General features: G+C 38.3%; 44 protein-coding genes, 1 tRNA gene, 1 pseudogene and 1 riboswitch (2 of these 47 cut by a window edge). Of the genes and pseudogenes, 24 read left to right on the forward strand and 22 right to left on the reverse strand.

All coding sequences use genetic code 11. The annotated features are described in order from the left end of the window. A protein-coding gene (truB, locus tag A5482_RS13695) for a tRNA pseudouridine(55) synthase TruB (RefSeq protein ID WP_069790514.1) crosses the window boundary here: on the forward strand, positions 1 to 122 show its end. 775 nt of this gene lie to the left of the window's left edge; the window shows 122 of its 897 coding nt (coding positions 776–897); its start codon lies off the left edge, out of view; the stop codon is at positions 120 to 122. Between the two features lie 205 nt (positions 123 to 327). Here the strand turns inward: truB and A5482_RS13700 are convergent, their stop codons facing one another. Then, a complete protein-coding gene (locus A5482_RS13700) occupies positions 328 to 1,635 on the reverse strand; it encodes an NF041680 family putative transposase (RefSeq protein ID WP_446684748.1) in 1,308 nt (435 codons plus the stop codon). A gap of 187 nt (positions 1,636 to 1,822) precedes the next feature. On the opposite strand from A5482_RS13700, the gene A5482_RS13705 reads away from it, so the two are divergent. Continuing rightward, positions 1,823 to 2,521, forward strand: a complete 699-nt coding sequence (locus tag A5482_RS13705) for a TerC family protein (protein WP_069790870.1) — start codon at positions 1,823 to 1,825, stop codon at positions 2,519 to 2,521. A gap of 69 nt (positions 2,522 to 2,590) precedes the next feature. Next, positions 2,591 to 3,667: an AI-2E family transporter gene (locus tag A5482_RS13710; RefSeq protein ID WP_069790869.1), complete on the forward strand. Its 1,077-nt coding sequence runs from the start codon at positions 2,591 to 2,593 to the stop codon at positions 3,665 to 3,667. A gap of 160 nt (positions 3,668 to 3,827) precedes the next feature. Here the strand turns inward: A5482_RS13710 and A5482_RS13715 are convergent, their stop codons facing one another. Then, entirely contained in the window at positions 3,828 to 5,120 is a 1,293-nt protein-coding gene (locus tag A5482_RS13715; RefSeq protein WP_069790868.1) for an FAD-binding oxidoreductase, read from the reverse strand. Positions 5,121 to 5,450: 330 nt separating this feature from the next. On the opposite strand from A5482_RS13715, the gene A5482_RS13720 reads away from it, so the two are divergent. Continuing rightward, positions 5,451 to 6,281 (forward strand): acyl-CoA desaturase, encoded by an 831-nt coding sequence (locus A5482_RS13720; RefSeq protein WP_446684777.1) that lies wholly within the window; start codon positions 5,451 to 5,453, stop codon positions 6,279 to 6,281. Between the two features lie 52 nt (positions 6,282 to 6,333). On the opposite strand, the gene recJ is transcribed toward A5482_RS13720, so the two are convergent. Beyond that, positions 6,334 to 8,493 (reverse strand): single-stranded-DNA-specific exonuclease RecJ, encoded by a 2,160-nt coding sequence (gene recJ, locus A5482_RS13725; RefSeq protein WP_069790867.1) that lies wholly within the window; start codon positions 8,491 to 8,493, stop codon positions 6,334 to 6,336. Positions 8,494 to 8,733: 240 nt separating this feature from the next. Here recJ and A5482_RS13730 point away from each other — a divergent pair, with 240 nt between their 5' ends. Continuing rightward, positions 8,734 to 10,320, forward strand: a complete 1,587-nt coding sequence (locus A5482_RS13730) for an NAD(P)H-quinone oxidoreductase subunit 4 (RefSeq protein WP_446684778.1) — start codon at positions 8,734 to 8,736, stop codon at positions 10,318 to 10,320. Between the two features lie 112 nt (positions 10,321 to 10,432). Beyond that, positions 10,433 to 10,528, forward strand: a riboswitch (TPP riboswitch). A 6-nt stretch (positions 10,529 to 10,534) separates the two neighbouring features. Continuing rightward, positions 10,535 to 11,920 (forward strand): phosphomethylpyrimidine synthase, encoded by a 1,386-nt coding sequence (gene thiC, locus A5482_RS13735; RefSeq protein WP_069790866.1) that lies wholly within the window; start codon positions 10,535 to 10,537, stop codon positions 11,918 to 11,920. 64 nt (positions 11,921 to 11,984) lie between these two features. Here the strand turns inward: thiC and A5482_RS13740 are convergent, their stop codons facing one another. Then, on the reverse strand, positions 11,985 to 14,837 hold the full coding sequence (locus tag A5482_RS13740; protein WP_069790865.1) for a glycerol-3-phosphate acyltransferase: 2,853 nt from the start codon (positions 14,835 to 14,837) through the stop codon (positions 11,985 to 11,987). 45 nt (positions 14,838 to 14,882) lie between these two features. After that, positions 14,883 to 16,160, reverse strand: coding sequence for an ankyrin repeat domain-containing protein (locus A5482_RS13745; RefSeq protein WP_069790864.1), 1,278 nt, complete (start codon positions 16,158 to 16,160; stop codon positions 14,883 to 14,885). Positions 16,161 to 16,428: 268 nt separating this feature from the next. Between A5482_RS13745 and rpsP the strand changes: the two genes are divergently transcribed. The 3 genes from rpsP to A5482_RS13760 all read left to right on the forward strand — a co-directional run bounded on the left by rpsP (position 16,429) and on the right by A5482_RS13760 (position 17,752). Continuing rightward, positions 16,429 to 16,677 (forward strand): 30S ribosomal protein S16, encoded by a 249-nt coding sequence (gene rpsP / locus A5482_RS13750; protein WP_069790863.1) that lies wholly within the window; start codon positions 16,429 to 16,431, stop codon positions 16,675 to 16,677. Further along, positions 16,670 to 17,098: a KH domain-containing protein gene (locus tag A5482_RS13755; RefSeq protein WP_069790862.1), complete on the forward strand. Its 429-nt coding sequence runs from the start codon at positions 16,670 to 16,672 to the stop codon at positions 17,096 to 17,098. The genes rpsP and A5482_RS13755 overlap by 8 nt, the downstream gene beginning before the upstream one ends. 420 nt (positions 17,099 to 17,518) lie before the next feature. Further along, positions 17,519 to 17,752, forward strand: coding sequence for a hypothetical protein (locus A5482_RS13760; RefSeq protein WP_069790861.1), 234 nt, complete (start codon positions 17,519 to 17,521; stop codon positions 17,750 to 17,752). Positions 17,753 to 18,040: 288 nt separating this feature from the next. On the opposite strand, the gene A5482_RS13765 is transcribed toward A5482_RS13760, so the two are convergent. From A5482_RS13765 to A5482_RS13775, 3 genes are all read right to left on the reverse strand, one after another. After that, complete coding sequence (locus A5482_RS13765; protein ID WP_069790860.1) at positions 18,041 to 19,966, reverse strand: GTPase family protein; 1,926 nt, start codon at positions 19,964 to 19,966, stop codon at positions 18,041 to 18,043. 180 nt (positions 19,967 to 20,146) lie between these two features. Beyond that, a complete protein-coding gene (gene leuS / locus A5482_RS13770) occupies positions 20,147 to 22,750 on the reverse strand; it encodes a leucine--tRNA ligase (RefSeq protein WP_069790859.1) in 2,604 nt (867 codons plus the stop codon). Between the two features lie 114 nt (positions 22,751 to 22,864). Next, positions 22,865 to 23,077, reverse strand: a complete 213-nt coding sequence (locus A5482_RS13775; RefSeq protein WP_242411947.1) for a hypothetical protein — start codon at positions 23,075 to 23,077, stop codon at positions 22,865 to 22,867. Between the two features lie 61 nt (positions 23,078 to 23,138). On the opposite strand from A5482_RS13775, the gene A5482_RS13780 reads away from it, so the two are divergent. Next, positions 23,139 to 23,513: a hypothetical protein gene (locus tag A5482_RS13780; protein WP_069790858.1), complete on the forward strand. Its 375-nt coding sequence runs from the start codon at positions 23,139 to 23,141 to the stop codon at positions 23,511 to 23,513. Between the two features lie 82 nt (positions 23,514 to 23,595). Here A5482_RS13780 and A5482_RS13785 read toward each other — a convergent pair whose 3' ends face one another. Beyond that, on the reverse strand, positions 23,596 to 24,783 hold the full coding sequence (locus A5482_RS13785; protein WP_069790857.1) for a homocysteine biosynthesis protein: 1,188 nt from the start codon (positions 24,781 to 24,783) through the stop codon (positions 23,596 to 23,598). A gap of 223 nt (positions 24,784 to 25,006) precedes the next feature. Beyond that, positions 25,007 to 25,080, reverse strand: a tRNA-Asp gene (locus A5482_RS13790). Between the two features lie 190 nt (positions 25,081 to 25,270). Between A5482_RS13790 and A5482_RS13795 the strand changes: the two genes are divergently transcribed. Continuing rightward, positions 25,271 to 26,485 (forward strand): argininosuccinate synthase, encoded by a 1,215-nt coding sequence (locus A5482_RS13795; RefSeq protein ID WP_069790856.1) that lies wholly within the window; start codon positions 25,271 to 25,273, stop codon positions 26,483 to 26,485. 11 nt (positions 26,486 to 26,496) lie between these two features. Here the strand turns inward: A5482_RS13795 and A5482_RS13800 are convergent, their stop codons facing one another. Further along, positions 26,497 to 26,745: a hypothetical protein gene (locus A5482_RS13800; protein WP_069790855.1), complete on the reverse strand. Its 249-nt coding sequence runs from the start codon at positions 26,743 to 26,745 to the stop codon at positions 26,497 to 26,499. Positions 26,746 to 26,953: 208 nt separating this feature from the next. After that, positions 26,954 to 29,599, reverse strand: coding sequence for an alanine--tRNA ligase (alaS, locus tag A5482_RS13805; protein WP_069790854.1), 2,646 nt, complete (start codon positions 29,597 to 29,599; stop codon positions 26,954 to 26,956). A gap of 94 nt (positions 29,600 to 29,693) precedes the next feature. Between alaS and A5482_RS13810 the strand changes: the two genes are divergently transcribed. Continuing rightward, positions 29,694 to 30,602, forward strand: a complete 909-nt coding sequence (locus tag A5482_RS13810; protein WP_069790853.1) for a restriction endonuclease — start codon at positions 29,694 to 29,696, stop codon at positions 30,600 to 30,602. A gap of 172 nt (positions 30,603 to 30,774) precedes the next feature. Beyond that, positions 30,775 to 31,005 (forward strand): hypothetical protein, encoded by a 231-nt coding sequence (locus A5482_RS13815; RefSeq protein WP_069790852.1) that lies wholly within the window; start codon positions 30,775 to 30,777, stop codon positions 31,003 to 31,005. 476 nt (positions 31,006 to 31,481) lie between these two features. Here A5482_RS13815 and A5482_RS13820 read toward each other — a convergent pair. From A5482_RS13820 to A5482_RS13835, 4 genes and pseudogenes are all read right to left on the reverse strand, one after another. Then, positions 31,482 to 32,294, reverse strand: a pseudogene (locus tag A5482_RS13820) (bile acid:sodium symporter family protein); the annotation flags it as partial. 107 nt (positions 32,295 to 32,401) lie between these two features. Continuing rightward, complete coding sequence (locus A5482_RS13825) at positions 32,402 to 33,709, reverse strand: NF041680 family putative transposase (protein ID WP_446684771.1); 1,308 nt, start codon at positions 33,707 to 33,709, stop codon at positions 32,402 to 32,404. Positions 33,710 to 33,925: 216 nt separating this feature from the next. Then, positions 33,926 to 35,191, reverse strand: a complete 1,266-nt coding sequence (locus tag A5482_RS13830) for a DUF4335 domain-containing protein (RefSeq protein ID WP_141712705.1) — start codon at positions 35,189 to 35,191, stop codon at positions 33,926 to 33,928. A 72-nt stretch (positions 35,192 to 35,263) separates the two neighbouring features. Further along, positions 35,264 to 35,449: a hypothetical protein gene (locus tag A5482_RS13835; RefSeq protein WP_446684779.1), complete on the reverse strand. Its 186-nt coding sequence runs from the start codon at positions 35,447 to 35,449 to the stop codon at positions 35,264 to 35,266. Positions 35,450 to 35,507: 58 nt separating this feature from the next. On the opposite strand from A5482_RS13835, the gene thrS reads away from it, so the two are divergent. From thrS to A5482_RS13855, 4 genes are all read left to right on the forward strand, one after another. Beyond that, on the forward strand, positions 35,508 to 37,325 hold the full coding sequence (gene thrS / locus A5482_RS13840; RefSeq protein WP_069791551.1) for a threonine--tRNA ligase: 1,818 nt from the start codon (positions 35,508 to 35,510) through the stop codon (positions 37,323 to 37,325). Positions 37,326 to 37,509: 184 nt separating this feature from the next. After that, positions 37,510 to 38,379 (forward strand): prephenate dehydratase, encoded by an 870-nt coding sequence (gene pheA, locus A5482_RS13845; protein WP_069791552.1) that lies wholly within the window; start codon positions 37,510 to 37,512, stop codon positions 38,377 to 38,379. 105 nt (positions 38,380 to 38,484) lie between these two features. Further along, positions 38,485 to 39,351: a shikimate dehydrogenase gene (locus A5482_RS13850; protein WP_069791553.1), complete on the forward strand. Its 867-nt coding sequence runs from the start codon at positions 38,485 to 38,487 to the stop codon at positions 39,349 to 39,351. 57 nt (positions 39,352 to 39,408) lie between these two features. After that, positions 39,409 to 40,356 (forward strand): NAD-dependent epimerase/dehydratase family protein, encoded by a 948-nt coding sequence (locus tag A5482_RS13855; RefSeq protein ID WP_201150095.1) that lies wholly within the window; start codon positions 39,409 to 39,411, stop codon positions 40,354 to 40,356. Between the two features lie 154 nt (positions 40,357 to 40,510). On the opposite strand, the gene A5482_RS13860 is transcribed toward A5482_RS13855, so the two are convergent. Continuing rightward, positions 40,511 to 42,049: a phytoene desaturase family protein gene (locus A5482_RS13860; protein ID WP_069791555.1), complete on the reverse strand. Its 1,539-nt coding sequence runs from the start codon at positions 42,047 to 42,049 to the stop codon at positions 40,511 to 40,513. Positions 42,050 to 42,392: 343 nt separating this feature from the next. Between A5482_RS13860 and A5482_RS13865 the strand changes: the two genes are divergently transcribed. Next, entirely contained in the window at positions 42,393 to 42,698 is a 306-nt protein-coding gene (locus tag A5482_RS13865) for a 2Fe-2S iron-sulfur cluster-binding protein (protein ID WP_069791556.1), read from the forward strand. Positions 42,699 to 42,782: 84 nt separating this feature from the next. Here the strand turns inward: A5482_RS13865 and A5482_RS13870 are convergent, their stop codons facing one another. Both A5482_RS13870 and A5482_RS13875 read right to left on the reverse strand, forming a co-directional pair. Beyond that, positions 42,783 to 43,982 carry a CapA family protein gene (locus A5482_RS13870; protein WP_069791557.1) on the reverse strand — a complete coding sequence of 400 codons (1,200 nt, stop codon included), beginning with the start codon at positions 43,980 to 43,982 and terminating at the stop codon, positions 42,783 to 42,785. Positions 43,983 to 44,041: 59 nt separating this feature from the next. Further along, complete coding sequence (locus tag A5482_RS13875) at positions 44,042 to 44,788, reverse strand: YebC/PmpR family DNA-binding transcriptional regulator (protein WP_069791558.1); 747 nt, start codon at positions 44,786 to 44,788, stop codon at positions 44,042 to 44,044. Between the two features lie 260 nt (positions 44,789 to 45,048). On the opposite strand from A5482_RS13875, the gene A5482_RS13880 reads away from it, so the two are divergent. Further along, positions 45,049 to 46,356 carry an NF041680 family putative transposase gene (locus A5482_RS13880; RefSeq protein WP_446684748.1) on the forward strand — a complete coding sequence of 436 codons (1,308 nt, stop codon included), beginning with the start codon at positions 45,049 to 45,051 and terminating at the stop codon, positions 46,354 to 46,356. A 300-nt stretch (positions 46,357 to 46,656) separates the two neighbouring features. Here A5482_RS13880 and A5482_RS13885 read toward each other — a convergent pair whose 3' ends face one another. From A5482_RS13885 to A5482_RS13895, 3 genes are all read right to left on the reverse strand, one after another. Beyond that, positions 46,657 to 48,009 (reverse strand): hypothetical protein, encoded by a 1,353-nt coding sequence (locus A5482_RS13885; protein WP_069791361.1) that lies wholly within the window; start codon positions 48,007 to 48,009, stop codon positions 46,657 to 46,659. 233 nt (positions 48,010 to 48,242) lie between these two features. Beyond that, positions 48,243 to 49,457, reverse strand: coding sequence for a tyrosine--tRNA ligase (gene tyrS / locus A5482_RS13890; RefSeq protein ID WP_069791360.1), 1,215 nt, complete (start codon positions 49,455 to 49,457; stop codon positions 48,243 to 48,245). 307 nt (positions 49,458 to 49,764) lie between these two features. Beyond that, the gene (locus A5482_RS13895; protein ID WP_069791359.1) at positions 49,765 to 51,099 is read right to left on the reverse strand and encodes a histidine phosphatase family protein; all 1,335 of its coding nucleotides are present in this window, start codon (positions 51,097 to 51,099) and stop codon (positions 49,765 to 49,767) included. Positions 51,100 to 51,278: 179 nt separating this feature from the next. Here A5482_RS13895 and A5482_RS13900 point away from each other — a divergent pair, with 179 nt between their 5' ends. The 5 genes from A5482_RS13900 to A5482_RS13920 all read left to right on the forward strand — a co-directional run. Next, positions 51,279 to 51,833, forward strand: a complete 555-nt coding sequence (locus tag A5482_RS13900) for a response regulator (RefSeq protein WP_069791362.1) — start codon at positions 51,279 to 51,281, stop codon at positions 51,831 to 51,833. A 256-nt stretch (positions 51,834 to 52,089) separates the two neighbouring features. Beyond that, the gene (locus tag A5482_RS13905) at positions 52,090 to 53,121 is read left to right on the forward strand and encodes an AI-2E family transporter (protein WP_069791358.1); all 1,032 of its coding nucleotides are present in this window, start codon (positions 52,090 to 52,092) and stop codon (positions 53,119 to 53,121) included. A 180-nt stretch (positions 53,122 to 53,301) separates the two neighbouring features. Further along, positions 53,302 to 54,234: a LysR family transcriptional regulator gene (locus A5482_RS13910; protein ID WP_069791357.1), complete on the forward strand. Its 933-nt coding sequence runs from the start codon at positions 53,302 to 53,304 to the stop codon at positions 54,232 to 54,234. Between the two features lie 153 nt (positions 54,235 to 54,387). After that, entirely contained in the window at positions 54,388 to 56,199 is a 1,812-nt protein-coding gene (locus A5482_RS13915; protein WP_069791356.1) for an NAD(P)H-quinone oxidoreductase subunit F, read from the forward strand. A gap of 130 nt (positions 56,200 to 56,329) precedes the next feature. Next, a protein-coding gene (locus tag A5482_RS13920) for an NADH-quinone oxidoreductase subunit M (RefSeq protein WP_069791355.1) crosses the window boundary here: on the forward strand, positions 56,330 to 57,671 show its 5' portion. 92 nt of this gene lie beyond the right edge of the window; 1,342 of the gene's 1,434 nt are visible here — the first part of the coding sequence; it begins with the start codon at positions 56,330 to 56,332; its stop codon lies beyond the right edge, outside the window.

The following is a 57,671-nucleotide window of genomic DNA, read 5'->3' on the forward strand; positions in this document are numbered from 1 at the left end:
ATAATAACTTTTATCGTACTTATAATAACCAACAACAATTTATGGGTATTAGCGAAATTAAACAAGGGCAAGAAGGATTAATCATTCAACCCAAAGTCGTTGTCACAACTACCGATGAATAACGTATTCAAACTATTCAACAAGGGGTTTAAACCCCTTGCCTCCCTGATACCCGATACCTGACACCTTCACAAGACTATAAATTTTATTCCGAAATCAAGTTAATTATTACTGTAGTTTAGACTAAGAAAAAATTGTAAGAGAATAAGTAAGCTAACAAAGATTAGCTCAAAAACGCTATAAATGAATTTAATAATGGCTTAAAAGTTATTTTTTTGGTCTTTTTTTAGTCTTAGATAAACGCTTTTTAACCGTAGGATAAACTTTAGCTTTGTTTCTTTTTCGACCTTTAGGCCAGCCATGGGATTTTCCCCGACTTTTAGGAGAAAGGGTAGGACTTCCAATGTCCATCAATAATGAAGTCATAGACAGAGCCACTCTTCCGGGGGTTAAATTCTGTTGAGGTTTTTGCCATGGCAGATGATATTCTTTGACTAAATCCTTGGATAACCATAACTGCCAAGTAATATTGACAATTAAATTGCTCCACCTTTGACAACTCTCAGGGGTGCGAAAATGGGGTAACGTCCAATGTAATCTTTGCTTGGCGAAACGATACCAGTGGTCCACACCAAATCGTCGGCTGTATTGAATCCAAATATTGGAAGAAGATAAAAATTGCTCTCCCACCCAGATTAACCACAGTGGGCGATGTAAAGCACCAGTTTTTTTCTGCTTCAATCGTTCAATTTTAAACAGGGTTAGCTTTTGTGAAGGGGCATTGTAGAAATGAAGTTCTTTCCATTTACTCATCCGTATTGTTCCTAGGGATGAGTCTTCCATTTCTAATATTTCATGGGCATGGGGAAAATGGTCACATTGATTTAATTTCAACTTTGCCCCATGTTTTTTCGGTCTGCCTCTACCGCTATAGGCTGGAGGATTACCATAAAGACATAGATTAGAACGTACTCTAATCAACTTACTGATTTCAATATCTGCGGTTTGCTTAATAAATTTGCCATTGCCATACTCACAATCCAACACCACCAATTTCGGTTTATTTTCTGGCAATTTTCTACACACTTGCCTTAGTTGCCATGTTGCTTTACCCAGAGGATTTTCAAAGGATGTGATTCTTTCATGTCTTAAAGGTAATGCCCAACTTCCTTTCTCATTCAATGGTGGTAACCAAGCGATGGTGCTATATCCTTGTCCTATGACCGATGAATTGATGGATGACGAAGAATATTGATAACCTCTATCTTTCATGGTGGGACTATCTTCAAACTTCCACTGAGTATGATCTATACCTAGTAATGTATATTCTAAGGTGTCTATTTCTTGAATATATCGTTTCATCAATTTGTTGCTGTTCGGACGACAATCTTTTATGGCTTCATAGGTACTACACCATTGCCGATGGAAAAAAGGTGATAAAGAAAAATCTGCCAAACTACGAGCATTTTCCGTGGTCATAACACTATCCATCAATTGAAAAGTGGCATCTTTACCTTTGACTAACATTTCATAGGTGTCATGACGGAAATTTTCCAGTCTGCTATATTTGTTCATAGAGAGAAGATTTTATTTTTGCTTATTTATATTTTCTCTCTATTTTTCTTTTATGTCTTGTCCTTCCTTGCTCCACTTTCCATTTAGTCTAAACTACAGTTATTAATAATTATGGGGAAAGTTGAAATCATCCCTTAAACTCAAGATATATTAGTCATTAATCTGTTAACCATAGGCAAAATACTTAATGTTAGACCAAGTTTTACATCCGTCCATTGATTTTGGTATTGAAACCGTATTCATTTTAGTGATATTAGTAGCGCTAGAAGCGGTTTTATCCGCCGACAACGCCATCGCCCTTGCATCTATTGCCCAAGGGTTAGAAACCGAAAAAGAACAACAGTACGCCCTTAACGTGGGCTTAGTTTTAGCGTATATATTACGTATCACCCTCATTATCACCGCCACATGGGTAATTAAATATTGGCAGTTTTCCGTAGCAGGGGGACTATATTTATTATGGCTCGTTTTTCGCTACTACACCAACAAAAGTGACGACTCGGAAGGAGTATCGAATCTAAACTTTAAAGGACTTTGGCAAGCCATTCCCATGATAGCCGTTACCGACTTAGCCTTTTCCCTAGATAGTGTAACCACCGCCATTGCCGTCGCCGATGAGATATGGTTAATCATCGCAGGGGGTACCATTGGAGTTATTGCCCTACGGTTTTTAGCGCAACTATTTATCCGTTGGATAGAAGAATATACCCACCTAGAAGACGCAGGATTTATTACCGTAGGTTTAGTGGGATTGAGATTAATCGTCAAAGTAATTGAGCCTAGTTTAGTACCCCCAGAATGGGTAATGATAATAACTATTATTAGTATTTTTACTTGGGGATTTTCTGCCAAAAATGCCATCAAAGAAGAAAGCCCAGAAGGGTGATTAAAACAAAAAAACAACGTAGAATTAAACAGATAATACTAGCCATAAAATAATCACATCCATAAGTTTATGAACGAATCAAGACTAAAAATATCCCTCAGTAGTCTTGCAATATTAATCTCAGTAATTTTATGCTTAATTCTACTTTGGCATCTACGGGGGCTTCTTGTCACCCTGATGATAGCGGCAGTATTAGCCGCCACCCTTGCCCCCATTGTTGACTCCGCTGAAAAATTTGTCCCCCGTTGGTTAGGGGTTGTCCTTGCCTACCTCATCATTATTGGTATCCTTGTAGGAGGGGGATTGGTAATTGGCCCCACGGTATTTACTCAACTACAAAGACTAATACAAAAGTTTCCTTTGTACCTAGATATTCTTAGTAACACTGCCGAAAGTTTAGTCATGCGCTTTGGTATTACTGAACCTAGAGCATTGGAATTAATTGACCAACTTCTTGATTTACAAGCCCTAATCTCTTGGGGGGTCAGATCGAGCCAAAAGTTGCTTCTAAGCTCATTAGGGGTCACTAGAGGTATCGTAGGGGGAACACTTAATCTGATCCTTTCTATTTTATTATCAGCATATCTCCTTGCGGGTTCTGATAAACTAATAAAAGGATTTGTGAGAATATTTCCTGAGCCATGGGATAAAAAAATTCAAGCTCAATTTGATCCTGTCACCGAAAGAATGGGTAAATATATTCAAGGTAGAATCTTAGTCTCCCTTGTGTTGGGTGTAACCATTACCATCGGTTTAAAGGTTTTAGGTATTAATGAATTTGCCCTCGGTTTAGGGGTAATTGCAGGGTTTACTAACCTGATACCATTTTTTGGACCCGTTTTAGGTTCTATTCCCGCCCTTATTGTAGCTGTTGCTCAGGGGGGATGGGTATTTTTGTGGGTGTTACTTCTATTCCTTGTTATCCAAAACTTAGAAACCTATGTACTAGATCCTCTCTTGGTTGGCTCTAGTGTTAAGGTTGAGCCTTTATATCAACTCCTTGCGGTGTTGGGAGGGGTGCAGGTGTTGGGCATTATCGGGGCGTTGATTGTACCTCCTTGGATTGCGGCGGCTGGAGTAGTTTTGGAAAATCTTTACATTGAACCAAAACAGAAGGCACAGATAACTGAGAATTGTAGTAAATAGGGTTTGATTTTCCCTCATCCCCCTTGTGATAAGGGGGGAATAAAGCGTTGATTTTCCCTCAACCCTAACCCCCCTTAATAAGAGGAGAATTTAAGGGCGATTGTCAAGAAAAAAAAGGGCTATTAGGTGAAATTTACCACTTTGCGATCGCACAAAAACCCTAAAAAAGAGGATTACTAAAAACTTCTTGGGGGTCAAATTTTTCCTTAATTTTTTTCATCATAGTTAAACCATTGCCCACATATCCCCAAGGTTCGATTTGTTTTTTTAGTTCTAGGGGCGCTTGTATTATAGATAAATAACCGCCATTGTCTTCACAAAATTGACGCATCGCCCTAACCTGATGGCTTCGGGTATTTTGTTCAAGGAAAACAAAGCCAACTCCGCTACTAATATTAATAAACCCCTGACTCTCGAAAGTTGCCAAAAAATCTACAATCCTATTACCCAAAATTCCTACCTTACAAAGAATAGGAGCATCAGTTATTTTAATATCCTTCCAAAAATCAAGCTCTTGGGAGTCAGAAAAAACCAGAGAAGATAAGCCCAAATTCTTTGCCCAACTTTGTACCTGCTCAATTTGTTGCTCTACACTAGGCTTAATGCTCTCAAAGCGCATTGCCAAACCAAAACCATCATCACTACCCAAAACCTTCGAGCAAGAATGAGAGACAAAATCTGCCATGGTGGGAGTTAATCCTGATTTAGTCACCGTATCCCTTAATATTTTTAACCCTTCCTTTTCCCCCCCTACAAAAATAGAACTAGAATGGGCAACAAGGGGATAAAGACGAAAAGTAACCTGAGTAATAATTCCTAAACTACCATAGGATCCTGTAAACAGTTTCATCAAATCATACCCCGCCACGTTTTTTACTACCTTGCCCCCAGCCTTAACCACTTCGCCATCGGCACGGACAAAAGATAAACCCAAAATTAAATCCCTCACGCCCCCATACCGTTGGCGCCAAGAAAGATTATTCCCTGTGGCTACCACCCCCCCCACCGTTGCTTGATCCTCAAAAAATGAGTCAATGGGCAAAAACTGACCCTTAGAGGCTAAAAAGTTATTTAAATCTTTAATTTTCATCCCTGCTTGAACGGTAATAACCAAATCTTCCTCTCCATGTTCTACCACTTGATTCAGGTTAGCCATGCTAATTAAGAGATTAACTGGTTGCCGCACTCCCCCCCAAGACAACTTCGTGGCTTCACCAGTAGGGATAACTCGCCAATGATTTCTATAGGCAAAACTTACTAATTGTGATAGCATGGCGATGGTATTTGGAAAAACTAAGTAACGAGGAATACAATCCGCCAACCCAGCCATTTTAATTTTATTTTGCCATTTTGGATTTTGATCCCATTCTATTATTTTTATAGAATTAACATTACAAAAGTCTAATATTTCTTTGATTTGTCTTGGAGAAGAAGCCTGAAAAATTTGGTTCATTTTGAAAAGATATTAAATAAATTTTTAAACGAGTAATTCATAACTTATACTAAGTCGAACTTACTCCATAGAAATAGAAGGATAATACTAATATGCCATTGTAAATTATAATTTGATACTATCAGTGGATGATATATAATTTATTAACACTGACATCCATGTCAAAATAACAAACTGGGAAAATTGGTAGTTATATACCAATACAAATACCTGTTTTGTACTTGTCCGATGAGTTTGAACGAAAGTTTAAGATTAAAATTTTGAAAACTTCTTCCATTGACAAGATATGAAAATAAAATAAGTAAAGAATAGTCGAGTTCTAACATAAAAATGACAGTTTCAACTTCAGAAAAAGCGCCACTAGCGTGGAATATAATTATATACATGGCTACTATTCATTTAGCAGCCCTTTTTGCCTTTTTACCTAGCAATTTTAGCTGGGGCGCAGTGGGCATTTTTTTCGTACTTTATTGGTTAACTGCCTGTATTGGTATTACCCTCGGATTTCATCGTTTGGTATCTCACCGTAGCTTTGAAACCCCTAAATGGCTAGAATACATCATCGTATTATGTGGCTGTTTGTCTTGTCAGGGTGGTCCTATTCAGTGGGTAGGTTTACACCGAGTTCACCACAAATTTTCTGACCATGAGGGTGATCCCCATGATTCTAATAAGGGTTTCTGGTGGAGTCACATGGGTTGGATGTTTATTAAAAACCCTGCTAATAAACTTGTACCTAGATATACTAAGGATATTCAAAATGATCCTTTTTATCAGTGGTGCGATAAATATTTTATTCCTGTTCAGGTTGCCCTAGGATTATTACTATTCTGGTGGGGTGGATGGTCTTTCGTGGTTTGGGGTATCTTCTTACGCCTAGTGGTGGTATTCCACGTAACTTGGTTTGTAAACAGTGCTACCCATAAGTTTGGCTATGTGAGCCATGATTCTAATGATCATTCTCGCAATTGTTGGTGGGTTGCTGTCTTAACTTTTGGAGAAGGTTGGCACAATAATCACCATGCTTATCAATACTCTGCTCGTCACGGTTTACAGTGGTGGGAAGTGGATTTAACTTGGATGACCATTAAACTTTTATCTTTGTTTGGACTAGCTAAAAATATTAAGTTAGCTCCTACGACACTGCCCACTAAGGCATAATAAATACTTCAAATAGTTCATCAAAATCTCTCTTTTTTTAAGGGGGATTTTTTTATTTGTTTAGGAATAGGGTTTGTAGATATTCTTCTTTTATTATGGCGATGGTTTTTTGAAGATTTTTTAAGTATTCTTTTTCGTTTATGGTTGTTTTTCTGCTTGAAAAATAAATATTATTATTTTCGATGGTGTGAATAAAGCCCAAGTTTTCAATGGTTTTTAAGCTATATTCTAAGGTGCGATCACCCATTACGACTTTTTCTTGAAATATTTTTATGTCAATAGATTGTTGATGATTAATTAAATATTTTACTATTCCTAAAAAGTTTATCCACTTCTGTTTATGAAAATCTTTATTAAATAATGTTTCTGAATTATTATTATTAGCTTTTAAAACAATATTATTTTTAACAGTAGGAGACTCACTAACGTTTAAATTTAATTGTGAATCACTAGTTTTTATGTCAACTATTCTGGGTTCATATTGCTTATTAAATTTATTATAATCAAATTCAATTACCACATCATAATTCTGATTTGAAAGAATTTCACTGCTACTGTGTCCCCACCAACTGCCAAAAATTCCATCGGGTTTACTGCTATCACAAAGTTTAAAAGAAGTTACTAAATATTTAATAGTTTTATTCTTCTTTTTAGAAGAAATATTTTTATTACGTACATCAGTAAACCAACAATTTTTAACTAAATATTTAGGGGCAGAATTACCCATGCCACAAGGCTCAATTAATTTTAATTCCTTAAATAACTCTTGGGTTAATTGAGAAACTGTAACGGTCAAATCTATATCAATAATGGGCTGTAATTTGGTTATATCTAACTTTTGCTTTAATTTTTGATTGATACCGTCTCGAAATAGAGGTACATTTTCTATGGGTAAAGCCATACCAGCGGCGAAGGGATGCCCCCCAAAACCTGATAAAAGATGCTTTTGGGAGAAAATTAAATCATATAAATTGATGCCACTGACCGAACGAGCCGAACCCCGTGCTAAATTGTTAGAGTCACTGGTTTTCATGGTGCTAAGGAGAATGCTGGGGCGCCCATATTCCTGACTAATGGCGCTGGCAACCAATCCTAAAACCCCCGTTTCCCACTGATTATCTTCCAAAACAATGACGGCGGTGGTGGATAAGTCTAAATCAGCTACTTTTTTATGGGCTTGTTTTAATACGGTTTGTTGTAATTCTTTGCGGTTGAGGTTGGCTTCTTCTGTTTGGTTGGCGAGGGTGATGGCTTCCTTGAGATTTTTAGTTGTTAGTAATTTGACGCAAAAACTAGCGTCTCCGTGGATGCGACTCACAGCGTTGATACGGGGTGCAATACCGAAAGAAATGTCCATGGGGCGATCGCCATTACCTTTACATAATTGTAGTAATTGTTTAACCCCACAACGGTTAGTATTTTGTAATTTCTTGATCCCTTCTTGGGCAAGATAACGACAATCTCCCTTCAACTCCACCAAGTCAGCAATTAAGCCAATGGCAACCAAATCTAGTAAATCTTCTACGGGTTGGATGGGAATGTCAGGAAAAGCCTCATACAAAGCTTCTACTAGCTTGTAAGCCACCGCTACCCCCGACAGATGATAAAGGGGATGAGTATTTTTAAAATAACGAGGATTGATAATGGATACCACCTGAGGGCGATCGTCTGGTAAGGTATGATGATCAGTAACGATTATATCTATGCCCAATTCATTGGCGTAGTCGATTTCTTTTAAATTAGTGCTACCCGTGTCGCAGGTGACAATTAAAGTTACACCCTCTTGGGCTAATGTATCAATACCCTCACAATTTAACCCGTGGGATTCCTTGAGACGATTGGGGATATGGTAACTTAGCTGTAAATCCTGAGCAAAAAACTGTCCTAACCCTTCCCACAATACCGAAGTCGAAGTAATGCCATCCGCATCAAAATCACCCCAGATACAGATTTTTTCCCTCTCCTCCCGTGCTTGATTAAGACGAATTACCGCCCTTTTCATCTCCTGTCCAAAATCAAAAGGTGATGTGGGTTTATAGTTACGACTATCTAAAAAAGTTTGTAATTCCTTTTCTTCCCTTATGCCCCGATGCCATAGAAGTTGAGACACAAAATCTCCCTTTGTAGGAATATTCTTGGTGTATTCCTGAACAATATCTTGAAACCATTTAGGAATATCGTAGATGGGGGCAATGTTCCATTGATTAATCATAGGGGTTTGGTATTAGAGGTTTGGTGTTGCTTAATGATGGTTTGAAATACTGTTACATTACGATAAACATTCAATATTTTAAATATTATCATCATTGCCCATTCCCCATTGCCATGTTGATGAAAAACAAAAATTTACATTACGAAATGTTAGATCTCCGAAAATAGTTGTTAGATTGTTGTTAGAACTTATGTATATAACCAGTTTAGATAACAAGTATAAATATTTCTCAAGTTACAAATGGATTTAACAAACTTTCCTTGGCTAACGACAATCATTATTTTACCGATTGTTGCCTCTCTTCTCGTTTTTGTCATACCAGACAAAGACGGTAAAACCATCAGATGGTTTGCCCTCACTGTGGGCTTAATAGACTTCGTTTTAATCGTTTATGCCTTCTACCAAGGTTATGACTTAAATAACCCCGATCTACAGATGGTAGAAAGCTATACATGGATACCAGACATTGACTTGAAATGGTCGGTGGGTGTAGATGGTTTATCGATGCCCCTTATTTTGTTAACGGGCTTTATCACTACCCTCGCCATTATGGCGGCATGGCCTGTAACCCTCAAACCTAGGTTGTTTTACTTCCTGATGTTGGCAATGTATGGGGGACAAATCGCCGTTTTTGCTGTGCAGGATATGTTACTTTTCTTCCTTGTGTGGGAATTAGAATTAGTGCCTGTTTACCTCATCCTGTCTATATGGGGCGGTAAGAGACGACTTTATGCAGCCACCAAATTTATCCTTTATACCGCTGGAGGCTCGTTATTTATTCTTGTAGGGGCTTTAACTATGGCTTTTTACGGGGATACCGTGACCTTCGACATGAGTGCGATCGCCCAGAAGGACTACGGCTTAAACCTCCAACTATTACTATACGGTGGTTTCTTGATTGCCTACGGTGTCAAACTACCCATTTTCCCCCTCCACACATGGCTACCCGATGCCCACGGAGAAGCCACTGCCCCCGCCCACATGCTCCTCGCAGGGATTTTGCTCAAGATGGGTGGTTACGCCCTCATCCGTATGAATGCGGGAATGCTACCCGATGCCCATGCAGTTTTTGCCCCTATACTGATTATTTTGGGGGTTGTAAACATCATCTACGCTGCTTTTACCTCCTTTGCCCAACGTAACCTGAAACGAAAGATTGCCTATTCGTCTATTTCTCATATGGGTTTTGTCTTAATTGGTATCGCCTCCTTTACCGAAATTGGTATGAGTGGTGCCATGTTACAGATGATTTCCCATGGTTTAATCGGGGCGAGTCTATTCTTCATGGTTGGTGCTACCTACGATCGCACCCATACCCTCATGTTAGATGAAATGGGGGGAGTTGGTAAAAGCATGAAAAAAATCTTTGCCATGTGGACAACCTGTTCGATGGCATCCCTTGCCCTGCCAGGAATGAGCGGTTTTGTGGCGGAATTAATGATCTTTATCGGACTTGCCACTAGCGATGCCTACGGTACAACCTTCAAAGTTATTATGGTATCCCTCGCTGCCGTCGGAGTCATTTTAACCCCCATTTACCTCCTTTCTATGCTCAGAGAATTGATGTATGGGCCAGAGAACAAAGAATTGGTATCCCACAGCAAATTAATTGATGCCGAACCCAGAGAGGTATTTATTATCACTTGTTTACTCATTCCTATCATCGGTATTGGTTTATATCCCAAGATTGTCACCCAAATTTATGACAGCACCACTAACCAACTTACGGCATTACTTAGAAACTCCGTACCTAGCTTGGTAGAAACCAAAATTGCTGATAAAACCGAAAATCAATTTGTAGCCCTTCAGGCCCCAACCATTGATTAATAATTTATCCGTAAATAATTTTTATCCTCTCCTTCTGACGGAGGGGATTTTTTTTGTTATCAATTCTCCATAGCTTTTCCGTTTCCTTAAACAAAAATAAATGGTAAGATCTAACCATAGCTAGGGGTGTCTAAATAATTAGGCTGAGAAAAACCCTTAGAACCTGAGACTGGGTAATACCAGCGTAGGAAAGCTGTTTATAGAGGATCAAAATATGCGAACAGAATGGATTGCGAAAAGACGGGGACAGGCTAACGTGTCTCAGATGCACTATGCCCGTCAAGGTGTGATAACAGAAGAAATGCACTACGTAGCAAAGCGGGAAAATTTACCCCCTGAGTTAATACGAGATGAAGTGGCAAGGGGCAGAATGATTATTCCCGCAAACATCAATCACCCTAACCTTGAGCCTATGGCCATTGGGATTGCTTCTAGGTGTAAGGTAAACGCCAATATTGGAGCTTCTCCTAATAGTTCTAATATTGATGAGGAAGTAGATAAACTTCACCTAGCGGTGAAATATGGAGCAGATACCCTCATGGACTTGTCCACTGGGGGCGGTAATTTAGACGAAATTCGTACTGCTATTATCAACGCTTCTCCTATTCCCATCGGTACTGTACCTATTTACCAAGCGCTAGAAAGTGTCCATGGTAATATCGAGGATTTAACCGCACAGGATTTCTTACATATCATCGAAAAACACGCCCAACAGGGTGTTGATTATATGACTATCCACGCTGGTATTTTAATTGAACATTTACCCCTAGTACGTAATCGTATTACTGGTATTGTTTCCCGTGGTGGCGGTATTATCGCCCGTTGGATGTTGCATCACCATAAACAAAATCCTCTTTATACTCATTTTGACGATATTATCGAAATCTTCAAAAAGTATGATGTATCTTTCAGTTTAGGGGATTCTTTGCGCCCTGGTTGTACCCATGATGCTTCCGATGAGGCTCAATTGGCTGAGTTAAAAACCCTCGGACAACTTACCCGCCGTGCATGGGAACATGATTTACAGGTGATGGTAGAAGGGCCCGGACACGTACCCATGGACCAAATTGAGTTTAATGTCAAAAAACAGATGGAAGAGTGTTCTGAAGCTCCTTTCTATGTTTTAGGGCCTCTAGTTACTGACATTGCCCCAGGTTATGATCATATCACCAGTGCGATCGGTGCTGCCATGGCAGGATGGTATGGTACTGCTATGCTATGTTATGTTACCCCCAAAGAGCATTTAGGCTTGCCTGATGCGGAAGATGTACGTAACGGCCTTATTGCTTACAAGATTGCAGCCCATGCGGCAGATATTGCCCGCCATCGCCCTGGCGCCCGTGATAGAGATGATGAACTTTCTAAGGCTCGTTATAACTTTGACTGGAATCGTCAGTTTGAGTTATCTTTAGATCCTGAAAGAGCAAAAGAATATCACGATGAGACTTTACCTGCAGATATTTACAAAACTGCGGAATTCTGCTCTATGTGTGGTCCTAAATTCTGTCCTATGCAAACCAAGGTTGATGCGGATGCTCTCACTGAGTTAGAAAAATTCCTCGCCCAAGAAGAGGAAGCTAAAAAGCAACCTGTAGCTTAATTATTTTCTAATGCTAACTCCTCTCCTAGCCTATGGGGAGGGGCTTTTTTATGGGTTTTATTTTTTACAAGATTTCCACAATACCTTTTTGTCCGTCAAGGCGCACTTTTTGATTGTTGCGTAAAATTCTGGAGGCTTGGGGAATATTCATCACTGCGGGGATACTGTATTCTCTAGCTATAATTGCCCCGTGGGATAGTTGTCCTCCAATTTCGGTGATAATGCCCCCTGCTTGGGCAAGAATTAATGACCAACTGGCATCAATATAAGGGACTATGATGATAGTCTCTTTGTCAATGTTGATATTTTGGGTTAAGGTACGAATAATTTTGATTTTTCCTTCTATGATGCCCATGCTGGCTGGAATGCCTTGAAGTTGATTTTGGGTGGTTTTGGGAGATATTTTACTATCAATGTTGATTTTAGGACTTTTGCCATATATCAGGTAGGGAATTTTTTTAATTTCTTTGTATTCTTGGCATTTTTGTTGACGTTTATTGATGATACTGATAATGTGTTGGTGATCAGTTTTTTGGTTTACTAATTGCTTGATTTCGGGGATTTTAAGAAAGAAAATATCTTTTTCATCTAATAAAATCTGGTCTTGGGATAGTTTTTCTCCTAAAGCGATAAAGGTAGATCTAAGATGAGAAAATAACTTATTATTTATATCTACTATTTCTCCTTTTAATTCATATCTTTTTTGTACTATTTTTTGTTGTATATTTTGTGTTTTTAACTTATTATTAGTTATAGCTTTTATGGAGTTATCAGCGACAAATTTAGTAAACATTATCTTCATAATACGATGATTTTCTGACCATCGAGGTACAGATATATCTGTTGTAATTTCGCTCAAATAACCATATTTTTCTAGCCATTCATTAAGTCTTTTTATGACTGATTCGCCGTCGCTTGATTCTGAAAGGGTAGCAAAAAAGGAGGGGTAATTTTGGGGTTCTAATTCTTGTAATTGAATGCCAGAGAAAAGATTGCGGGTATCGATCGCAATTTGTTTTAGTTCTTCAATGGCTCTTATTTCTGTTATATTTTGATTGTCTAAATCTTGAGCATTGACCTTGAAAAGTGTTTGACGAATAATGTAGCTTAAATAAGCTAACGTTTTAAAATAAGTAGCAGTTTTTAAACCTTCTAAAATATTGTCTATTCTTTGTAATAATTCTTGATTACTTAATTGGTTAGGGTTTATTTCTTCTAGTTCGTCTAATAAGGGATTAAAAGTGCGATCGCCCTTAACTTGAAAATCTTTAAATAAAGTCCACTCTTTGACTAACAATCGCCATAATGTAGGGATGTTTTTGAGGATAGAAGAAAGAGAAGGTTTAGCAAATTTTTCGCCATCGGTTAAATACTGTAAACTTTCGGGAGGTAATCCTATTAAAAGGAAAATTTCCCCTAATAAAGTTGCATTAAAATAACCATAACTATAGTGTAAAATCGCTATTTTATTAAACTCTAAATCCTTCCCTTTATCTTGTAAAATAATAGAAACAATATCCCTAGCAACAGCAGAGATTAAAATGTTATGGACTCCCCAAGACAAATGAGGTAAAGGTTTGGGGAAAATCTCCTGAGCAATTTTCCTTGTCCACAGGGGATAGAGAGTACTTATGGGACGATTTTGTAAAATCCACAGGGTTTGTCCATCGTAACTCCACTCTATATCTTGAGGGATATTTTTATGGGTTCTTTCAATTTCTCTCGCAATTTTTGCCACGGAAAACAATACCGATGGCGGTATATTCCCCCGCCCTTTTAGCACATCATCAGCAAGATAAACTTGATATTTTTCAGGAGAAACTTGCCCCGATACCACTTTACTGGTGTCCCCTGCAACCCCTTCAATGCAGATACAATCATCAAGTTGATTGATAGGATTACGACTAAAAGCAACCCCCGAAAACTCTCCCCTGATTTGCTTTTGCACAATTACCATCAAAGACTTTTCTTTGGTACCTTTATTTTGGCGATAATTAAGGGCGATCGCACTGTGATAAGATGATAAACAATCAATGATTCTGTGCTTAAGGGTAGCCCCATCGGTAATATCGAGATAACTCTCATAGATTCCTGCCGCCGACACCGTCAAAGAATCCTTATCCAAAACCGAAGGACGCACCACCAAAGGATTTTGTATAGACGGGTTAGCAAAATCACAAAAAGTATCCAAATCATCCCCCGCCTTAATTACCCAACCATCAGGCACACTATAACCCCACTGCTTAAGCAACGAAAGATTTGCCGCCTTATCCCCTACCTTTTCATTATTTAGCTTCTGAGAAAGAGAAGTTACCCCACTATCGCCCCGAAAAAAAGAAAATACTTGACTAGATTTAAACTCCCCCTCATCGGAAATCTGATCAAAAATCCACCACAGTAAACCAGCCAAGCCAATGGTGACAAAAATATATTCTGGGGAATTAATATTTTGAACCGATAACACCACCACCATTAAACCCAAAAAGCCAACTTGGCCCCCTTTACGGGTACGAAAAATAGTGAAACTAATACCCCCCAACAACAAAATCAACAATCCTGCCAAGGGATTATGGGCGATGATGCCCCAAGTCACATTGGTTAAACCCGCTCCCTTACCTACCCAATAACGCCCCATTACAAGGGCAATTAAAGCCATTATCTCCCATGATGAGCCAAGGGGGAAAAATGCCCTAGTCATTAAAACCACCGCAACACCTTTTCCTGCCTCCGATAAAAATGCCAAAATTCCTGCCGCCCTACCACCGTGATAAAAAGCCGCCGACACGGAAATATTGCCATTCCCTAATTTTTTTAACTCTTTTCCTGATACGGCATAGGTAAACCAATCCACCAGAGGAATAGCCCCGATAATGGGGGATACCACAAAGACAATAATTGCTCCCCAAATTTCTGTCATAGAATTTTATTGATTATAATCATTGTTCAATTTTAAAGGGGAAAACTATTCTTCATTATTCATTCCCCTCGTATCCAAAAATTCTGTCACATAATCAAATTGATTATATTCTGCTAAACTAGCGGCAGTATAACCGTTATGGTTGCGATGACTGGTATTAATTCCTTCTACCTCTACTAATAGTTTAACCCCTTCTAAATGTCCTCGGTGTGCTGACCACATTAAGGCGGTGCCGCCCCCTTTGTCTTCTAGGTTTACATCGGCACCAAAGTGTAATAAACAGCGAATCATATCGAGATTATTTTGGTCACATACTTTCATTAAAACGGTTTTTCCATCGGCTAAACGTACATCAGGATTTGCCCCTGCTTGGAGTAAATAACAGGCTATTTCTTGCCAGTTGTTAATAATGGCGAGGGTTAGGGGATAATCATGGCCATTTACATAGTTGGGATTTGCTCCATTTTTGAGTAATTCGGCAACAATTTCACTATGCCCATGTAAACAGGCGATGAGTAAAGGACTATCTTTTTCGGCGTTGATGGCGTTAACGTCTGCCCCTTTTTTGATGAGGGCTTCTACAATTTGAAAATGTCCTTCTAAACAGGCTAAATGGAGCGCTGTTTCTTGATAACTGTCTTTTAGGTTTACTTGGGCTTCTGCGTTTAGTAATACTCTAACAATTTCTATGTTTCCTTGGGCGCAAGCATTCATGAGGGGGGTAAAGCCGTCTTTATTACCTCTATTTACGTCCATGGACTGTTTTAGGAGGGTTTTAACTACGTCTAGTTTATGGTAGTCGATGGCGAGATTTAATGCTCCTTCGTCTTGGTATAAGTCGGCACCATGGCTGATTAATAGTTCGATGATGGGGCTATGGTTTTTTTTGATGGCTACTTGTAGGGGGGTTTCTCCATCTATGTCTTGGGAGTTTACTCTTGCTCCATTTTTTAATAATAGTTCGGCTATATCTCTATGTCCTAAGTAACAGACTATCATTAATGGTGGAGTGCGATCGTCATTACTTAGGTTTACATCAGCACCCGATGCGATTAATAATTCACAAATAGATAAATAGTTTTTGGCACAGGCAAACATTAGGGCTGTCATTTTGTGGGGATGATTTTGATAATTGACATTAGCCCCTTTATCAATTAGTAAATGTGCGATCGCACCATTGCCCCCTTGCACCGCATAAATCAAAGGAGTATTATGATTGACATCAATATTGTTAACAATATTATTATCCTGAGCTAGAATTGTTTCAACCATAGGCAAATTTTGCTGTCTTACCGCTTGATGGATGTTAGAAAGATTGTTCATAAATGGTCAAATCACACATTATGGAGGATAATAATTTAGACAGTCTTGGGAAGAAACCTTAATTCATCAATACCATAATCGCTATTATGGAGCTTTTTTCTTTATCATTCTAGGATTAAGGCTCAACAATCACCAATTTTTGAGGCTCAATTTTATTGTTTTTTTGACAAGCAATATTAGCAATTGAGTACAAATTTTAGTATCATGGTATAGGTCAATTAAATCTTAACCCATCAACTAGGATTAACAGTACACTAAAATTATTACTATGATTAAAATACGCTTAAAAAGATTAGGTAAAAAAAGAGAAGTTAGTTATCGTATCGTTGCTATCAATAGCCGCAGTCGCCGTGACGGTAGAGCATTAGAAGAATTAGGATTCTACAACCCTCGTACCGATGAAACCAGATTAGATGTCCCTGCTATTGTTACCCGTTTAAAAGATGGCGCCCAACCCACCGAAACCGTGCGTCGTATTTTAGACAAAGCAAAAGTTTTTGAACAGGTAAATGCTTAATAAACAACCTTATCTTGATTTAGATAATGCTACTAGCCCTGATTATGATGGGCTAATTCGTTTTCTCGTTGAGCCATTATTGGAATCTCCCGAATTACTCAGTTTTAACTGTGAATACATCGCTAGTACCAAACGAATTTGGATTCGTCTAGCCTTAGAAGAAAAGGAAAAAGGTAGGGTTTATGGCAAAGGGGGACGTAACATTCAGGCTATTCGCACTGTATTACAAACCGCAGCCCAGATGGTTGGGGATACCCTATATCTTGAAGTCCACGAAGATCAAGAACGTGGTAGATTTAGATCCAATCCCCGCCGCAAGTCTAATAATAACACTAATTTTACTCCTAAGTCTCATTCTAATGGTACTCCTCGCCCTCCCATTAAGAGACGTGGGCAAGTTAGTAAGCCTATTATCGAGTAGTTTTTCGGCTTTTCTTTGCCCAACAGCATTTACTGTTGGGTTTTTTGTTTTCGCCGACTTTAGGTTATACCATTATTGCTAAAATCAAACTCTCTCCCATCCAAATCTTTGCCATGGGGGTGTGTACCAATACCAAAAATTTAAACATCAGGCATTGCTTAATCATGGTATGAAACATAATTGAATGATGCTAGAAATTAAGACATTAAGATATTATCACTATTCCCTGTTCCCTGCTTAAATGAGAAATCATATCTAAAATCAGCAATGTCAAATGTCATTTATTAATTTTTGATAACATTTTATTCTAATTTGCTTTATATTTTGTATCCTGATATACAGAAGTTTATTTGATTTTGCATGATGAGTGTAGACTAGAAACTTCGTAATCACAAGACTTTATATTTATGGAGTGCAGAGATGTTAGTTAAATTAGCTACCACAACAGACAAGGTAAAATCGGATACTCCTTGTTGGAGTCCAGTATGTCATATCACCTATAATCGTGATTCATGGGTAAAACTTAATGAAGCCCTCAGTGATTATAGTCAGCAAGAAGCGTTGTTATTATGTGAAGAAAAAGCTGGTATTTGGGTAAGTTGGGTTCCTGGTTATGGTGAAATTGTTTTGGATAAAAGTGAGTTTTACTGTTAAACGCTGTTTTAGTATTTATGAATAAAAAAATATTGCTGTGAGGATATTTGTTCCCTTGCAGTTTTTTTGTTAAAGTGCGATCGCACTTTATCTTTACCTAAACAAAAAATTATCACTAAATTTATCAACGACAAACAAATAAGAGAGTAATAAGCCTGAGTTGGGAATAAGCTGAAAGTATTATTTTCTCCTAGTCTGTAAACCTGGTAATTTCGTAGAAAGAAGGATAAAATAGCCTTAATACGAATAGAGTTTAAATTTTAATTAAGTTTTGGTTAGACAAATCTATTAATTTTTACTTTGGTTATCCCATGCTTTTAAATAATATTGATACCGCTGTTTAAATTGATTCAAAGTCAAATCTTTGCTCCAAAATTCTACTAAACCATGTCCTAATGCCCAGGCTTCTTGATCAGGGGTACCGTTATTTTCTACAAGAATTGTCCAAAGAGAGAGTAAATCAAAGGATATTTTTTCATTATCATCACTGAGTAGATTGAATAAGTCATAAGCCAGTTGTAGTTTACCTATTACTACAGGTAATTGCTCTACGGGGATTCTTTCGGCTAGGATGTAGGCGAGTTGAGGGGAGCCTGTGGTGAGGGTAGAGATAAACTGTAATACAGGGCTTTTGAGCAGGGCAGTTAAGCCTTGGCTAGTAGCCATTTGGAGGGTATATTTATCGATGATTTTGGCTGCGGCTAGGCTTCTGGCTTCTAGGTTACGGAAAAAACGAGCTAATCTGATTTGTTTGGCAGGGGCGATCGCCTTTAGAATATGAATAGCTAAAATATCATCATGCCAGGACGCTCGGGAAATTTCCCCATAATTAGCGGTGACAATGGGTAAAACCTCCTCACAAAATGAGCCTAAATTTTCCTGACGATAACTCACCGCCGCCCGAATAGAAATCTCCTTTGGTTTATTGCCCCCTTGCCAATCATAGGGAGGTTGCCATTCCCGCACTGGACGCAGTCGATCAACTTGGGTTATCACGATAAAAATAGGAATATCCTGCCCATCTTCTTGTAATTTAAGCAAAAAATCTTGATCCATTTGCAAAGCAGGATCAAGGGCTGGATTTAAAAGCAAAACAATATCTGCACGGCGAGAATAATCCAACACTTTTTCGAGGTATTCAGGGCGATTTATTTGCTCATAGCCAGGGGTATCGAGGAGATTTAACCTTTCCCCTGTGTTCGTTTTCCATTGATAACTTTTGATTTCCGTGGTGCTGGGCAAAAGGTCAACTTCTGCAGTTTGGGCATTGAATAGGGTATTGATTAAACTACTTTTTCCTGCTCCTGTTCTACCTACCAATAGAATATTAACGGGTTTTTGTTTAATGTCTTCGGGTTTTTGAGCCTCTTCTAAAATTTCTTTGAGGGCTTTGGTTTTTTTCTCAGGAAGGCTTCTTTCTTGGGGTTGAAATTTATCAAGAGAGAGATTATCACCACCATATAATAACGCCGTTTGACGGGCAAGATTTCCGAGGGCAACTTCCCTTATTATCTGACTGAGATTAATTAATAATTCTTGGTTGGCTTGTTGGGTGGTGCTATTACTAGCAACTTTGGTAAGGGCTACCGCAGGATTTAATACCCATTGTGCCCAACTCCATACCTTCATCAATTTTCGGGCAGAGGGTTCTAGTTTACGGTATATTTGATAACCCTGATAACCTTGGGCGATGGTGACTTGGTTGAGGGCAGGGGATAGTTGATTCATCCATTTATCCATATCATCCACTGTACCCCGAATTAAGGTATAGGCTTGGGGTATGTAGATATTGAGGAGGGGGTATTTTTCCTCTGGGTAGTAGATAAGGGCGATCGCCTGTACTAAATCTTGACAACGTTGGAAGAATAGTTGTAAATCTTCCCACATGGGGGGATCATCCTTGCTTTTTAGGATAATATTTTCTAAGGCTGACTCTAGCTGAGAGTAAATTTCGGGATCACTATTACTAAAAGAAGGACTATTATCTAATTTTTCTTGGGCAGAGGCGATCGCACCTTCCACATCAGGCATCAAAGGCTTAGTCCATCGAACTAACAACCAACGCCATGCCACAAATAAAACCACAAAAATTGCCCATATCCAACTAATTCCCCACTGATTAATTTGTAACCCCGTTGCCACCACAAAAAATAAAATCAATATCACCGCGGGGGTAGCTAAAATTAACCATTGCCAAGATTTTAAACGAATCATAGTTAACCTGAGTTCGGGATAAGGGGAAGGACAAATAGTAAGCTAAAAGTAACAACAAATTTAAATTACTATATTGTCCTATGTCTAATTTAGATGAATTATTCTGTCATGTCGATGATTGGGCTCAAAATTTAAGCTCTTATGGCAAGAAAAATTTTTATCTAATGGGGTTATGCTAAATTAAACCACGACAAAGTTAACTAACTTATTTGGTACCACAATCACTTTTTTAATCTCTTTGCCTGTGATATATTTTTGAGCAACTTCTGAATCTTGGGCAAACTGTTGTAACTCATCTTTAGTGGCGCCGGCAGGTACAGAAATAGTACCTCTAGTTTTACCCATAATTTGAATAACGAGGGTAATTTCATCTACAGTTAAGGCTTCTTCATCTACCGTCAACCAAGATTGTAAATGCACCGATTGTGTATTCCCCAACTGTTGCCATAATTCTTCACCGATATGGGGGGCAAAGGGGGCAAGGAGAAGGATAAGAGTTTCAATACCTTCTCGATATACGGGGGAGTTTTTCTCTTTGCAATCTCGCAAGGCGTTATTAAGTTTCATCAATTCAGAAACAGCGGTGTTAAGCTGATAGTCACCGCTTAAATCTTCGGAGATTTCTTTGATGGCGGTATGGATTGCCCTTCTCAAATCTTTTTCCCCCTTACCTAGTTTCGTTTTATCGATGGTTTTAGTTGGCGCAGATTGAGGATTATCGATAAATTCATTAACCAATGTCCAAACTCGGTTGAGGAAGCGGAATTGCCCTTCTACATCAGCATCATCCCATTCTAAGTCTTTTTCGGGGGGTGCTTTGAAAAGAATGAACATTCTGGCGGTATCTGCACCATATTTAGATAAAACTATTTGTGGATCTACCCCATTATATTTTGATTTGGACATTTTTTCGTAAAAAACCGAAAGGCGATCGCCCGTAGCCCTATCATAGTAAACAGTTTCGGTTTTACCTTGCTCGTTGGTTTCTTCTTTTTCCTCAATATTTTCAGGGAGAATATACTTACCCGTCACAGGATTTTTATAGGTAATCGCCTGTACCATTCCTTGGGTTAAAAGACGCTTAAAAGGCTCATCCACATTCACCAAACCCCTATCCCTGACTACCTTGGTAAAGAAACGAGAATAAAGAAGGTGTAATATGGCGTGTTCAATACCGCCTACATACTGATCCACCCCCATCCAATTGTTTACTCTATCAAGGTTGAAAGGCTCATTTTCATTGTTTGCGTCGGTATAACGAAGAAAATACCAAGAAGAATCAATAAAGGTGTCCATGGTATCTGTTTCCCTTTTTGCAGGAGTACCACAACTAGGGCAAGGTACATCAACCCAATGTTCCATTTTAGCGAGGGGAGAGGGGCCACGACCAGAAAATTCTACTTGCTCAGGTAATTTTACAGGTAAATCTTCATCCGGTACAGGTATCGTACCACAATTGGGGCAATGGATGACGGGAATAGGACAACCCCAATATCTTTGACGGGAGATTAACCAATCACGGAGGCGATACTGGATGCGTTTTTTACCGTAGCCTTGATTTTCAGCAAATTGAATCACGGCATTTTTTCCTTTCACCGACTGCATTCCCGTAAAGCTACCTGAATTAATCATAGTACCTGCTTCGGTATAGGCTTCTAATAGGCACACATCGCCGTTATCAGCATCGTCGGGTAAGATGACTACTTTGATGGGTAAATCATTTTCCTTGGCAAATTTGAAGTCCCTGACATCGTGGGCTGGTACCCCCATTACTGCCCCTGTACCATATTCATATAGTACATAGTTGGCGATGAGGATGGGAATTTCTTCCCCAGTAAAGGGGTTGATGACTTTGCCCCCTGTCAAGACACCTTTTTTGGGTTTATCATCAGCGGTGCGATCGATTTCGCTTTCGGCGCTAACCTCTTTTATAAAGGCTTCTACGGCTTCTTTTCTGTCGGGGGTGGTGACTATGGGAGTTAAAGGATGTTCGGGGGCTAATACCACATAGGTTACCCCATAAACGGTGTCAGGGCGAGTGGTGAAAACAGCAATTGTTTCCTCTTTATCAATGACAGGAAATTCGAGGTAAGCCCCCACCGATTTACCTATCCAATTTTCCTGCATGGTTTTCACCCTTTCGGGCCATCCTTCTAGTTGGGATAAATCCTCTAAAAGTTGCTCTGCATAGTCGGTAATTTTCAAAAACCATTGTCTTAATAATTTTCTTTCTACCTTTGCCCCACTACGCCAAGAATAACCATCTCCGTCTACTTGCTCATTGGCTAAAACCGTTTGGTCAATAGGATCCCAGTTTACTGCAGCTTCTTTTTGATATGCTAAACCTGCTTGATAAAATTGTAAAAATAACCACTGTGTCCATTTATAATATTCTGGTGAACAGGTAGCCACTTCCCTATCCCAATCAATGGATAGTCCTAGTTGTTGTAATTGCGATCGCATTTGGTCTATATTTTGAAAAGTCCAAGTAGCAGGAGGAATTCCCCTATCAATGGCAGCATTTTCTGCGGGTAAACCAAAGGCATCCCAGCCCATAGGATGTAACACTCGATGCCCATTCATGCGTTGAAAACGGGCAATTACATCGGTAATTACATAGTTGCGCACATGACCCATATGTAGCTTTCCTGAAGGGTAAGGAAACATGGAAAGGGCATAAAATTTGGGTTTATCGCTGTTTTCTTCGGTTTTATATAGTTCGTTTTCTGTCCATTGCTGTTGCCATTTATTTTCTACATCACTGGCTTGATAAGGAGATTGCATAATCTATATTGAAATTTAACTATAATTATTTAATTTAATCAATCTTCTATCTTACAGCGGTTTTTCAACCTATACTAATCAATAATGTAGGAGTAGCATATATCTTTGATTTTTTCACAAAAGATGATCTTCAATCCATTTTTTGCCTTGATTTTCTGCCAACTCTGCCGTCTCAAAAGAATTAACTTCCTGTACAACTATACCTTCAGAAGTTACCGCCCTAAATTCCCACAATTTATCAGGATGATAACCCACAATTAAAAGATTTTTACCCACATGATTGACACAATAAATTTTTTGATACATTGCTTTTTCTTGGTGAACCATAAAGATGTTAATATTTTTTAACAAACAACTATCATCAAAATAACAAAATTTTTATAAAACCATGTACACATTACCCCACCCCCCTTTAGTTTTATTAGCTATGGGTTTTTTTATTGGAATTACCTGTGGTTTAGCTTTTGAATCTTCTTTAAAAATAAAAGTTAATTACTGGAGTAATCAAGGCAAAAAAGGAATAAAAACTGATATGTCGGAGATTTCTGTTTTACAAGTACCTTTTCTGGGTATTTGTTTCGGAATTTGTATGTTTTTAGCCGCAGGACTAGAAATTTTTACTTATAACCGTGTTTTGTCCTACGGAGTTTCTTTACCTCTAACTGTTTTTATTGGTGTATTGATATGGGTACAACTTAGAAAGCTAATTGTACAACTTTTAGAGGGCGGTTCTGAAGCTATTGATTTAGATTCTTATTTTTAACTAAATGGCAAAGTATCCCCACATTAATCAAATCCTGATGTAGCGGATACATTTTGTCCTGTCAATGAATATATTTAATTCTCTATATGGCACCATCTTGGGCGATAAAGGTGCGATCGCACGGTAGGGATGCAACGGCTTGGGTGAGGGTGAATTCAGCGTCTAAAATACGTTGTTTGAGAGTTTGGGCAACCTGACGGGAGAGATATAAACTAGCCACGGAAGCTACTCGCACCACTTGCCCTTCTATCTTAATTTTGCCACTCTTGAGGTGGGCATAACTAGCTAACCCAAAACTAGGACGCACCCGACGGGGAATAGAAAAATCCATCACTGGTGCCACAATATCTTTATCATCCACAGCACAGTTAGCAACAATTTTTTCACTTAGCAGGGGAATGGGAATACCTACCCCCAACATCAAGGATGAACCATAATTTTTGAAATAACAACCCCTAACCCATTCATGACTCATCTGTTTGGCATCTCCCACCAAAGCCACCGTAGAGGCAGGACCAATGGGGGTGCGATTTTCTCGTCTCTTTTGTAGGGGGAAATTTTGGGTGCCTTCCCATGCGATGTAACCTTCTGCCCCCCCTAAAAATATTTTGGTACCAATGCCCACCACTTCCAAATCGGGGTCATTTAACAGGGGAGACATGGCGCCCACGCTCGAATATACGGCGTTGCCAAGACGGGGCAATAATGGGCCTAAGTAGGTGTATAAAGTGCGATCGCCCCCATTCACCCCTACAATAAAGTTTTGATACAAATTTCGAGGGTTGTATAAGTAAAACTGATTAATAGAATCCATGGTGATAGTGGACTCAAAGGAAGCTCTAGGGTAACAGTCCGTTACCTGTCCCACTGCTTTTATCGGTACAGCCTTCCCCGCAATTAAATCTTCTATCACATGGGCCCCTCCTCTTTCAGGTAAATTAGAAGGCACGTTATCCCCTAACTCTTTATTACTGCCATATTCAGAAGGTACCGTTGCCCCCAAACACAGATCCACTGCCCCAAATCCTGCATAGGTAGGTACTCCATCGAGCCAACACTGACGAATTTTGATGGGGGGGTCTGTATGACCGAGGTTAATTATTGCCCCCGATGACTCCATGGGTTCAAAGGTACCCGTACAAACTACATCTATTTCTTGATAAGTTTTGCTTATGCCTTGTTTTTTTACTTTACTTTTTAATTCTTCAATGGTGCAAACTTTTACGGTGCGATCGGCTATTCTTTCATTAATTTGGGCAACAGTGCGCATAGATAATTAACTATTGTGTTTGCGGGGCTAAGGCTCAATGGAAAATTGAACTTTAATTCATTTTATCCTGATTGCAACTCAAAAGAGGCTCTTTCTAAACACTAACTTGTTATCAGTTTATTTAATTTATCAAGGCGATACGAACCGATTACTGATGATAAATAATTTGTTGATAATGTAGAGACAAAAAAAGCACCCCAAGGAGTGCTAGTTTTTTTTCTTACGGGACTGACGGGACTCGAACCCGCGACATCCTGCGTGACAGGCAGGCACTCTAACCAGCTGAGCTACAGTCCCCCGTTGCGTTCAACATTATCTATGTTAACGAACGGTTAAAATTTTGTCAAGAAATTTACAAAAAATATTCTTATCCCTTCGTCTCTTTATCCATTCTGGATAAAATACAGAAATCTTGACTTACAATTGGTTAAAAATACAGTTATTGTTACAATAACCCTTTAGTCTTATCTGAAACAGAGTAAAATTTATGAGTCGTGCCGAGAAAGTCATTTTAGCCTATTCTGGGGGAGTTGACACTTCCGTTTGTATTCCTTACTTAAAAAAAGAATGGGGTGTAAAAGAAGTCATCACCCTTGCGGCAGATTTAGGACAGGGAGAAGAATTAGGACCTATACAAGCTAAGGCTCTTAAATGTGGTGCGGTAGAGTCTTTGGTGGCTGATGCTACAGAAGAGTTTGTGACTAACTATGCTTTCCCTGCCATAAAAGCTAATGCTTTATATGAAAACCGTTATCCTCTCTCCACTGCCTTAGCTCGTCCCCTCATTGCTAAGTTATTGGTAGAGGCTGCCGAAAAGTATGGTGCTGACGCTGTTGCCCATGGTTGCACAGGAAAAGGAAATGACCAAGTTCGTTTTGATTTAGGTATTACTGCCCTCAATCCCAATATTAAAATTTTAGCTCCTGCTAGGGAATGGGGTATGAGTCGTGAAGATGCGATCGCCTACGGGGAACAATTTGGTATCGAAGCCCCCGTCAAAAAATCCTCTCCTTACAGCATTGATCGTAACCTATTAGGGCGTAGTGTTGAGGCGGGCCCCTTGGAAAATCCCATGACAGAGCCTCCCGAAGAAATTTATGCCATGACAAAATCAGTTATGGATGCCCCTAATGAGCCTGAATACTTAGAAATTACCTTTGAACAAGGAACAGCCGTAGCGGTTAATGGTGTTGCTCTTCCTCCTGTTGCCCTAGTCACCAAAATTAATGAAGTGGCTGGTAATCATGGGGTAGGACGTATCGATATGATTGAAAACCGAGTCGTAGGTATCAAATCTCGGGAAATCTATGAAGCCCCTGCTCTTTTGGTACTTATCAAAGCCCATGAAGACTTAGAAAGTTTAACCCTCACCAGTGATGTTACCCATTATAAAAGAGCCCACATTGATGAAACCTATAGTCGCATGATTTATGAAGGGTTATGGTATAGCCCTCTTAAAAATGCCCTCGATGCCTTCATCGAAGAAACTCAAAAAAGAGTCAGCGGTACAGTACGCATCAAATTCTTTAAAGGTAATGCTACCATCGTAGGTAGAACATCCCAGTATTCTTTGTATGACTCCGAATTATCTACTTACGGAGAACAAGATCAATTTGATCACAAAGCCGCTGAAGGGTTTATCTATGTTTGGGGTTTATCCACCAGAGTTTGGGCAGAAAAAACCCGTTCTTTGGAAAGTTAATTGCATCGTTATTAGTGGGGGATTACATCGGTTAATACACCGCCAATTAATGCCCCTGCAACGATAATTCCAATTAAGGTATTTGTAAAAAATCTACCAGCTTCGGGGTTAAATCCGAGGCTTTTGTCTTCTTTACCTGCGGTGAAAAATAGTGACCATGCTTGGTTTGCACTAATATCCTTAAAGTCGTTGAATTCTGAGCGAAATACGACAGGTGCGAATAAGTCTCTGTTGTTGGTAGCTGTTAAATCGTTATTCATAATATATATAATTGCTTTTTCGTTCTACATTCACAATGTAACAAAATATTACAATTCTTTGCGTTCGGTTGACACGAACTCTAAAGTGTGGTCAACCGCCGAGGAGATTTGAGAATTATAGACTAGGGTTTATGAATACCCCCCGTAGGAAAAAGCTAATTTACTAGAATTATTGATTTTGGTGGGCGATAATACCCACCGCAACAGCTTAAGATAAAGCGTCCATCAACTGACTTTTAGCAGTAGCCAAAGCCTCATCAACCTTGGTGGCATCCCTTCCCCCTGCTTGAGCAAGGTTAGGGCGCCCTCCGCCTCCACCACCGCAGATTTTGGCGATTTGTCCGATGAATTTACCTGCCTGAAGTTGTTTTTCTTTATAAACTTTTTCCCCAAAGGCAGCCACTAAACTTACCTTTCCTTCTTCAGGAATAGAAGCTAAAACCACGGCACTATCTCCGAGTTTTTGTTGGAGTTTTTCCCCTGCGGTTTGTAAGGATTTGGCATCTAAATCTCCCATGGAGGCAACGAGAATTTTAAACTCGCCTACTGTTTGGGCTTCGTTAACTAGGCTATCGGATTTTAATAAAGCTAACTCCTGCTTGAGGCTTTCCAACTCTTTTTGGGTGGTTTTTAACTCACTTTGAAGATTAGCAAAACGTTCGGGAATTTCCTCGGGTTTGGCTTTGAGTTTATCAGCCAATTCTTTGACAACTTCATCTCTTACCTTGAGATATTCCAACACTGAAGCCCCAGCCACAGCTTCGATGCGTCTTACCCCAGAAGAAATACCCGTTTCTGAGATGATTTTAAATAGCCCTATTTCAGCGGTATTGTTTACATGGGTACCCCCGCATAATTCCATGGAAACCCCTGGCACGTCGATAACACGTACTTCTGAGCCGTATTTTTCACCAAACATGGCGATCGCACCTTTAGCCTTAGCTTCTTCTATACCCATAACAGAAATATCGGCGGGATGGGCTTCGGCAATCCAAGTATTAATCAAATCCTCAATTTGTTGTAACTGGGATTTAGTAATGGGTTGGGGGGAATTAAAATCAAAACGTAACTTATCAAAGGATACCAAAGAACCAGCCTGAGAGATGGAATTATCAACAATCTTTTTCAAAGCCGACTGTAATAGGTGAGTTGCAGTATGATTGGCCCTCACACGGTTACGACAGGCTTTGTCAACGGTTGCCCGTAGCTTTTGCCCTACGGTGATACTACCCCTTTCCACCGTGCCATAATGGACAAAAAAGCCCGACTCTTTCTGTACATCATTGATAGAAACTAAAACATCTTCCCCTGCGAGGTAACCTTTATCGCCAATTTGCCCCCCAGATTCCGCATAGAAAGGAGTTTTATTTAAAATTAGCTGTACCTTAGTACCCGATTCTGCTTTTTCCACGGATTTACCTTCTATCAATAAACCCTCAATGTGGCTAATTAATTGATATTCATGGTAGCCTAAAAATTCCGTAGGATGGATATGTTCAGCTAATTTATCAATGCTTCCTTGTACCGTTAAATCTATGGTTTCATGGGCAGATTGCGATCGCACTCTCTGAGCTTCCATTTCCGCCTCAAACCCATTCACATCAATGGTTATACCCTGTTCCTCTGCTATTTCTTGAGTTAATTCCAAAGGAAAACCGAAAGTATCATAAAGAGTAAAAGCATCCACCCCAGAAATTTCCGTTTTTTGTGCCTGTTTTAGCTTATCAATCACCTCCGCCAATAGTTTTTCACCCCTTTCCAAGGTAGCCAAGAAAGCCGACTCCTCCCGTTGCAACTCAGTTTTAATAACCTTTTCCCTTTCTCTGGTATTGGTGTAAACCCCCTCTAACAATTGAATGGCAGTTTCTCCCACCTGATTGATAAAATTACCATCAATGCCAATCAAACGTCCGTGACGCACCACCCGACGAATGAGACGACGCAAAATATAACCGCGCCCCATATTAGAAGCAGAAATGCCATCAGCGATCATTTGTACCACCGATCGCACATGATCCCCTATTACCTTTAAAGATACCTTGGTATTATCATCCGCCTTTTGATAATCAATATCAGCCAACTCAGCAGCAGTCTTGATGATAGGGAAAATCAAATCAGTTTCATAATTATTAGGCACCTGTTGCAGAATCTGCGCCATTCTTTCCAACCCCATACCCGTATCAATATTTTTCTTTTCTAGGGGCGTTAAATTTCCTTCGGTGTCTCGGTTATACTGCATAAATACCAAGTTATAAAACTCGATAAATCGACTATCATCTTCCAAATCGATATTATCATCACCCAATTCGGGCTTAAAATCATAGTATAACTCCGAACAAGGACCACAAGGACCAGTCGCCCCAGATTTCCAGAAGTTATCTTCCTCTCCCATGCGGATAATCCTTTTTCCCGGTACACCTATTTCATCACGCCAAATAGCAAAGGCTTCGTCATCTTCACGAAACACACTAACCACAATTCTTTCGGGGGGTAATTTAAATACTTCGGTTGATAATTCCCAACCCCATGCAATGGCCTGAGATTTAAAATAATCCCCAAAACTAAAGTTACCCAACATCTCAAAGAAGGTATGATGTCTGGCAGTGCGACCTACATTTTCAATGTCATTGGTACGGATACATTTTTGAGAAGTGGTTGCCCTCGGTACTTCTGGGGTTTGTTGCCCTAGGAATATAGGTTTAAATGGTAGCATACCTGCGATGGTCAAAAGTACCGTAGGATCGTCAGGTACTAAAGATGCACTAGGTAATATTTTATGTTGTTTTTGCTCAAAAAAGTTTAAAAATTTTGCTCTGATTTCGTTTCCTGTTAAGGAAGGAGAGATATTAGTCATAGAAAGTTATCATATATTGGTCTATATGCTATTATCCCTTAAAATCAACTGTTAGTAAGTATTGAACTTTGTTAATGCTTACAATTATGAAATTATGAGTACACCTAACTTTCAAAAATTTTTTAAACCTCTTTTAGAAATTGCTTCTGATGACAAAGAACATTCCACGAAAGAAGCAAAGGAAATTTTGATCAGTAAAATGGGATTAACCGCTGAAGATTTACATGAAAAAGTAAGAAGTGGAGCAATGACCAAGGTTGATAACCGAATTTGGTGGGCAAAAAGTTATTTTGTTAAAGCAAAAGTTTTTCACTCTCCTAAGCGTGGAATTTTTAAAATTACAGAAAGAGGGAAAGATTTGTTAGCAAAAAATTATCAAGAAATAACGGTAAAAGAACTTCAGCAATATTCTGAATTTTTAGATTTTGTTACTCCTAAAAAGAATCAAAATAATGAAATATCTGATGTTCCTTTCACAGAAAAAGAGACTCCAGAAGAAATGCTTGAAAATGGTTATCAAGAAATTAGAAATGAATTAGCCGATGAGCTTTTAAACACAATAAAAAGTAATTCTTATGATTTTTTTGAAAATTTAGTAATTGATTTGATGGTTCGTATGGGCTATGGTGGTTCGAGAGATGATGCGGGAGAATCTATCGGTAAAGTAGGTGATGAAGGAATTGACGGAATAATTAAAGAAGATAGATTAGGATTAGACCTGATTTATTTACAAGCCAAAAAATGGGAAGGTACAATTGGAAGACCAGAAATTCAAAAATTTGTGGGTGCATTGCATGGAAAAAGAGCAAAAAAAGGAGTTTTCATCACTACGGGTGATTTCACGAAAACTGCTTTCGATTATGTAGAAAATATTGAGTCAAAAATTATTTTAATAGATGGCAAAAGTTTAGTAAATTATATGATAGATTATAATTTAGGTGTTTCCGTATCAGTCACTTATGAGATTAAGAAAATTGATAAGGATTATTTTTTTAATGATTAATTTATCTTTTAAATATACCATATTCTTTTTCTTTAAACTTGCAAATATTCATAACCAAATACAACTAATTAAACTAATCTATTAAATAAAAATATAACTATCCTATCTATCTTGAATGACGAAAATAAAGACTAGCTTAAATTACTAAATTATTATCTCTACTGATTCAACTATGGAAATAACAATTCGTGAACAATTACACCAACAAATTGATAATTTACCTGATGAAATTGTTGAGAAAATAGCACAATTCACATTATCAATTACTAATGATTATGATATAAATGTCGCTCAATACACTGATTGGCAGAAAAAAGGATGGCAAGAATTTTCTTTAAGTCAGTTTTTTTCAGATGATGATGATATTGAATATTATTTAGAAGATGCTCAGGAAATTTATTAAAGGATTTATCTCAACATGAAACTTTTGTTTTTGCTTAAATTATTTAAGGATGTTTAAACTGATAAATTTAATCTCATTAATGCTAGGTATTTTAGCTTTCTTCGGAAACATGGTATTTGGCGTTTATATAATGGGTTTAAAATTGTCTTTTTATCAATTTATACCATTTCTAATATCGATCGCACTGTTGTCGGTTTGGATTACTATTAGTTTTTTAACATATTTTTTGGTGGGCATTGCAAGATTTTCAAATTCAGACAAAATCTGGGACATACTTACTCCTTCTTTGATAGTCTTCGTTTACTTACTAATAGGTTTTATCGTTTTTTGGAGTTTTCAATATATCCGATCTAATATTTAGTCACGAATCAGAAATTATCAATACCAAGAAATTAATATAATATTACAACGCTCAAAAAAATACACAATAATTCTCATTATCTATTATCAATTAACACCACGATCACACCTTTTTATCAAACCCTATTTAGTTTTTTATCTTCACTATTAATACGACTAAAAAAGTAACTTACCACTGCGCCTGTAACAAACATAATAATAGAATAGATGGCAGGAGGTATGGCAATTTGGGGATTATTTAATAATATAGCAGAAGTGGCGATCGCAATGGCTAAAGTTCCATTTTGCATACCAGCTTCTATGGAAATAGTGGAAGACTGCTTAAAACTTAAACTCATACTTTTAGCAATCAGAAAACTAACAAGCAAAGTAATCACATTCAGGGCAAGGGTAGGAAAACCTGTTGCTTGAATAAAAGGAATTAAATTTTCTCGCTCCGCTAAAATAGCCCCTACCACCACCAAAGCCATAAATAAACCAGAAGCAATTTTAACAGGTTTATCAGCACGACGGGCAAAATTAGGTCTATAACTGCGAATCAGCATCCCTAAAGAGACGGGAATTAAGGTGACAACAATAATTTGTACAATAGTTTGCAACACAGGTAAAGCAATATAAGTGCGATCGCCCATAAACACTTCCATGCCATAATTGACCATAAAAGGCAAAGAAACGATAGTAATAACACTAGATAAAGCAGTTAAACTAATAGATAAAGCCGTATCACACCTCCCCAAATAAGAGTATAAATTAGAAGTCGCCCCCCCCGGACAAGCAGAAAGTAAAATAATGCCCACCGCAAACTCTGGCTGTAAATCCCAAAATCTCATCAGCACAAAAGCAATAATAGGTAATACAATTAATTGGCAAAATAACCCAATAAATATTGCCTTTGGTTCAACAATTATTCTTTGAAAATCTTTGGGCGTAAGGGATAAACCTGTAGTTTAGACTAAAAAAAAATTGTAAGAGAATAAGTAAGCTAACAAAGATTAGCTCAAAAAGAAGATAAATGAATTTAATAATGGCTTAAAAGTTATTTTTTTCGTCTTTTTTTAGTCTTGGATAAACGCTTTTTAACCATGGGATAGACTTTAGCCTTATTTCTTTTTCGACCTTTAGGCCAACCATGGGATTTTCCTCGACTTTTAGGAGAAAGGGTAGGACTTCCAATGTCCATCAATAATGAAGTCATAGACAGAGCCACTCTTCCGGGGGTTAAATTCTGTTGAGGTTTTTGCCATGGCAGATGATATTCTTTGACTAAATCCTTGGATAACCATAACTGCCAAGTAATATTGACAATTAAATTGCTCCACCTTTGACAACTCTCAGGGGTGCGAAAATGGGGTAACGTCCAATGTAATCTTTGCTTGGCGAAACGATACCAGTGGTCCACACCAAATCGTCGGCTGTATTGAATCCAAATATTGGAAGAAGATAAAAATTGCTCTCCCACCCAGATTAACCACAGTGGGCGATGTAAAGCACCAGTTTTTTTCTGCTTCAATCGTTCAATTTTAAACAGGGTTAGCTTTTGTGAAGGGGCATTGTAGAAATGAAGTTCTTTCCATTTACTCATCCGTATTGTTCCTAGGGATGAGTCTTCCATTTCTAATATTTCATGGGCATGGGGAAAATGGTCACATTGATTTAATTTCAACTTTGCCCCATGTTTTTTCGGTCTGCCTCTACCGCTATAGGCTGGAGGATTACCATAAAGACATAGATTAGAACGTACTCTAATCAACTTACTGATTTCAATATCTGCGGTTTGCTTAATAAATTTGCCATTGCCATACTCACAATCCAACACCACCAATTTCGGTTTATTTTCTGGCAATTTTCTACACACTTGCCTTAGTTGCCATGTTGCTTTACCCAGAGGATTTTCAAAGGATGTGATTCTTTCATGTCTTAAAGGTAATGCCCAACTTCCTTTCTCATTCAATGGTGGTAACCAAGCGATGGTGCTATATCCTTGTCCTATGACCGATGAATTGATGGATGACGAAGAATATTGATAACCTCTATCTTTCATGGTGGGACTATCTTCAAACTTCCACTGAGTATGATCTATACCTAGTAATGTATATTCTAAGGTGTCTATTTCTTGAATATATCGTTTCATCAATTTGTTGCTGTTCGGACGACAATCTTTTATGGCTTCATAGGTACTACACCATTGCCGATGGAAAAAAGGTGATAAAGAAAAATCTGCCAAACTACGAGCATTTTCCGTGGTCATAACACTATCCATCAATTGAAAAGTGGCATCTTTACCTTTGACTAACATTTCATAGGTGTCATGACGGAAATTTTCCAGTCTGCTATATTTGTTCATAGAGAGAAGATTTTATTTTTGCTTATTTATATTTTCTCTCTATTTTTCTTTTATGTCTTGTCCTTCCTTGCTCCACTTTCCATTTAGTCTAAACTACAGATAAACCCATACCTAACATAATGGTAATTAGGGCAATGGGTAAAAATATTTCCGTAACAAAATTGGCTTCCATTCGTTCGTTGCAAATACTTAGTCTTGAGTTAGCAAAACTATATTTTATTCCCTAAAAGTACTAACATTACCGTCCGGACCAAAAATAACCCTGATGGTGACAGACTCAGATTCACTGAGGGGAGAAATAATAGTCTCTCCTTGCAAGGGTAAAGGGGTTCTATCAATGAAAAATCCTGCGGTTTGTCCTACGGGAGTAATACGAGTTATGGCACCTTCCGAGTTAATGAGTAAACGGTATTCGATGCTTTGGGTTAAGTTTTCTGGGGGTTGCCAACGGGAGGCAAAATAATTTTTAACCTTTTCTTGGGGAGATGGAGTTGGGGCAGGAGGGGTATTATTAGGAAGATTATTGCCATTATTCCCTTGGGGGTTTCTGGCTTGTAAAGGGGGAATTGTCGGTAGGTTGGGACGTTCTGAGCCCAGTGGGGGAACAGGTTGAGGGGCAGGGGCTAATTCTTCGGGGGGCGGAGGAGAAGGGGGAAGGTTGTTTGTATTGTTTCGGGGAGGGGTTTGTGGCACAGTAATAGAACCTCCGTTGGAGGTTGGGGGAGAGGGTAATGAGGAATTATCCCCGTTTTCTAGGGGTGGTGGAAAATTGGCGGGGGGTAAGGGTATATCGCCACTAGGTAGGGGCAACGGTTGTCTGCCCAAAAGGTTGTCGGGTACATCGGGTAAGGAGGGGGGTAAAGAGTCTCTGTCGATGGGGGTAGGGGGCAACACATCGGGAAATTCTGGGAAGTTGTTTTCGGTGGCGGTGTCAATTTCTTCTATTTCTTCGGTGACAATAGTACGGTTATACCACCAAAATCCACCCACAAGGATAAGGGCGATCGCACTTATGCCCACAATACTTTTTAGGGGTGCAAAGGGGGAATAAATTTTATTTTCGCTGTCTCGGAAATCAACATAAAAGCCTTCGAGGGCGTTGGTAAAGTCCAAAAATTGGGTATGGGTTAACTTAATGGATTGGTTATCTTCGGTTTTAATAAGATGATATAGTTGACCGTTACCAACAATTATAAAATCGTTATTTTCGTCACTATCAGGCTCTTTTTGTTCAAAATCGAGGTTTTCTAAATATTTATCGAGGTATTGGTTAATTTTTGCTCTAATTTTCTCCAAATAAGGGCGATCGCCCCTAATAAATATTTCGTTTTCATGGGGCATTCTTGGATCATCAAAATTTAACTCAAAAGTATAGTCAGGAGCTAAATTTTGCCCTTTAAGGGGAGCAAAAGAAGGAGGATTATAGATATTGAGAGTACAAGTGGGGGGGGTATAACTTTTATATAAAGATTCTTTAATCATGATAAATAATTGATAATTGATAAATATAATTTTGGTAATCACCTATGTTAACAAGGGGCTTAAGCCCCTTGCCTATTGCCTATTGCCAATTGCCCATTGCCTATTGCCAATTGCCCATTGCCCATTGCCCATTGCCCATTGCCCATTGCCAATTGCCCATTGCCCATTGCCCATTGCCCATTGCCCATTGCCCATTGCCCATTGCCCATTGCCCATTACCAATTGCCCATTGCCAATTGCCTCATAGATTAAATCCACATCCCGTTAAAATAATGGGATAATAGTATTTTAGAGAATTAATATATATTTTATTTTTATGGCAGATCAATCCATAGCAGAAGTAATAAAATTACCCCGTACCAGCGAATCAGAACACCTAAAAAAAATACGCCATACCACCTCCCACATTATGGCCATGGCGGTACAAAAATTATATCCTAACGCTCAAGTCACCATCGGCCCTTGGACAGAAACGGGATTTTATTATGACTTCGATTTGCCCGAACCTTTGACAGAAAAAGATCTTAAAACCATCAAAAAAGAGATGATTAAGATTATCAAGAAAAAATTACCCGTTGTCAGGGAAGTAGTCACCAGAGAAGAAGCCCAAAACCGCATCAAAGAAATTAACGAGCCTTACAAACTAGAAATCCTTGATAGTATCAAAGAAGAACCTATCACCATCTACCATCTAGCCGATGAATGGTGGGATTTATGTGCCGGGCCTCACCTCGAAACCACTGGAGAAATTAACCCGAAGGCGATCGCCCTTGAATCCATAGCAGGAGCCTATTGGCGAGGAGATGCCAACAACCAACAACTCCAAAGACTATACGGCACCGCCTGGGAAACCCCCGAACAACTAGCCGAATATAAACGCCGTAAAGAAGAAGCCCTCAAAAGAGATCACCGTAAACTAGGAAAAGAACTAGGTTTATTCATTTTTTCAGATCCCGTAGGGCCTGGTTTACCCCTCTGGACTCCCAAAGGCACGTTAATTCGTTCTACCCTCGAAGACTTCCTTAAAAAAGAACAAGTAAAACGGGGTTATTTACCCGTAGTTACTCCCCATATCGGTAGGGTTGACCTATTCAAAATTTCAGGGCATTGGCAAAACTACAAAGAAGATATGTTCCCCATGATGGCCGATAACGCCGAAGAAATGGAGAAAGAAATCGGCTTTGTCATGAAACCCATGAACTGCCCTTTTCATATTCAAATCTATAAAAGCGAACTGCGCTCCTACCGTCAACTGCCCATGCGTCTAGCGGAATTTGGCACCGTTTACCGTTACGAACAATCAGGGGAATTAGGCGGACTCACAAGGGTAAGGGGCTTTACCGTAGATGATTCGCACCTATTCGTTACCCCTGATCAATTAGAATCGGAATTTTTCAGTGTGGTTGACCTCATTTTATCCGTATTCAAGAGCCTACAGTTGAAAAACTTTAAAGCCCGTCTGAGTTTCCGAGATCCTGAATCTGATAAATATATCGGTAGTCAAGAGGTATGGGATAAAGCCCAAAGCGCTATCCGTAACGCCGTGCAAAAATTGGATATGGAATATTTTGAAGCCCCAGGGGAAGCGGCTTTTTATGGTCCTAAACTCGATTTTATCTTCCAAGATGCTCTCGAACGGGAATGGCAATTGGGAACAGTACAGGTGGACTACAATCTACCCGAAAGGTTTAACCTCGAATACATCGCCCCCGATGGTTCTCGTCAGCGCCCCGTTATGATTCACCGAGCGCCCTTTGGCTCCCTAGAGCGTCTTATCGGCATTTTAATCGAAGAATATGCGGGGGATTTTCCCTTGTGGTTAGCCCCCACCCAAGCCCGTTTAATGGCGGTTAACGATGACTTTTTACCCTTTGCCCAAGAAGTCTGTCAAAAAATGCTCTTCGCAGGAATTAGGGCGGAGGTTGATAGTAGCGGAGAAAGATTGGGTAAAATGATCCGTAATGCAGAGAAAGAAAAAGTTCCTATTATGGCGGTTATCGGTGGTAACGAGGTGGAAAGTAACACTCTAAGCATTCGTACCCGTGCTAACGGTGATTTAGGGGCTTTAGCTGTGGATGAGGTAATCTCGAAGATGGCTGAGGCGATTAAAAATCGTGATGCAGGAATAGAATAAATAATTGAGAATGGAGAATGGATAATTGAGAATATTACTTTATCTTCAATTCGTTGTGTTTATTTATATTTTCTAAATTACTAACGTTTACTCCTCTCTGCCATAGGAGAGGGGTTGTCACTTCCAATATTTTCCATCGTTCATTCCCCACTTTAAGCATTTATCAAAAATATTCTAATTTTCTATGACAAAATTGATCGCACATTTAGGCCCTAACGGTACTTATTCTGAGGTTGCCACCTTAATTTATGCTCAAAATATAGAGGAGGAAACTGGAATAAAAACACAGTTAGTACCTTATCCCAATATTGCTCAAACTCTTTTGGCGGTGGCTGACGGGAGGGCAGATGTGGGGGTTGTGCCAGTGGAAAATTCTATCCAAGGCATTGTTTCTATGACTTTGGATAGTTTGTGGGAGTTGGATGGGTTACAGATTCAGCAGGGTTTGACTTTGCCTGTGGTGCATAATTTTTTGTCTCGGGGTAATTGTCTTGATGGTATTAAAACTGTTTATTCCCATCCCCAAGCCCTTGCCCAGTGCCAAAAGTGGCTTGATAAACATACCCCTGATGCTCGATTGGTGGCGGCTAATTCTACCACTGAAGCCTTACAAATAGTTAATCATGATCCTACCGCAGGGGCGATCGCATCTTTGAGGGCTGCCCAACTCTATGATTTACCCATAAAAGAAGCCAATATTAACGATTATCCCGATAACTGTACTCGTTTTTGGGTGGTAAGTAAGGATAAAAAGGAAGATGGGGATTATGTCTCTCTTGGTTTTTCTTTTGAGAAAAATAAGCCAGGGGTATTAGTAAAACCTTTACAAATTTTTGCTGAAAATAATATTAATTTAACTAGAATAGAGTCAAGACCGACAAAACGCTCTTTGGGTGAATATCTGTTTTTTATTGATTTACAGAAACATAAGTCTAAAAATGAAGTAAAAAAGGCTTTATCTGATTTATCACACCTTACTAAAAAGCTGAAAATTTTTGGTAATTATGACGTTTTAAACATAGATTATTCTCAGTGTGAAAAGTTATCTATTTAAGAGCTAAAGCAAGATAAAAGAAGGGGTAATGGAGTTGGAAGCAAGGGGGAGTTGGAGGCAAGGGGCTTAAGCCCCTTGTTAAAGTAAAGTAATCTAAAAAAAACTATGAAAATTACAGGTAAAACAAAAATTCTTGGTATTATTGGCAATCCCATCGAACATTCCTTATCACCCATTATACAGAATCGGGCGATCGCCCTTTTAAACCTCGACTATATTTATGTGCCTTTCCCCGTCATGGAAAGTGATATAAAAACAGCCCTTGATGGATTTCGGGCAGTGGATATAAAAGGATTTAACGTGACAATTCCCCACAAACAAGCGGTAATGCCCTTTCTCAGTTATATTACCGACACTGCCAAACTAATTGGCGCGGTGAATACCGTCTGGCAAACCCCTGATGGATGGCATGGCACAAATACGGATATTGATGGCTTTATGGCCCCCCTGAAAACTTTAAATCGCCGTTGGGCAGATGTTACCCCCATCGTCTTGGGTAATGGTGGCGCTTCGAGGGCGGTAATTGTCGGTTGCGCCCAGTTAGGTTGCGAAGAAATCAAAGTTGTCGGGCGTAATTTAGATAAACTCAAAGAATTTCAAGATAGTTGGGATTATGAACTTTTACAAGCAAAAATCACCATTCACCCATGGGATGAATTGACCGAAATTTTGCCCCAAAGTGATTTAATCGTTAATACTACGCCCTTGGGAATGTCTCCCCATACCGATAAATCTCCTCTAAATAATCAACAAATTTCTTTATTAAAACTAGGGGCGATCGTCTATGATTTGATCTATACCCCCCGTCCTACCCTTTTATTACAACAAGCCCAAAAACAAGGCGCAACCATTATCGATGGTACAGAAATGTTGGTGCAACAGGGCGCTGTGGGCTTTGAAATTTGGACAGGAAAAAAAGCCCCCGTGGATGTAATGCGTGATGCCCTCCTAGATTTTTTGCCACAAAATTAACCCTATATCTGTACAATAAACAAGAGTTATCGAGAAACAAATAAACAACATATTATAATGCGCATATTCGTTACTGGGGCTAGTGGTTGTATTGGTCATTATATGGCGGAATCTTTGATCAAAGAAACCAATCACGAACTTTATTTTTTAGTCAGAAATCCCGACAAACTACAATTTGACTATAACTATCGTCCCGGTGTCAATATTTTAAAAGGAAACCTTGAAAACATCCTTGATTATCAAGATATTCTTCGCACCATTAACGTTGCCATCCTTACCGCTACTTGTTGGGGTGGCGAAAAAGAATCCTATGCAGTAAACGTAGAAGCTAATATTAATCTAATAAATGCCCTTAGTGCGGAACATTGTCAGCGAATCATTTACTTTTCTACTGCCAGTATTTTAGATCGTAATAATCAATTATTAACCGAAGCTGGGGAAATTGGTACGGACTATATTCGCACTAAATACCAGTGTTTTGTAAAGTTAGCAGATTTGGCACTGTGCGATCGCATTATAACCGTATATCCTACTCTTGTGTTTGGGGGCGCTGATAACAAACCCTATTCCCATTTATCAGGGGGCTTAAAAGATATTCTTCAATGGATGGGGTTAATTCGTTGGTTTAATGCGGATGGTAGTTTTCATTTTATCCATGGGCAAGACATCGCCACGGTTATTAGTTATTTAGTAGAAAATGGCGATAAATTAGATCCTATTTATAATAACAAATTGGTTTTAGGTAACGAACCTTTAACCGCCAGTCAAGCCATAAAAACTATTTCTAAAAAGATTAATAAAAAAGTTTATTTTCAGATACCATTACCCATTTGGTTAGCAAATATTTTTATCAAGGTATTTCGCATTCAGATGGCAGACTGGGATTATTTTTGTCTAAATTATCGTCACTTTACCTACTCTCAAGCCGTCAACCCTAACACTTTTTCCCTCCCTAGTTATGCCCCTAATTTAGATAAACTTTTAGATATAACCATCGATGGTTAATTGAGAATTGACAATAACTTTTTTATATATTTCAATATTTAATACACAGTGGAAAAATTGACAAAATATTATCTTTTTAATGGCAGACTACCCAAACTTAATAATTACACCGTGAGTGAACAAAATTTCATTATCAATTATCCACTATCAATTATCAATTGTTTAACACTTGTAAATGTTGCCACACAGAAGCGAGGGTATTAGCAGTAATCATACCACTAGCGGCCACCGCAGGTACACCTATGCCGGGGAAGGTGGAATCACCACAACAGTATAAATTATTTATGGGAGTAGTAGAGCCGGGAAATAAACCCTCATCGGCATTCCATGCCGCCCCATAGGTGCCTCGATAACGCCTTAAAAATCGTTGGTGGGTTAGGGGTGTGCCTACCAAAGTTACTTCGCATCTTTCCCTAATATCGGGGATAAATCTTTCTAGGGCTTCCCACATAACGTGCGATCGCACTTTTTTCAACTCATTATACTCATCACTATTACGACTCAACCCAGCCCACAAGGAATAAGGCTCAGTAGCAGGGGTATAAACATGGATAGAATGCTTACCCTCAGGGGCTAAACTAGCATCAAGTAAAGAAGGAATCGACACCGCCACCACATTTTGCTCGGCAGTAACTCCCCGATGCCAATCATTAACAATCATATGATGACAAGGCAAATCTTCAGGTAAACCAGCCCCATCAATGCCCAGATGTAAGTGCATAAAACTATCATTCATCGGTGTTTTTTCCACCCCCTGCACAAAATCCTTTGGCAATACTCCCTCCCCTATCAAAGGAATAGTATTCCAAATCGAAGCATTAGAAATGACTGCCTTACTTGCCCTAATAGTTTTTCCATTACGCAACACAACCCCCACAGCCCGATTATTTTCCACCATAATCTCCTGCACATGGCTAGATAACCATAACTGCCCCCCATGCTTTTCCATACCCCTTACCAAAGCATTAACCATCGCTTCGCTACCCCCCACAGGATAATCCAACACCACATCAGGGCGATACCACTCTGCAAACATAAAAGCCATTTCCGCCGCCGAAGTGCCATGGGCAGGTAAACCCGACAACATAAAAGACAGTAAATCTAACCAGTTACGAATAAACTCATCCGTCACCACCTCATCCATAATTTTGCCAAAACTGCCCGTTAATTTCCCCGCCGAAAAGACGTAGGGAAGCATAGACACCGCATAGGGGGCGAGGGTAAAAATGGCTCCCAAATCATAACGAAAAGCCCCAGGAGGAATCGCCGTAGATGCTTTTCCCAAAGGCTTCATCACCTCCTGTAACCTACGCCACTGCCTACCTGCATCCTCCCCCCGTAGATTCAGCAACAATTTATAAAAATCATCAGCGCCCACTGCCACATCAAAATAACCTTCGGGCAACCAACAACCCCAATTGTTATAATTTTTCCACTCCACATCTTCCCCAATGATGTCGAAAACCTGACGTAGTGGATTAGTCGAAGGGGAATAAGACAATCCTGAATATAAAGAAGGCCCAGAATCAAACTTAAAACCCTTATACTCAAAACCATGGGCAGCACCCCCCGGCAAGTTATGACTTTCACAAACAATGACGTTATAACCATACTTTGCTAACATTGCCCCACAACATAAACCCCCTAAACCACTACCGATAATTACAATATCCGTTTGCTGTTGATTTGCCATGATGAGTGTGAATGTAAAGATTATTTAATAATTTCAGCATAATAGATTATTGATTATCCTTAAAGATTTACTATATGAATAAGCTCAAATTTATCTGATAAAAAATCAGACTCTTAGAACCTGTTTAGGAAGGATTAACTTTTTCTTTCTCTTTATTGACTACAATAAGGGTTAGTGTGAAATAAACTCCTTTAAGCAAAAAATCATTCATTTTATCTCATATACATTATGAGCATAGATCAATAACAAATATTATTTATGATATTTTTTTTGTTTATTCAGTGGTCAAAAGAGTTTTTTTTGAGTTGTTTTTAATATTTATCTAGTTCAATTTTTTATAAAAATGTCCAACAATTATAAAGTTCATTTAGTTAACGAACAATTAGGCATTGATACCGTCATCGACGTAATGCCAGATGAGTATATTTTGGATGCGGCGGAAAGACAGGGTTTTAATTTGCCCTATTCCTGTCGGGCAGGGGTGTGTGTAAGTTGTACTGGAAAGTTAACAGAAGGTACAGTTGATCATGATTATGACTTTTTAAAGCAAAAAGAAATTGAGGCAGGATTTTTTCTTACTTGTAAAGCCTATGCTACTTCTAATTGCACCGTGATAACCCATCAAGAAGATGCTTTATTAGATTTATAATAATTCTATTTTTTCTTTTCTCCTAGAAAAAGGAAGACACCCGTAGGGAAGTACCATGGTACTTTCCTACTCGAAAACTAATAATTAATAGGGTAAATTGACATATACTCCCCTAATGTGAGGGCTAACATCTTCTTGCCATTCAGGGCTATTTATAGGCCGCCAAGTAAAATTATTAGTGGGTATAGTAGAGGGATTTGGTGAGCCTTCAAAGGTGGCAGATGCACTATTTACTCGTAATGGTATTCCCTGCACTTGTCTGATTTCAAAGGTATCAGCATCTATCAAAACTCTTCCTATCATATCTTGCCCCCTTGCCCGAAGGTTGGGGTGAATGAAGTTTCCTAAACTTTGAAACATGATTCCCTGTTTTCCTGATAGTTTGTTAACGATGGTGACGGGGCGCCATACATGGGGACCATGACCAAAGACTATATCTCCGTTATACTGACGAATGAAGCTACTTCCTAGGTTAACTAATTGTTGTTGGGTTTGATCCTTCCAACTGTGAAGGGATAAAATTCTGATGTCTGCATGGGCATCTCGGAGCGATCGCAATATAGCATCTCGATCACTAATACAGGTAATATTATTACAAGCTCCCCCCAAGTATAAACTAGCAAAAGCAACCCTCACACTACGCCCTTTTATCTCCATGGTTTGCACCACCGCCACATTTTTCTCTTGGGGTTTGCCCACCCCATGCCATAACCAATTAGCCCCAAGATTTTGAGTTAAATTTGCCATGTGAGAAGCCGTCATTAATGCCCCATCCAAACCGTTTTCTCCCCTTGGGCAATCCCAACTATGATTATTAGCTAAACCAATTAAATTAAAGCCTCTCTCATAGGCTTGGGCAAGGTTTTCTGGATGGGATACAAAAGTAAAAGAATTTCGGCTGGAAGTACCCCTAAAAGTATTACAGCGAATGCCTACCACATTTTCCCAATTGAGAAAAGATAAATCTCCTCGGTAAGATTTCCCTGTGGCATCAAGACGGTCTAATCTTACTCCAAAATTGGCTGGTAGTCCATCCCCTAAGTTACTGTCGGGGGAAGGGGGTTGACGATAGGTTAATGCCATGCCAGAGTCTCCCATGCCTCTTATATCGATAAAATTATCTGCTTTTGTACTATCTAGGGGTATGGGGGCAAGATTTTTTTTGGGATTTTGAGCGAATACATCGGTTTGATTGATATTGGGTTTGACAGACTCTGCTTTTATGTGACTACTAAAGCTACTAAATAATAAAGCAATACAGATAAAATAATTTTTTTTTATCATCTTAATGAAGGATTTTTTTGGATCAAAATATCCCTTATTCTAAGCAAAATTTTCAATAATTATTCATCATCAATTAATTCAAAATTAGCAGTCACATTTTGAACATCATCTAGGGATTCTAAAGCATCCATTAATCTTAATAAATATTTTGTTTGTTCGGGATCATTTATCTCTACAAAATTATTAGGTATCCAACGTAATTCTGCTTCTTTGACTAAAAAATTATCCCTTAATTGTTGATTAAGATTTTCTAAATTAGCTACTTCAGTAAAAATTTCTGCCCCTTGATAATCTTCCTCATCAATGATTTCATAACTTTGGGCATCAGCTTCGAGAGATACTTCTAATAGTTTATCCTCGTTAATTTCTCCTTCCAATAATACCACCCCTTTATGGTCAAACATCCAACTCACACAACCAGTTTCCCCCAAGTTGCCCCCGTTTTTACTAAAGGCTTCCCTCACATCCGCTGCGGTGCGATTACGATTATCTGTTAGGGCTTCAATTAATACCGCAACGCCCCCAATGCCATACCCTTCATAGCGGATTTCCTCTAGGTTGGCTTCACCATCATTATAAGTACCAGCACCCTTGGCGATCGCCCTTTCGATGTTATCATTAGGTATTCCTGCAGCCTTAGCTTTTTCTACCGCCGTGCGCAGTTGAAAATTACCATCAATATCAGCAATACCATTACGGGCTGCCACAATAATAGCCCGAGAAAGTTGGGTAAAAGTCTTACCTTTTTTTGCATCTACCCTTGCTTTTTGTCTCTTGATATTTGCCCACTTACTATGCCCTGCCATAACTATTTAATTATTAATTTGAATAACACTAAAAATAGATAATTAACTATTAAAAATATTATTTCATATATTATTCATCTTTTAAACTAGAATAGTAATCTTGACTGTTTAATTTTAAAATCAATAAAAAGTCAAAATATTATTAGCTAAAATTCTTATAACTGTAGTTTAGACTAAATGGAAAGTGGAGCAAGGAAGGACAAGACATAAAAGAAAAATAGAGAGAAAATATAAATAAGCAAAAATAAAATCTTCTCTCTATGAACAAATATAGCAGACTGGAAAATTTCCGTCATGACACCTATGAAATGTTAGTCAAAGGTAAAGATGCCACTTTTCAATTGATGGATAGTGTTATGACCACGGAAAATGCTCGTAGTTTGGCAGATTTTTCTTTATCACCTTTTTTCCATCGGCAATGGTGTAGTACCTATGAAGCCATAAAAGATTGTCGTCCGAACAGCAACAAATTGATGAAACGATATATTCAAGAAATAGACACCTTAGAATATACATTACTAGGTATAGATCATACTCAGTGGAAGTTTGAAGATAGTCCCACCATGAAAGATAGAGGTTATCAATATTCTTCGTCATCCATCAATTCATCGGTCATAGGACAAGGATATAGCACCATCGCTTGGTTACCACCATTGAATGAGAAAGGAAGTTGGGCATTACCTTTAAGACATGAAAGAATCACATCCTTTGAAAATCCTCTGGGTAAAGCAACATGGCAACTAAGGCAAGTGTGTAGAAAATTGCCAGAAAATAAACCGAAATTGGTGGTGTTGGATTGTGAGTATGGCAATGGCAAATTTATTAAGCAAACCGCAGATATTGAAATCAGTAAGTTGATTAGAGTACGTTCTAATCTATGTCTTTATGGTAATCCTCCAGCCTATAGCGGTAGAGGCAGACCGAAAAAACATGGGGCAAAGTTGAAATTAAATCAATGTGACCATTTTCCCCATGCCCATGAAATATTAGAAATGGAAGACTCATCCCTAGGAACAATACGGATGAGTAAATGGAAAGAACTTCATTTCTACAATGCCCCTTCACAAAAGCTAACCCTGTTTAAAATTGAACGATTGAAGCAGAAAAAAACTGGTGCTTTACATCGCCCACTGTGGTTAATCTGGGTGGGAGAGCAATTTTTATCTTCTTCCAATATTTGGATTCAATACAGCCGACGATTTGGTGTGGACCACTGGTATCGTTTCGCCAAGCAAAGATTACATTGGACGTTACCCCATTTTCGCACCCCTGAGAGTTGTCAAAGGTGGAGCAATTTAATTGTCAATATTACTTGGCAGTTATGGTTATCCAAGGATTTAGTCAAAGAATATCATCTGCCATGGCAAAAACCTCAACAGAATTTAACCCCCGGAAGAGTGGCTCTGTCTATGACTTCATTATTGATGGACATTGGAAGTCCTACCCTTTCTCCTAAAAGTCGGGGAAAATCCCATGGCTGGCCTAAAGGTCGAAAAAGAAACAAAGCTAAAGTTTATCCTACGGTTAAAAAGCGTTTATCTAAGACTAAAAAAAGACCAAAAAAATAACTTTTAAGCCATTATTAAATTCATTTATAGCGTTTTTGAGCTAATCTTTGTTAGCTTACTTATTCTCTTACAATTTTTTCTTAGTCTAAACTACAGTTATAAATAGGAAAGATAAAATTTAAAATAGTTAAGCACTTTAAGTAAAATTATTATTAACACACCACAATTAATTTTATCAATTAATGGTAAATAGGTTGGTGAAATTAATTATAGATTTTATTTCACTCAGACTTCTATAAAGAAGGGCAAGGGGCTTATGTCCCTTATTATTCCTTGCCCAAATCGATTTAATTATAGATGCTACTCGAGTGTCTCATCACCATTAGAAACTACCTCCATTTCCTTATCATCAAGGGGTGACACATCAATAATTTCTTCGGTAATAATTTCCTCTAAAGATTTATTTTTTTCTTCTGGATTAACTTCATTCTCTTCACTTAAAGCATTATCAATTATTTCATCAACAAAATCCTCTACTTCTGTATTTTCTTCCCCTAATTTTTCCTCCTCAGAAATAGCATTATCTTCCGTTGAAACTATGTTTTTCTCTTCTAGTTTTTCATCTTTAGGTATGGGGTTGATGTTTTTAGTAGCATCTTTTTTCTTTTCAACCTTTTCCTCTTTGATTACAGAATTAGCTTCATCTTCTTTAGCTTTTTCTTTCTCCGAAATAGGTTCATCTTTTGCAATGTTTTCTTCAACAATTTCATCCTCTTTTACTATAGATTCAGGAGATGGAACATAAGAAGGAATAGTAATAACTTTTGCCTTATTTAAACTAATTTTATCGGTCATTAATTTAGATAAAGTATCCTTGATTTTAGGATCATAATTAATTACTCTTACAGTGCTATTAAAAGAGTTTTTAATCACATCACCACGGTCATCAATAAACTCTAATTTTACCCAGTTTTCCCCCTTATTAAAACCAGTTAAATAAATAGGTTGCCATGTGTCTAACAAAAAAGTTTCCCCATTGACAGTTACCCGAATACGCCAATCTTGAATGCCATCATCCTGACTTTCTTGGGCAACTAGGTGTAAAGGGGCATTAGTAAGATAAAAGTCAAGCATAATAGGCTCTGCACCATAGTTTCCTTGGGGGCGACTATAGGTTAAGAGGGGTTGACTACCAGAGGGATTATTGTCTTCGGTGGGAGTAAAAACATGGAATGTTGCTTGGGCATAAGCCTCTGAGTTTTTAAAACTTTCATGCCATGGGCGAGAAGCAAAAACCCTAATGGTATGGGTGCCGGGGGCTAAATCTGATAAGATAAGGGGCTGATTGGTATCATATACTGCCTGATAGGGTTGATCATCAAGGAAAAAGTGTAAATGGGGCCCCATCTGCAATTCTTCATTTTTGAAAATATCTAAGCCGTTTATTTCTAGTTTTACTTCAGCAGTAGTGGTGGAAAGAATCTCGTCATTACTAGGGCTGATGATACTAACTTGAGGTTGTTTTGAGAGGAAAGTTTTGTTTAATTCTTGAATTAATTTTGGGGGGGCAACCTCCGCTATGTTATCAACTTTGGGAATGGGGGCATTATTAGTATTAAAGGCTTGGACGCTATCAATGGTATCGTTACAACTGCTGAGCGTGAGACTCAGGGAAAAAATGAGTATGCAGGATATTATTTTTTTAATAATCATTTGCTTATAATATATGGGTCTTCGTTTCTATGATAATGCTCTACTCAGCATGAAAGTTTATTAATAGTAAAAATTTTATATTTTTTCTAACCATTGCATTAAAACTTACTAATCGATAATCAGCTAACAATATTTAGAGTAGTTTTTTAAATACAAATATTGATTTTGCGAAAAGTTAAAAAGGAAATAAGTTTTGTTTTATAGGGACGTAAAATATTCTGTCCCTATGTTGTTTATTTAACCAAACGGATAAATTTTTTCTTGCCCACCTGCAAAATTTTGTTCTCCAAATCTTGGCTATTTTCCACAGTAAAATTAGGGTCAGAAATGCGATCGCCCTCTAACCGTACACTACCTCCCTGAATCTGTCTTCTGCCATCACCGCTACTACTCACCAACCCAGCCGCATTGAGTATATAAAACAACTTAGCGGGAAATTCCACCGAACTAAGGGAAAACTTGGGTACAGCTTCGGCATTTCCCATATTTTGCTGTTTTACTAAATCTAACGCTGTTTGTTGCGCAGTTAAAGCTGATTCCTTACCATGATATTGAGCCACAATTTCCACCGCTAACATTTTTTGAGCCTCCCGCGGATTTTCGGGAATATCACTCAAAGATAAATCTGTCAACAACTCAAAATAATTTTGTAACAAAGAATCAGGGGTTTTTTCCAACTTAGAATACATCGATAAAGCATCTTCCTTTAAACCCACATAATTGTTTAAAGATTTAGACATCTTTTGCTCCCCATCCGTACCAATTAAAATCGGTAAAAGTACCCCAAACTGAGGTTTTTTCCCAAAATACTTTTGCAAATCACGACCCACCGCAATGTTAAACTTTTGATCAGTACCCCCTAATTCCACATCCGCATCCACCGCCACAGAATCATAACCCTGCATCAAAGGATATAAAAACTCATGAAGATAGATAGGAGTTTCCTGAGTATAACGATTATTAAAACCCTCCTTTGCCAACATTTGTTGTACCGTCATCGTAGCCAAAAGCTCTTGAATTTTGCCCAAATCAAGGCCAGAAAGCCACTCCGAATTGTAACGAATCTCCAAGCGGCCAGGAGTATCAAAATCGAGGATAGGGCGTAATTGATTTAGATAAGTTTCCGCATTTTCCTTCACCTGCTGAGGAGTTAACTGCTTTCTTACCTTATCTTTTCCCGTAGGATCTCCAATTTGAGCAGTAAAATCCCCTATAATTACAACGGCGGTATGTCCTTGATCTTGAAAAGCCCTTAACTTACGAAAAGGGATACTATGTCCCAAGTGTAGATCAGTTCCTGTGGGATCAATTCCCAATTTTACCCGCAAAGGATTATCAGATTTTAAACATAATTGTTCTAAATTATCATCCATCGAATCCGAATCAGGTTGATTAGGAAAAACATCACTAACCCCCCGATGTAACCACAAAAAATTATCAGTCGTCATTATCTATATATTTTTTCTATAAAATTCTTATACTTCAAAACTCTTATAAATTGGGCTTTGTTACCTCCACCCAACTTACTAATTAACCTGAGTTCGGGATAACATTTTCTAGTTAAGGTAGGCAATAGGGAATAGGCAATGGGCAATAGTGAATTGAATATTTTTCACCATTTCTGGGTGTTATTTAGCAATTTGAAAACCGCCGTAAACTTTTCACCATCAAGCCTGACACTAAACGATACCCATAATTATTATCCCGAATTGAGGTTAATTACCGATTAATTGTCAATTATCCATTATCAATTAATTACAGAGCCCCTGCCGCCGTTTGATCAAAAACACCCCCCAAATGGTTAGTTAAATTAACAGCCTGTAAAACAGGCATACCATCTATCCCTTGAGGATAATCCACTACAGTCACGGCGCCATTACCCTGCTTAATATTCCAGAAATTACTTGCCTGTAACCCCAAAAGATAACAAATAATCACCTTATTAATAGCATCATGGGCAACGACAATTCCCGTCTTACTCTGACTAGAATCTAAATTTTCCCTAACAACCTCCTGCCAAGCCTCAATAGCCCTATCCCATACCTGCTGTAAATTTTCTCCTTCAGGCATCTGCACCGTTTCAGGTTTATCCTTCCACTCCTGTAACAAACCAGGATAATCCGCTTCAATTTCAGCTTCTAGTTTTCCTTCCCATAAACCATGGGAAATTTCCTCAAGATCTTTTTTGGTACTTAAATTAACATCAGGGTGGTGTTGTAAAATAATTTCCGCAGTTTCTTTGGGGCGAGAAAGAGGGCTAGTTACCCCAAAATCAATGGATACATCCTTGAGAAACTCACCCGCCTTCTGAGCTTGTTTTCTACCATTCTCATTAAGAGGAATATCCTTAACCCCTTGGAAACGAGACATTCTATTCCATTCCGTTTCCCCATGACGTACCAACAACAACCGTAAAACCGCACCTTCTTGGGGACGAAAATCAGGAATAGGAGTACCCAAATGGGCAGTTTGATTCAAAGATTCTAATTGAACAGGATCTCCAAAATTACCCGTAAAATTAAGAACATTAATACAACAATTAGACTGCTGAATACTGTGATAATGACTAGCAGGAATGCCCAAAGCACTCATGAGTAAACAACGGTTAATGCCATTATGGGCTGCAATAAAGATAGTTTCCCCTTGATGTTTGGGAATAATCACCCGCCAAAATTCTTGGGCTTGGGCATATAAATCCAACACAGGATAAAACTCTTTCCCATCAACCGCCATTTTCAACTCATGGGGTTTTTCTTTCCAAGTTTTATATTCTTCGGGAAATTGTTGTTTAACATCTTCTTTTTTCCATTTTTCCCAAAGGGGTAGATTAATCTCTTTTAATTTTTCTAATACAGTCAAACTGGGATTATGTTCATTGGCTTCCCTGATAATATTAGCGGTTTCGGTTGCTCTTTGGAGGGGGCTACTATAAAAACCAGCAAAATTAACTTTACTAAGAGTTTGTCCTAGTAATTCAGCTTGTTTACGTCCTTTTTCTGTGATAACTGATTCATCACAGCGCCCCTGAATCATCCTTTGTGCATTGTAGCTACTTTGCCCATGACGAACTATGATTACACGAGTAGTCATTATTATATTATTTTATGTATATTGAATAGGTTGATTGTTAGTCAGTGGCTATTATATAGCAAGGACAACCACGGTAAAAGTTAAATGCTCAAGGATTTAATTGTGTTTTGTCGCTCTGGTTTTTGATAAACTTGATAAAGTTTGAACATAGCTATCAAAAAAAAAGGAGTTCATTTATTGTGGCAAATCGTACAATTTTAGTCATTGATGACAGTATGGTAATTAGACGTACTGTAAAGGATATGTTACCTCCAGGAAAGTTTGATGTGGTTGAGGCAAAGGATGGTTTACAGGGTATGGAATTGTTAAAAACCACGAAGCCTCAAATAATTATGTTAGATTTTTTCTTACCTAAAATGAGTGGTTGGGATGTGTATCAAGAAATTCAAAAAAACCCTCATTTCAGAGCAATTCCTCTTTTGTTAATGTCTGGAAGAAAGGACGAAGTAACTGACAAAATTCCTGAACCTTTTGAATATTTTGCCTTTTTAGAAAAACCTTTCGACCAAAAACAGTTGGTACAAGGTATTCGGGATTCCATGGAAAGATCTAAAAAATTGGCTCAAGTATTGCAACAGTCAGTACCTCAAAAGTCTGCCACTGCAACGAGTTCTGGGGATGATGCAGATACAGCCCAATTAAATGCACGAGTTGCCCATTTAGAAGCGGAAGTCGATAAGTTGAAAAAACAAATCAATCAGTTAGTAGGATTTATTAAGAAAAAATTAAGCTAATTTTTCATCTGGTTTGATGATATTGTGTTTGACGATGTTTAATTTTATTCACCCTAACAATGACTTTTAATAACTCCTTTTTTTTCATTCTGAAGGTATTTGTAATTTCTGGAATAATCTCATTTATTATTAAATATGTTCTCAGTAATTTCGATTTACTTAGTCAAACACAGTTCGCTTTACCCATAGTTTTTATCCCTACTATCGTCGTATTTTTGCTTTTAGTTTATCGAACTATAAATAAAGGTTAATAGCCATGAATTTTGCAAAATGGGTAAGCTTTTCCCTTGTTATTATTTTAATTTATATTATTTGGCAGGTTAAACAATTACTCTTGTTGGCGTTAACCGCAATAGTTCTGGCAATTAGTCTTAACATTTTGATAATTCAAATGGGACGTTTTGGCCTGAAAAGAAAATATGCCGTCCCTTTATCTATTTTTTGTTTATTAGGAACTATTTTTTTATTTGGTAGTTTGGTTGTCCCTTCTTTAATTACTCAATTTGAGGAGTTATCTAAGTTAGTTCCAAAGGGAATTGATAAATTAATATTAGAGTTAAATAATTTAAGAGATAGTCTTTCTTTAGATGTTGTTAATGCTTTACCTAATTTAGACCAGCTTTTATCTCAATTACAACCCATTTTAAATGAGTTAATAAGTAGAGGGTTTAATTTTGTTTCAGGATTTTTAGGGATTTTATTAAGTAGTTTATTATTGTTAGCTTTAACTTTAATGATCTTGGTAGAGCCTCTTCCTTATCGTAATGGTTTTATTCGTTTATTTCCTCAGTTTTATCGCCATCGTATGGATAAAATTTTGATCTATTGCGAGAATGATTTACAGGAGTGGTTAACGGATACTTTAATTAGAATTTTTAGTGCTATTATTTTAAGTTCTTTTGTGCTATTTATTTTTGGTATTCCCCTTGTTTGGGTTCAAGGTTTTTTGGCTGGTTTTTTGGTTTTGATTCCCTATGTTGGCCCTAGCATTAGTGTAATTTCTCCCATGGCGATCGCATTTATCACATCGTCATGGAAACCATGGTTTATTTTAATGTTTTATATTATCATCTATCAAATAATTGAATATACAATTTTACCTAAAGTAAGAAAACATAGAGTTATATTATCTCCTGCAAATGTCATTATTGGAGAGGTTTTTTTTGGTAGCTTATTAGGCATATTAGGTTTATTTTTAGCTTTACCCCTCACCATTATTTCTCAAATTTTTGTCAAAGAAATTTTAATCAAAGATATTTTAGATAAAATTAATCACTCAGATTCTTAAGCCATTAAGTCAAAATCATTACTCACCCCCATCACTACAAGTTTTCATCACATTTTACATATCAATTTTCTTAATCAGTAGCATCATAAACAAAAATCTATTTCAAATACACTACCATTGACAAAAATCTATCGTAACCATTATCATTGACTTATATTATTAAAGGTTTGGAGGATTGTTTTGATTCATGCAACCTTGCACCAATTAGAAGTCTTTGAAACCGTTGCCCGTTTGCAAAGTTTCACCAAGGCAGCCGAGGAATTGTCTATTAAACAACCAACGGTATCGAGTCAGATAAAACAGTTAACTCAAACGGTAGGATTACCATTATTTGAGCAAATAGGAAAACAACTTTATTTGACAAATGCTGGGGAAGAATTATTAAATACTTGCCATGAGATTTTTGCAAGACTTGATAATTTTGAGATGACAGTGGCTGATTTAAAGGGTGTAAAGGAAGGAAAACTATGTTTAACAGTCGTTACCACAGGAAAATATTTTGTTCCTCGTTTATTAGGCTCTTTTTGCCAACTTTATCCCCATGTAGATATATCTTTACAAGTTACCAATCATCAACAAATCCATCAAAGAATGTTGGACAATAAAGATGATTTATATATCCTCAGTAAACCCCCTGAAGATATTGATTTGGAAAGATATGCTTTCTTAGATAATCCTCTGGTGGTGGTGGCTCCAAAAAATCATATTTTAAGCAATCAAAAAAATATTTCTTTAGAGGAATTACAACCTTTTCCTTTTATTTTAAGGGAGATTGGTTCTAATACTAGAAAGGTAATTCAAAAAATATTTGATGATAACAAATTGGATATTCAAGTACGCCTAGAATTAGGCAGTAATGAGGCTATTAAACAAGCTATTATGGGCGGTTTAGGGCTTTCAGTGCTTTCTAAGCATACTTTAACTTCTAGTTGTTATGAAGAATTATGTATTTTGGATGTGAAAAATTTTCCCATTCAAGAAAGTTGGTATGTCACCTATTTATCAGGCAAAAAACTATCAGTAGTAGCTAAAACTTTTTTAGATTATCTTATTGCTGAAAGCATTAATTATACTGCTGAAAAACAATTTAATTTAGCCCACACTCATGGTTAATAGCTTTCTTTATTAAAGTAATGTATAGCGTTTATTTTTTATTTTGTAAATGGCAAAAAAAGTAAATAAAATGATACCTATTGCATGATAAGAGTTTTTAAGTTCTAGACTAAAAATTGTTAAATATTATTTTCAAAATTTATAACTACTAACATCATGGACTTTTTCAAGGATACTATTTGGTTTATTCCTTGCTATACCCTTATAGGGGGAATTGTAGCTTTATTGTGGTCACCTGGTATTATTCGTCAAACAGGTTCGCGCCCTGCGGGTTATGTGAATTTGTTAATGACTTCTTTGGCATTCCTTCACAGCGTTATCGCTTTGTATCAAATATGGGATATTTCGCCCCAAGATATTCGTTTTGTTTGGTTGCAGGCAGCAGATTTAACTATCTCTTTTGATATACGGGTGTCTGCTGTCAGTGTGGGGGCTTTGGTATTAATTACAGGATTAAATGTATTATCTCAACTGTATGCGGTGGGGTATTTGGAGATGGATTGGAGTTGGGCGAGATTTTTCGCTTTGATGGGATTTTTTGAGGCGGGAATGGGGGGCTTGGCTTTATGTAATTCTCTCTTTTTCAGTTATGTATATCTGGAAATTCTCACCCTCGGTACTTATTTATTGGTAGGTTTTTGGTTTGCCCAACCTTTGGTAGTTTCTGGGGCAAGGGATGCTTTTTGGACAAAAAGGGTAGGGGATATTTTACTATTAATGAGCGTAATTGCTTTGTATCCTCTCTCGAAAACATGGAATTACACTGATTTAGGTATCTGGGCAAAGACGGCAGATGTTAATCCTACTATCATAACTGTACTTTGCTTTGGTTTGATCGCTGGACCTTTGGCAAAATGCGCCCAAATTCCTTTACAGTTATGGCTTGATGAGGCGATGGAAGGGCCTTTACCTGCTTCTATTTTGCGTAATTCTATCGTAGTGGCGACGGGGGCTTATGTTTTGATTCAGTTACAGCCTGTGTTGGAGTTATCCCCCATTGCTTCGGAGACTGTATTAGTAATTGGTAGTGTGACGGCGGTATTGGCGAGTTTAATTGCGATCGCACAGGTTGACCTAAAAAGAATCCTGTCCTATACTGTAAGTGCTTATATGGGCTTGGTGTTTATTGCGGTAGGTACAGACCATCCTCAAACTGCTTTACTGTTGATTGTGGTATATGCGATCGCCATGGCACTGTTATATACAAGTATGGGGGCGATTATCCTCAATAGTATCACCCAAGATGTTACTCAGTTGGGCGGTTTGTGGTCCCGTCGTCCTTTTTGTGGTATCGGTTTATTAGTGGGAATGGTAGCGTTAACCTCCATGCCACCTTTTGGGGGATTTTGGATACTAAGTCGTTTGGCGGTAGAAGTAAGTTTTCCCCTGATGGTGATAATTGCACTGGTAAATGGTTTAACGGCTTTTAGCCTGATGAGGGTTTTTTGTCTTGTTTTTCTGGGAGAAGCAAAACAAATGTCCATGCGTAGCCCCGAAGTTTTATGGCCGATGATAATTCCTATGATGATTTTAATGGGGTATGCCTTACATTTACCCTTGATTTTTGATCAGTTTAACCTAATTGTATTAAATCTCAATACAGGGATTACTTTAGCTATTTTTACCATCATTGGTATTATTTCTTCCGCTGTTATTTATACTAGAAAATCACCTGATTCTATTATTAACTTAGTACCCCAATCAATCCAAAAATTATTCGCTAATGATTTATACATTCAAGACATCTATAAAGTAACCATTATTGCTCTGGTAAATTCCACTGCAAAAGTGGCTAGTTGGTGTGATAAATACATTGTAGATGGGGTAGTTAATTTAGTGGGTATTACCACCCTTTTCGGGGGACAAACTTTAAAATATAGTACCTCTGGACAATCTCAGTTATATATTTTTTCTATCCTTTTAGGATTAATCTTTGTTGCCCTTATTTTCGGTTTATCAATTTAAGATAAGAGAATAGGGAATGGGGAACGGGGAATGGTTTTAATAACCTCATTTAATACTAAAAAAATACTATTCCTTATTATCAATTATCAACTATCAATTATCAATTTGAAATTATCCATTAATAAAACCCATGTTAAACTTATTAGTAATAATTCCCATAATAGGGGCGATCGCCCTTGGAATTTCAGCAAATATATTCAAAGGAAAACAGAGCCAAAATATAGCTTTAATTTCCGCCATTATTACCTTAATAACCAGCCTTTATATTAGCTACAATTTTGATTATGCCAGTAACCAATTACAATATCAAACCCTATATGAATGGTTGCCCTTTGTCGGCTTAAATTATGTAAGTGCGATCGATGGTTTATCATTACCTCTAGTAATCTTAAACTGCCTTCTAATCACCCTCGCCATCTATAGTAGTGAATCAGGTACAAAAACCCTCACCAAACCTACCCTATATTACATCCTCATCCTACTCCTCGCCTCCTGCGTCAATGGTGCATTAATCGCCCAAAACCTACTCCTATTCTTCATCTTTTATGAAGTCAAATTAGTACCCATTTATTTATTAATATCCATTTGGGGAAACAAAAAAGGAAGCTACGCAGCAACAAAATATCTACTTTACACCGCCTTTTCAGGTATTTTTGTATTAACAGGCTTCCTTGCCCTTGTATTCCTTAGCGACATCAACAGTTTCGACTACAACAACATTCAAACTAATCTTCTGCCCCTCGCCAAACAAATAATTATCCTCATTACCATCGTTATCGGCTTCGCCATCAAAATCCCCATTATTCCCCTCCATACATGGCTGCCCGATGCTTACACCGAATCATCAACCCCCGTATCCATGTTACTAGGGGGTATCGTCTCCAAACTAGGCACCTATGGCTTAATCCGTTTTGGCTTAGGATTATTCCCCGAAACATGGGTAAATATTACCCCCTACCTTGCCATCCTCGCCGTCATTAGTGCCATTTATGCCTCCCTCATCGCCATCTCCCAAACCGACATCAAGAAGATGATAGCCTATGCCTCCATTGCCCATATCAACTTTGTCGTCTTAGCCACCGCTGCTGCCACCGACTTAGCCATTATTGGTGCCATCTGTCAAATGTTTGCCCATGGTTTAATCGTTGCCCTCCTCTTCCACCTTGCAGGAATCCTCGAAGACAAAACCAACACCCGTGACATTAACCAACTCCATGGCTTAATGAATCCCTACCGAGGTTTACCTTTTGTGGGAGGTTTGATGATTACCGCTGTCATGGCAAGCGCAGGAATCCCCGGCATGGTAGGATTTGTGGGCGAATTTCTTACCTTCCAAGGTAGTTTTAGTGTCTTTCCCATCTATACCCTTATCTGTCTCATTGCCACTGGCTTAACTGCCGTTTACTTCGTTATTCTCCTTAATCAAGTCTTTTTTGGACGTATGGAAAATAGCACAGGTTATTTACCCAAAG

Source organism: Cyanobacterium sp. IPPAS B-1200 (assembly GCF_001747005.2).
Taxonomy (GTDB): Bacteria; Cyanobacteriota; Cyanobacteriia; order Cyanobacteriales; family Cyanobacteriaceae; genus Cyanobacterium.

What these genes read in the sequence shown, in the direction of transcription:
- A5482_RS13745 (WP_069790864.1), bottom strand. Translation starts at nt 16,160, where the DNA reads ATGAACAATCTTTCTAACATCCATCAAGCGGTAAGACAGCAAAATTTG.
- A5482_RS13825 (WP_446684771.1), bottom strand. Translation starts at nt 33,709, where the DNA reads ATGAACAAATATAGCAGACTGGAAAATTTCCGTCATGACACCTATGAA.
- A5482_RS13895 (WP_069791359.1), bottom strand. Translation starts at nt 51,099, where the DNA reads ATGACTACTCGTGTAATCATAGTTCGTCATGGGCAAAGTAGCTACAAT.
- A5482_RS13780 (WP_069790858.1), top strand. Translation starts at nt 23,139, where the DNA reads ATGTACACATTACCCCACCCCCCTTTAGTTTTATTAGCTATGGGTTTT.
- A5482_RS13705 (WP_069790870.1), top strand. Translation starts at nt 1,823, where the DNA reads ATGTTAGACCAAGTTTTACATCCGTCCATTGATTTTGGTATTGAAACC.
- A5482_RS13880 (WP_446684748.1), top strand. Translation starts at nt 45,049, where the DNA reads ATGAACAAATATAGCAGACTGGAAAATTTCCGTCATGACACCTATGAA.
- recJ (WP_069790867.1), bottom strand. Translation starts at nt 8,493, where the DNA reads ATGATTAATCAATGGAACATTGCCCCCATCTACGATATTCCTAAATGG.
- A5482_RS13905 (WP_069791358.1), top strand. Translation starts at nt 52,090, where the DNA reads ATGAATTTTGCAAAATGGGTAAGCTTTTCCCTTGTTATTATTTTAATT.
- A5482_RS13785 (WP_069790857.1), bottom strand. Translation starts at nt 24,783, where the DNA reads ATGCGCACTGTTGCCCAAATTAATGAAAGAATAGCCGATCGCACCGTA.
- A5482_RS13710 (WP_069790869.1), top strand. Translation starts at nt 2,591, where the DNA reads ATGAACGAATCAAGACTAAAAATATCCCTCAGTAGTCTTGCAATATTA.
- A5482_RS13795 (WP_069790856.1), top strand. Translation starts at nt 25,271, where the DNA reads ATGAGTCGTGCCGAGAAAGTCATTTTAGCCTATTCTGGGGGAGTTGAC.
- A5482_RS13720 (WP_446684777.1), top strand. Translation starts at nt 5,451, where the DNA reads ATGACAGTTTCAACTTCAGAAAAAGCGCCACTAGCGTGGAATATAATT.
- alaS (WP_069790854.1), bottom strand. Translation starts at nt 29,599, where the DNA reads ATGACTAATATCTCTCCTTCCTTAACAGGAAACGAAATCAGAGCAAAA.
- A5482_RS13815 (WP_069790852.1), top strand. Translation starts at nt 30,775, where the DNA reads ATGGAAATAACAATTCGTGAACAATTACACCAACAAATTGATAATTTA.
- thiC (WP_069790866.1), top strand. Translation starts at nt 10,535, where the DNA reads ATGCGAACAGAATGGATTGCGAAAAGACGGGGACAGGCTAACGTGTCT.
- A5482_RS13810 (WP_069790853.1), top strand. Translation starts at nt 29,694, where the DNA reads ATGAGTACACCTAACTTTCAAAAATTTTTTAAACCTCTTTTAGAAATT.
- A5482_RS13870 (WP_069791557.1), bottom strand. Translation starts at nt 43,982, where the DNA reads ATGATAAAAAAAAATTATTTTATCTGTATTGCTTTATTATTTAGTAGC.
- pheA (WP_069791552.1), top strand. Translation starts at nt 37,510, where the DNA reads ATGACAAAATTGATCGCACATTTAGGCCCTAACGGTACTTATTCTGAG.
- tyrS (WP_069791360.1), bottom strand. Translation starts at nt 49,457, where the DNA reads ATGACGACTGATAATTTTTTGTGGTTACATCGGGGGGTTAGTGATGTT.
- thrS (WP_069791551.1), top strand. Translation starts at nt 35,508, where the DNA reads ATGGCAGATCAATCCATAGCAGAAGTAATAAAATTACCCCGTACCAGC.
- A5482_RS13885 (WP_069791361.1), bottom strand. Translation starts at nt 48,009, where the DNA reads ATGATTATTAAAAAAATAATATCCTGCATACTCATTTTTTCCCTGAGT.
- A5482_RS13850 (WP_069791553.1), top strand. Translation starts at nt 38,485, where the DNA reads ATGAAAATTACAGGTAAAACAAAAATTCTTGGTATTATTGGCAATCCC.
- rpsP (WP_069790863.1), top strand. Translation starts at nt 16,429, where the DNA reads ATGATTAAAATACGCTTAAAAAGATTAGGTAAAAAAAGAGAAGTTAGT.
- A5482_RS13775 (WP_242411947.1), bottom strand. Translation starts at nt 23,077, where the DNA reads ATGGTTCACCAAGAAAAAGCAATGTATCAAAAAATTTATTGTGTCAAT.
- A5482_RS13765 (WP_069790860.1), bottom strand. Translation starts at nt 19,966, where the DNA reads ATGATTCGTTTAAAATCTTGGCAATGGTTAATTTTAGCTACCCCCGCG.
- A5482_RS13855 (WP_201150095.1), top strand. Translation starts at nt 39,409, where the DNA reads ATGCGCATATTCGTTACTGGGGCTAGTGGTTGTATTGGTCATTATATG.
- A5482_RS13740 (WP_069790865.1), bottom strand. Translation starts at nt 14,837, where the DNA reads ATGACAGAAATTTGGGGAGCAATTATTGTCTTTGTGGTATCCCCCATT.
- A5482_RS13730 (WP_446684778.1), top strand. Translation starts at nt 8,734, where the DNA reads ATGGATTTAACAAACTTTCCTTGGCTAACGACAATCATTATTTTACCG.
- A5482_RS13865 (WP_069791556.1), top strand. Translation starts at nt 42,393, where the DNA reads ATGTCCAACAATTATAAAGTTCATTTAGTTAACGAACAATTAGGCATT.
- A5482_RS13760 (WP_069790861.1), top strand. Translation starts at nt 17,519, where the DNA reads ATGTTAGTTAAATTAGCTACCACAACAGACAAGGTAAAATCGGATACT.
- A5482_RS13700 (WP_446684748.1), bottom strand. Translation starts at nt 1,635, where the DNA reads ATGAACAAATATAGCAGACTGGAAAATTTCCGTCATGACACCTATGAA.
- A5482_RS13860 (WP_069791555.1), bottom strand. Translation starts at nt 42,049, where the DNA reads ATGGCAAATCAACAGCAAACGGATATTGTAATTATCGGTAGTGGTTTA.
- A5482_RS13715 (WP_069790868.1), bottom strand. Translation starts at nt 5,120, where the DNA reads ATGAACCAAATTTTTCAGGCTTCTTCTCCAAGACAAATCAAAGAAATA.
- A5482_RS13830 (WP_141712705.1), bottom strand. Translation starts at nt 35,191, where the DNA reads ATGATTAAAGAATCTTTATATAAAAGTTATACCCCCCCCACTTGTACT.
- A5482_RS13800 (WP_069790855.1), bottom strand. Translation starts at nt 26,745, where the DNA reads ATGAATAACGATTTAACAGCTACCAACAACAGAGACTTATTCGCACCT.
- leuS (WP_069790859.1), bottom strand. Translation starts at nt 22,750, where the DNA reads ATGCAATCTCCTTATCAAGCCAGTGATGTAGAAAATAAATGGCAACAG.
- A5482_RS13755 (WP_069790862.1), top strand. Translation starts at nt 16,670, where the DNA reads ATGCTTAATAAACAACCTTATCTTGATTTAGATAATGCTACTAGCCCT.
- A5482_RS13875 (WP_069791558.1), bottom strand. Translation starts at nt 44,788, where the DNA reads ATGGCAGGGCATAGTAAGTGGGCAAATATCAAGAGACAAAAAGCAAGG.